This window comes from Dietzia alimentaria 72, from assembly GCF_000226215.1.
In the GTDB taxonomy this organism is placed as follows: Bacteria; Actinomycetota; Actinomycetes; order Mycobacteriales; family Mycobacteriaceae; genus Dietzia; species Dietzia alimentaria.
Genome location: NZ_AGFF01000019.1, coordinates 1 through 54,865 on the forward strand (window position 1 = coordinate 1; position 54,865 = coordinate 54,865).

At 69.5% G+C, this 54,865-nt stretch carries 58 protein-coding genes and 4 tRNA genes; 42 read left to right on the forward strand and 20 right to left on the reverse strand.

The features are described from left to right. The first annotated feature begins 370 nt into the window (after positions 1 to 370). The 6 genes from ON04_RS07875 to ON04_RS07900 all read left to right on the forward strand — a co-directional run bounded on the left by ON04_RS07875 (position 371) and on the right by ON04_RS07900 (position 6,249). Complete coding sequence (locus tag ON04_RS07875) at positions 371 to 1,327, forward strand: type IV toxin-antitoxin system AbiEi family antitoxin domain-containing protein (protein ID WP_010541058.1); 957 nt, start codon at positions 371 to 373, stop codon at positions 1,325 to 1,327. Between the two features lie 315 nt (positions 1,328 to 1,642). Continuing rightward, positions 1,643 to 2,749 (forward strand): YihY/virulence factor BrkB family protein, encoded by a 1,107-nt coding sequence (locus tag ON04_RS07880; RefSeq protein WP_141564698.1) that lies wholly within the window; start codon positions 1,643 to 1,645, stop codon positions 2,747 to 2,749. A gap of 37 nt (positions 2,750 to 2,786) precedes the next feature. Beyond that, positions 2,787 to 3,815 (forward strand): dTDP-glucose 4,6-dehydratase, encoded by a 1,029-nt coding sequence (gene rfbB, locus ON04_RS07885; protein ID WP_010541060.1) that lies wholly within the window; start codon positions 2,787 to 2,789, stop codon positions 3,813 to 3,815. After that, a complete protein-coding gene (gene rfbA / locus ON04_RS07890) occupies positions 3,812 to 4,693 on the forward strand; it encodes a glucose-1-phosphate thymidylyltransferase RfbA (RefSeq protein WP_010541061.1) in 882 nt (293 codons plus the stop codon). Before rfbB ends, rfbA begins: the two co-directional genes overlap by 4 nt. A 74-nt stretch (positions 4,694 to 4,767) precedes the next feature. Continuing rightward, entirely contained in the window at positions 4,768 to 5,673 is a 906-nt protein-coding gene (rfbD, locus tag ON04_RS07895; RefSeq protein ID WP_010541062.1) for a dTDP-4-dehydrorhamnose reductase, read from the forward strand. Between the two features lie 9 nt (positions 5,674 to 5,682). Then, positions 5,683 to 6,249, forward strand: a complete 567-nt coding sequence (locus ON04_RS07900; protein ID WP_010541063.1) for a YdcF family protein — start codon at positions 5,683 to 5,685, stop codon at positions 6,247 to 6,249. 59 nt (positions 6,250 to 6,308) lie between these two features. On the opposite strand, the gene ON04_RS07905 is transcribed toward ON04_RS07900, so the two are convergent. Continuing rightward, entirely contained in the window at positions 6,309 to 7,172 is an 864-nt protein-coding gene (locus ON04_RS07905) for an oxygenase MpaB family protein (protein WP_010541064.1), read from the reverse strand. Between the two features lie 194 nt (positions 7,173 to 7,366). Here ON04_RS07905 and ON04_RS07910 point away from each other — a divergent pair, with 194 nt between their 5' ends. The 6 genes from ON04_RS07910 to ON04_RS07930 all read left to right on the forward strand — a co-directional run bounded on the left by ON04_RS07910 (position 7,367) and on the right by ON04_RS07930 (position 11,109). Then, entirely contained in the window at positions 7,367 to 8,173 is an 807-nt protein-coding gene (locus tag ON04_RS07910; protein ID WP_010541065.1) for an SDR family oxidoreductase, read from the forward strand. Positions 8,174 to 8,176: 3 nt separating this feature from the next. Beyond that, entirely contained in the window at positions 8,177 to 8,728 is a 552-nt protein-coding gene (locus ON04_RS07915; RefSeq protein WP_010541066.1) for an LpqN/LpqT family lipoprotein, read from the forward strand. A gap of 70 nt (positions 8,729 to 8,798) precedes the next feature. Beyond that, a complete protein-coding gene (rfbC, locus tag ON04_RS07920) occupies positions 8,799 to 9,458 on the forward strand; it encodes a dTDP-4-dehydrorhamnose 3,5-epimerase (protein WP_010541067.1) in 660 nt (219 codons plus the stop codon). A 42-nt stretch (positions 9,459 to 9,500) separates the two neighbouring features. Further along, on the forward strand, positions 9,501 to 9,635 hold the full coding sequence (locus tag ON04_RS17210; protein WP_010541068.1) for a hypothetical protein: 135 nt from the start codon (positions 9,501 to 9,503) through the stop codon (positions 9,633 to 9,635). A 144-nt stretch (positions 9,636 to 9,779) separates the two neighbouring features. Then, positions 9,780 to 10,556 (forward strand): enoyl-CoA hydratase, encoded by a 777-nt coding sequence (locus tag ON04_RS07925; RefSeq protein ID WP_010541069.1) that lies wholly within the window; start codon positions 9,780 to 9,782, stop codon positions 10,554 to 10,556. A gap of 28 nt (positions 10,557 to 10,584) precedes the next feature. Then, positions 10,585 to 11,109 carry an arsenate reductase/protein-tyrosine-phosphatase family protein gene (locus ON04_RS07930; RefSeq protein WP_010541070.1) on the forward strand — a complete coding sequence of 175 codons (525 nt, stop codon included), beginning with the start codon at positions 10,585 to 10,587 and terminating at the stop codon, positions 11,107 to 11,109. Between the two features lie 49 nt (positions 11,110 to 11,158). On the opposite strand, the gene ON04_RS16830 is transcribed toward ON04_RS07930, so the two are convergent. Then, a complete protein-coding gene (locus ON04_RS16830) occupies positions 11,159 to 11,320 on the reverse strand; it encodes a hypothetical protein (RefSeq protein WP_010541071.1) in 162 nt (53 codons plus the stop codon). Positions 11,321 to 11,359: 39 nt separating this feature from the next. Here ON04_RS16830 and ON04_RS07935 point away from each other — a divergent pair, with 39 nt between their 5' ends. Further along, positions 11,360 to 11,713 carry a DUF4229 domain-containing protein gene (locus ON04_RS07935; protein ID WP_010541072.1) on the forward strand — a complete coding sequence of 118 codons (354 nt, stop codon included), beginning with the start codon at positions 11,360 to 11,362 and terminating at the stop codon, positions 11,711 to 11,713. A 76-nt stretch (positions 11,714 to 11,789) separates the two neighbouring features. On the opposite strand, the gene ON04_RS07940 is transcribed toward ON04_RS07935, so the two are convergent. The 4 genes from ON04_RS07940 to ON04_RS07950 form a co-directional block, all read right to left on the reverse strand. Beyond that, a complete protein-coding gene (locus tag ON04_RS07940) occupies positions 11,790 to 12,476 on the reverse strand; it encodes a hypothetical protein (protein ID WP_141564700.1) in 687 nt (228 codons plus the stop codon). Between the two features lie 277 nt (positions 12,477 to 12,753). Beyond that, positions 12,754 to 14,895: an FtsX-like permease family protein gene (locus ON04_RS15730; RefSeq protein WP_238529267.1), complete on the reverse strand. Its 2,142-nt coding sequence runs from the start codon at positions 14,893 to 14,895 to the stop codon at positions 12,754 to 12,756. A 27-nt stretch (positions 14,896 to 14,922) separates the two neighbouring features. Further along, positions 14,923 to 15,318 carry a hypothetical protein gene (locus tag ON04_RS17055; RefSeq protein WP_238529268.1) on the reverse strand — a complete coding sequence of 132 codons (396 nt, stop codon included), beginning with the start codon at positions 15,316 to 15,318 and terminating at the stop codon, positions 14,923 to 14,925. Then, complete coding sequence (locus ON04_RS07950; RefSeq protein WP_010541074.1) at positions 15,315 to 16,070, reverse strand: ABC transporter ATP-binding protein; 756 nt, start codon at positions 16,068 to 16,070, stop codon at positions 15,315 to 15,317. The genes ON04_RS17055 and ON04_RS07950 overlap by 4 nt, the downstream gene beginning before the upstream one ends. A gap of 157 nt (positions 16,071 to 16,227) precedes the next feature. Between ON04_RS07950 and ON04_RS07955 the strand changes: the two genes are divergently transcribed. From ON04_RS07955 to ON04_RS07970, 4 genes are all read left to right on the forward strand, one after another. Further along, a complete protein-coding gene (locus ON04_RS07955) occupies positions 16,228 to 17,415 on the forward strand; it encodes a hypothetical protein (RefSeq protein WP_010541075.1) in 1,188 nt (395 codons plus the stop codon). Positions 17,416 to 17,547: 132 nt separating this feature from the next. Then, positions 17,548 to 18,243 carry a hypothetical protein gene (locus tag ON04_RS07960; RefSeq protein ID WP_010541076.1) on the forward strand — a complete coding sequence of 232 codons (696 nt, stop codon included), beginning with the start codon at positions 17,548 to 17,550 and terminating at the stop codon, positions 18,241 to 18,243. 294 nt (positions 18,244 to 18,537) lie between these two features. Then, the gene (locus ON04_RS07965; protein ID WP_010541077.1) at positions 18,538 to 19,860 is read left to right on the forward strand and encodes a hypothetical protein; all 1,323 of its coding nucleotides are present in this window, start codon (positions 18,538 to 18,540) and stop codon (positions 19,858 to 19,860) included. 153 nt (positions 19,861 to 20,013) lie between these two features. After that, positions 20,014 to 20,610 (forward strand): hypothetical protein, encoded by a 597-nt coding sequence (locus ON04_RS07970; protein WP_010541078.1) that lies wholly within the window; start codon positions 20,014 to 20,016, stop codon positions 20,608 to 20,610. Positions 20,611 to 20,678: 68 nt separating this feature from the next. Here ON04_RS07970 and ON04_RS07975 read toward each other — a convergent pair whose 3' ends face one another. The 3 genes from ON04_RS07975 to ON04_RS07985 are packed head-to-tail and all read right to left on the reverse strand — an operon-like array spanning position 20,679 to position 23,798. Continuing rightward, positions 20,679 to 21,605: a 1,4-dihydroxy-2-naphthoate polyprenyltransferase gene (locus ON04_RS07975; protein WP_010541079.1), complete on the reverse strand. Its 927-nt coding sequence runs from the start codon at positions 21,603 to 21,605 to the stop codon at positions 20,679 to 20,681. After that, positions 21,602 to 22,768 carry an o-succinylbenzoate--CoA ligase gene (gene menE / locus ON04_RS07980; protein WP_010541080.1) on the reverse strand — a complete coding sequence of 389 codons (1,167 nt, stop codon included), beginning with the start codon at positions 22,766 to 22,768 and terminating at the stop codon, positions 21,602 to 21,604. Before menE ends, ON04_RS07975 begins: the two co-directional genes overlap by 4 nt. 34 nt (positions 22,769 to 22,802) lie before the next feature. Then, on the reverse strand, positions 22,803 to 23,798 hold the full coding sequence (locus ON04_RS07985) for a 1,4-dihydroxy-2-naphthoyl-CoA synthase (RefSeq protein WP_010541081.1): 996 nt from the start codon (positions 23,796 to 23,798) through the stop codon (positions 22,803 to 22,805). A 23-nt stretch (positions 23,799 to 23,821) separates the two neighbouring features. On the opposite strand from ON04_RS07985, the gene ON04_RS07990 reads away from it, so the two are divergent. Next, positions 23,822 to 24,895 carry an o-succinylbenzoate synthase gene (locus ON04_RS07990; protein WP_010541082.1) on the forward strand — a complete coding sequence of 358 codons (1,074 nt, stop codon included), beginning with the start codon at positions 23,822 to 23,824 and terminating at the stop codon, positions 24,893 to 24,895. Positions 24,896 to 25,139: 244 nt separating this feature from the next. Here the strand turns inward: ON04_RS07990 and ON04_RS07995 are convergent, their stop codons facing one another. Next, the gene (locus tag ON04_RS07995) at positions 25,140 to 25,730 is read right to left on the reverse strand and encodes a flavin reductase family protein (protein WP_029458040.1); all 591 of its coding nucleotides are present in this window, start codon (positions 25,728 to 25,730) and stop codon (positions 25,140 to 25,142) included. A 108-nt stretch (positions 25,731 to 25,838) separates the two neighbouring features. Between ON04_RS07995 and ON04_RS08000 the strand changes: the two genes are divergently transcribed. Then, the gene (locus ON04_RS08000) at positions 25,839 to 27,338 is read left to right on the forward strand and encodes a WS/DGAT domain-containing protein (protein WP_238529269.1); all 1,500 of its coding nucleotides are present in this window, start codon (positions 25,839 to 25,841) and stop codon (positions 27,336 to 27,338) included. Between the two features lie 65 nt (positions 27,339 to 27,403). Here ON04_RS08000 and ON04_RS08005 read toward each other — a convergent pair whose 3' ends face one another. Together ON04_RS08005 and ON04_RS08010 are read right to left on the reverse strand one after the other, a co-directional pair. After that, the gene (locus ON04_RS08005; RefSeq protein WP_010541085.1) at positions 27,404 to 28,021 is read right to left on the reverse strand and encodes a mycothiol transferase; all 618 of its coding nucleotides are present in this window, start codon (positions 28,019 to 28,021) and stop codon (positions 27,404 to 27,406) included. A 27-nt stretch (positions 28,022 to 28,048) separates the two neighbouring features. Next, positions 28,049 to 28,606, reverse strand: coding sequence for a DinB family protein (locus ON04_RS08010; protein WP_029458042.1), 558 nt, complete (start codon positions 28,604 to 28,606; stop codon positions 28,049 to 28,051). Between the two features lie 107 nt (positions 28,607 to 28,713). On the opposite strand from ON04_RS08010, the gene ON04_RS08015 reads away from it, so the two are divergent. From ON04_RS08015 to ON04_RS08030, 4 genes are read left to right on the forward strand one after another with little or no spacing between them, the layout of a single operon-like run. Next, a complete protein-coding gene (locus ON04_RS08015) occupies positions 28,714 to 29,727 on the forward strand; it encodes a helix-turn-helix transcriptional regulator (protein ID WP_010541087.1) in 1,014 nt (337 codons plus the stop codon). Between the two features lie 10 nt (positions 29,728 to 29,737). Further along, positions 29,738 to 31,501, forward strand: a complete 1,764-nt coding sequence (menD, locus tag ON04_RS08020) for a 2-succinyl-5-enolpyruvyl-6-hydroxy-3-cyclohexene-1-carboxylic-acid synthase (RefSeq protein ID WP_010541088.1) — start codon at positions 29,738 to 29,740, stop codon at positions 31,499 to 31,501. Next, on the forward strand, positions 31,498 to 32,010 hold the full coding sequence (locus ON04_RS08025) for a DUF3592 domain-containing protein (protein WP_010541089.1): 513 nt from the start codon (positions 31,498 to 31,500) through the stop codon (positions 32,008 to 32,010). The genes menD and ON04_RS08025 overlap by 4 nt, the downstream gene beginning before the upstream one ends. Positions 32,011 to 32,020: 10 nt before the next feature. Next, complete coding sequence (locus tag ON04_RS08030) at positions 32,021 to 32,710, forward strand: demethylmenaquinone methyltransferase (RefSeq protein ID WP_010541090.1); 690 nt, start codon at positions 32,021 to 32,023, stop codon at positions 32,708 to 32,710. Between the two features lie 95 nt (positions 32,711 to 32,805). Here ON04_RS08030 and ON04_RS08035 read toward each other — a convergent pair whose 3' ends face one another. Further along, positions 32,806 to 34,062, reverse strand: a complete 1,257-nt coding sequence (locus ON04_RS08035; RefSeq protein ID WP_010541091.1) for a geranylgeranyl reductase family protein — start codon at positions 34,060 to 34,062, stop codon at positions 32,806 to 32,808. 143 nt (positions 34,063 to 34,205) lie between these two features. Here ON04_RS08035 and ON04_RS08040 point away from each other — a divergent pair, with 143 nt between their 5' ends. Then, entirely contained in the window at positions 34,206 to 35,246 is a 1,041-nt protein-coding gene (locus tag ON04_RS08040) for a polyprenyl synthetase family protein (protein ID WP_010541092.1), read from the forward strand. A gap of 270 nt (positions 35,247 to 35,516) precedes the next feature. Here the strand turns inward: ON04_RS08040 and ON04_RS08045 are convergent, their stop codons facing one another. From ON04_RS08045 to ON04_RS08065, 5 genes are all read right to left on the reverse strand, one after another. After that, a complete protein-coding gene (locus tag ON04_RS08045; RefSeq protein WP_010541093.1) occupies positions 35,517 to 36,689 on the reverse strand; it encodes an ABC transporter ATP-binding protein in 1,173 nt (390 codons plus the stop codon). Next, entirely contained in the window at positions 36,682 to 37,473 is a 792-nt protein-coding gene (locus ON04_RS08050) for an ABC transporter permease (RefSeq protein WP_010541094.1), read from the reverse strand. Before ON04_RS08050 ends, ON04_RS08045 begins: the two co-directional genes overlap by 8 nt. Before the next feature lie 11 nt (positions 37,474 to 37,484). Further along, a complete protein-coding gene (gene modA, locus ON04_RS08055; protein ID WP_010541095.1) occupies positions 37,485 to 38,249 on the reverse strand; it encodes a molybdate ABC transporter substrate-binding protein in 765 nt (254 codons plus the stop codon). After that, positions 38,246 to 38,644, reverse strand: coding sequence for a TOBE domain-containing protein (locus ON04_RS08060; RefSeq protein WP_010541096.1), 399 nt, complete (start codon positions 38,642 to 38,644; stop codon positions 38,246 to 38,248). Before ON04_RS08060 ends, modA begins: the two co-directional genes overlap by 4 nt. An 85-nt stretch (positions 38,645 to 38,729) precedes the next feature. Next, complete coding sequence (locus ON04_RS08065) at positions 38,730 to 39,224, reverse strand: YajQ family cyclic di-GMP-binding protein (protein WP_010541097.1); 495 nt, start codon at positions 39,222 to 39,224, stop codon at positions 38,730 to 38,732. Between the two features lie 112 nt (positions 39,225 to 39,336). Here ON04_RS08065 and ON04_RS08070 point away from each other — a divergent pair. The 6 genes from ON04_RS08070 (at position 39,337) to ON04_RS08095 (ending at position 44,816) form a co-directional block, all read left to right on the forward strand. Continuing rightward, positions 39,337 to 39,418 (forward strand) — tRNA-Tyr (locus ON04_RS08070). Between the two features lie 62 nt (positions 39,419 to 39,480). Beyond that, positions 39,481 to 40,668 carry a polyprenyl synthetase family protein gene (locus ON04_RS08075; RefSeq protein ID WP_238529270.1) on the forward strand — a complete coding sequence of 396 codons (1,188 nt, stop codon included), beginning with the start codon at positions 39,481 to 39,483 and terminating at the stop codon, positions 40,666 to 40,668. Next, positions 40,665 to 41,546, forward strand: coding sequence for a phytoene/squalene synthase family protein (locus ON04_RS16835; protein WP_010541099.1), 882 nt, complete (start codon positions 40,665 to 40,667; stop codon positions 41,544 to 41,546). Before ON04_RS08075 ends, ON04_RS16835 begins: the two co-directional genes overlap by 4 nt. After that, on the forward strand, positions 41,543 to 43,210 hold the full coding sequence (crtI, locus tag ON04_RS08085; protein ID WP_010541100.1) for a phytoene desaturase family protein: 1,668 nt from the start codon (positions 41,543 to 41,545) through the stop codon (positions 43,208 to 43,210). Before ON04_RS16835 ends, crtI begins: the two co-directional genes overlap by 4 nt. Beyond that, positions 43,207 to 43,551, forward strand: a complete 345-nt coding sequence (locus ON04_RS08090) for a lycopene cyclase domain-containing protein (protein WP_010541101.1) — start codon at positions 43,207 to 43,209, stop codon at positions 43,549 to 43,551. The genes crtI and ON04_RS08090 overlap by 4 nt, the downstream gene beginning before the upstream one ends. Next, positions 43,548 to 44,816: a prenyltransferase gene (locus tag ON04_RS08095; protein ID WP_010541102.1), complete on the forward strand. Its 1,269-nt coding sequence runs from the start codon at positions 43,548 to 43,550 to the stop codon at positions 44,814 to 44,816. The genes ON04_RS08090 and ON04_RS08095 overlap by 4 nt, the downstream gene beginning before the upstream one ends. Before the next feature lie 2 nt (positions 44,817 to 44,818). Here ON04_RS08095 and ON04_RS08100 read toward each other — a convergent pair whose 3' ends face one another. Then, a complete protein-coding gene (locus tag ON04_RS08100; protein ID WP_010541103.1) occupies positions 44,819 to 45,541 on the reverse strand; it encodes a glycosyltransferase family 2 protein in 723 nt (240 codons plus the stop codon). A gap of 143 nt (positions 45,542 to 45,684) precedes the next feature. Here ON04_RS08100 and ON04_RS08105 point away from each other — a divergent pair. From ON04_RS08105 to rplA, 12 genes are all read left to right on the forward strand, one after another. Further along, a tRNA-Thr gene (locus ON04_RS08105) sits at positions 45,685 to 45,757 on the forward strand. Positions 45,758 to 45,799: 42 nt separating this feature from the next. Beyond that, a tRNA-Met gene (locus tag ON04_RS08110) sits at positions 45,800 to 45,873 on the forward strand. Positions 45,874 to 46,053: 180 nt separating this feature from the next. After that, positions 46,054 to 47,283, forward strand: coding sequence for an aminotransferase class I/II-fold pyridoxal phosphate-dependent enzyme (locus ON04_RS08115; protein WP_010541104.1), 1,230 nt, complete (start codon positions 46,054 to 46,056; stop codon positions 47,281 to 47,283). Continuing rightward, complete coding sequence (locus ON04_RS08120) at positions 47,283 to 48,200, forward strand: NAD-dependent epimerase/dehydratase family protein (protein WP_010541105.1); 918 nt, start codon at positions 47,283 to 47,285, stop codon at positions 48,198 to 48,200. The genes ON04_RS08115 and ON04_RS08120 overlap by 1 nt, the downstream gene beginning before the upstream one ends. An 80-nt stretch (positions 48,201 to 48,280) precedes the next feature. Further along, on the forward strand, positions 48,281 to 49,390 hold the full coding sequence (locus tag ON04_RS16725) for an acyl-CoA dehydrogenase family protein (RefSeq protein WP_010541106.1): 1,110 nt from the start codon (positions 48,281 to 48,283) through the stop codon (positions 49,388 to 49,390). 211 nt (positions 49,391 to 49,601) lie between these two features. Further along, a complete protein-coding gene (hadA, locus tag ON04_RS08130; RefSeq protein ID WP_010541107.1) occupies positions 49,602 to 50,000 on the forward strand; it encodes a (3R)-hydroxyacyl-ACP dehydratase subunit HadA in 399 nt (132 codons plus the stop codon). Continuing rightward, complete coding sequence (locus ON04_RS08135; protein WP_010541108.1) at positions 49,997 to 50,446, forward strand: MaoC/PaaZ C-terminal domain-containing protein; 450 nt, start codon at positions 49,997 to 49,999, stop codon at positions 50,444 to 50,446. Before hadA ends, ON04_RS08135 begins: the two co-directional genes overlap by 4 nt. 154 nt (positions 50,447 to 50,600) lie before the next feature. Then, positions 50,601 to 50,673, forward strand: a tRNA-Trp gene (locus ON04_RS08140). A gap of 36 nt (positions 50,674 to 50,709) precedes the next feature. Next, complete coding sequence (secE, locus tag ON04_RS08145; protein ID WP_010541109.1) at positions 50,710 to 51,048, forward strand: preprotein translocase subunit SecE; 339 nt, start codon at positions 50,710 to 50,712, stop codon at positions 51,046 to 51,048. Positions 51,049 to 51,109: 61 nt separating this feature from the next. Then, complete coding sequence (nusG, locus tag ON04_RS08150; RefSeq protein ID WP_010541110.1) at positions 51,110 to 51,973, forward strand: transcription termination/antitermination protein NusG; 864 nt, start codon at positions 51,110 to 51,112, stop codon at positions 51,971 to 51,973. A 257-nt stretch (positions 51,974 to 52,230) separates the two neighbouring features. Beyond that, the gene (gene rplK, locus ON04_RS08155; RefSeq protein ID WP_010541111.1) at positions 52,231 to 52,665 is read left to right on the forward strand and encodes a 50S ribosomal protein L11; all 435 of its coding nucleotides are present in this window, start codon (positions 52,231 to 52,233) and stop codon (positions 52,663 to 52,665) included. 96 nt (positions 52,666 to 52,761) lie between these two features. Continuing rightward, the gene (gene rplA, locus ON04_RS08160; RefSeq protein ID WP_010541112.1) at positions 52,762 to 53,484 is read left to right on the forward strand and encodes a 50S ribosomal protein L1; all 723 of its coding nucleotides are present in this window, start codon (positions 52,762 to 52,764) and stop codon (positions 53,482 to 53,484) included. Positions 53,485 to 53,692: 208 nt separating this feature from the next. On the opposite strand, the gene ON04_RS16480 is transcribed toward rplA, so the two are convergent. After that, positions 53,693 to 54,250, reverse strand: a complete 558-nt coding sequence (locus tag ON04_RS16480) for a hypothetical protein (protein ID WP_141564701.1) — start codon at positions 54,248 to 54,250, stop codon at positions 53,693 to 53,695. Positions 54,251 to 54,865 lie beyond the last annotated feature (615 nt).

Consider the following 54,865-nt stretch of genomic DNA (forward strand, 5'->3'; position numbering starts at 1 on the left):
GCCGCCCGCCCCCTGCCCCCCTGCCCCCCTGCCCTCGCATGCCGAACATCTGCCACCGTCGATGAACTCCCGCCACCGCCAACGCTCGATCTCCATGCATCCGCCACCGTCGATGAACTCCCGCCACCGCCGCGGTTCGTGCGCGAGTTCATCGCCGGCAGCGGATGTCATGGAAGCGGGACGACGTGGAGGCCGGGGGGTCGAAGGCGCGTGGCGGGCTGGTCGAGTTGCCGGGTCGTCGCTGGTCGTCGCACTCGGGATGCCCGCGACTCGACAAGGTTATCCACAGCCTCGTACGCCTCCACAGGCCGCACCGGATTGAGTCGTCGCAGCCTCGATCGTCGCCGGACCCAGCCGCATACTCCGGAATGTGGACTACGAACAGAGCCCTCCGACCATCCTCACCGCCGCTGACCTTCTCGCCCGTGGCTACAGCCGCCGGGCGCGCGAATACGCCGAACGCCACGGGCGGCTGACACGGATCCGACACGGCGTTTACGCCCTCGGGGCAGAGCTGCCGACCGGCCTCGGAGCGCAGGAGGCCATGCTCGAGATCCGCTCGCGGGCCGCCGCGCCAACGCTGACGGGGGGCACGGTCCTCTCGCACGCATCCGCGCTGGTGATGCATGGCCTGCCCGTGCACGCGATGAATACCGGGCAAGTGGTGACCACGCGCCACCGGCCTGGCAGCGGCAGTAAGCGCGGGGATCGGATGATCTGTCACAGCACGGATCTGAAGGGGGCCGTTGTGGAAATCGACGGCATTCCTGTCACCAGTCCAGCGCGAACGGTCGTGGACGTGGCCCGCAGCGAAGGATTCGCCGGTGCGGTGTGTGCTGCTGACGAGGCGCTGCGTCGAAAGTTGTGCACCGGCGAGCAATTGCACGCCGAGCTCGACGCCGCGGTCGGCCGGAAGGGCATCGCCCGTGCGCGAGCGGTGGTGGGGTTTGCGGATGCGCGTGCGGAATCCGTGCTCGAGTCGCTGAGTCGGGTCTCGATCAGCCGCGCGGGCCTGCCGATGCCGGAGTTGCAGGTCCCCTTTGTCCTGCCCGACGGCAAGCTCGCGATTGTGGACATGTTCTGGGACGAATGGCAGCTCGTGGGCGAGTGCGACGGGACCGGGAAGTACGGGATCGACGACGGCGAGACGGCAGTTCGCCGTCGACTACGCGCGGAGAAGAGCCGCCAGAACGGGCTGGAAGCGCTGGGGCATTTCTATCGCGGGTGGCAGTGGCACGACTGGCGGGATGGCCGAGTCCCGGAGATCGTGCGCGCGGCGATGCGGATCAGCGAGCGCAGGGGGTACGGGGCGCGTCAGGTGAGCTGATGATCCCGGCGATCCCGGCGATCCCGGCGCCCTGCGCGCCCGCCCGCAGCTGCACAGGCCCGCCCGTGCCCGCCCGTGGCTGTGCTCGACCTCGGCCGCCCGGTGCCTCCACGAATCTGCCACCCGCCGTGAACTCGCGCGGGTCCCCCGGCGGTAGCGCGAGTTCATCGACGGTCGCGGGTGTGCGTCGAGCGTGCAGGCGCGGGTGCGGATGCTGGGGAGCGGGGCGGGAGGGCGTGCAGGCGCGGGTGCGGATGCCAGGGAGTCGGGCGCGGCTGAGACACGGATAAGTCCCCAGCGGCCACAATCGGAGACATGACGTCGTGGCACAAGATCCGGCAGGCCGTCCGCAGGAGGTCGCGGCTGGCCCGAATGGTCCTGTGGCGTTCGGTGACCGAATTCCTCCGCGACCGTGGTGTCGACCTCGCGGGCTCGCTCACCTTCTACGGCGTGCTCTCGATTTTCCCGGCGCTGCTGGTCGTGCTGTCGTTGCTGGGCATGTTCGGTCAGGCGCAGTCAACGGTCGACGCGGTGACCGCGATGCTCTCGGACATCGCCCCTCAGGAAGTGCTCAATCAGATGCGCGGGCCCATCGAGATGCTGTTCACCACGGCGGCGGCGGGTACGGCGCTGGCGGTGGGTACGACGGTCTCGATGTGGTCGGCTTCGCGCTACGTACGAGCGCTGGGACGGGCGATGAACCTCGTTTTCGGAGTCGATGAGGGACGACCCGTGTGGCGCCTGTGGCCGTCGGGGCTGTTCCTCACAGCATCGCTCACCGTCCTGGTTGCCGTGGGCGGGCTCGCGCTGGTGTTCACCGGTTCGGTGGCGGAGAGAGTCGGCGGCTGGATTGGCCTCGGTGAGACCTCCCTGATGGTGTGGGAGATCGCAAAGTGGCCGACGGGCGTGGCGTCGGCAGTGGTGGCGCTGGGCCTGCTCTACCGCTTTGCCCCCAACATCGCGGTTGTGAGGTTCTCCTGGGTGACGCTCGGGGCGGTCGCGGCGTTGGTGGTGATCGCCGGGGCCACCATCGGTTTCAGCTACTTCGTTTCCCGGTTCGGCGACTTCAACCAGGTCTACGGCTCGCTCGCGGGCGCGATCGTGTTTCTCGTGTGGCTCTGGTTGGTCAACATCGGAGTGGTGTACGGGATGCGCCTGGACGCGGAGGTCCTCCGGATGCGGCAGGTCCTCGCGGGGATGCCGTCGGAAGAGGTGGTGCATGTGACACCGCGCTCGACGACCGCATCCACGGCGAGCGCGCGTCGGCGGGCCAGGATGATCGCCGAGTATCGCGCACTGCGACTGGAGGCCGATCCGGACGCCGTCACCGATGGGGTCGACGAAGCCGACGAAGCCGACGAAGCCGACGCCACAGGCACCTCAGAAGGCACTGCTACCGACACCACTGCGGCCCGCCGGTAATCCGGGGTGCGGCGGCGGCGACGGTAAGGTTATGCCCATGCGCCTCGTCGTCACCGGGGGAGCCGGGTTCATCGGCGCCAACTTCGTCCGCACGGTGGTCCGTGAGTACCCGGACGCTCATGTCACCGTGCTCGATTCCATGACCTATGCCGCCAATCGCGCGAGCCTCACCGATCTGCTCGGCAGCCGGGTCGTGCTGGTGGAGGCGGATTGTGCGGACGCCGTGGTCACGGAGCAGTTGGTTGCTGGACTCACCGGGCCGAGTGATGCGGTGGTGCACTTCGCGGCGGAAAGCCACAACGACAATTCGCTGTCCACGCCGTGGCCTTTCGTGCACTCCAACATCATCGGCACCTACGCGGTGCTCGAGGCCTGCCGTCGCCATGGCGTGCGGCTGCATCACGTGTCGACCGACGAGGTGTACGGCGACCTGCCGCTGGACGACCCGGCCAAGTTCACCCCGGACACCGCGTACAACCCGTCGAGTCCGTACTCGGCCACCAAGGCCGGCGCCGACATGCTGGTCCGCGCGTGGGTGCGCAGCTTCGGGGTGCGTGCCACCCTCAGTAACTGCTCGAACAACTACGGACCGCGTCAGCATGTGGAGAAGTTCATTCCGCGGCAGATCACCAATATCCTCGACGGGCGTCGGCCGCGCCTTTACGGCAGTGGAGCCAATGTGCGGGATTGGATCCACGTGGACGACCACAACTCGGCCGTCCTACGCATCCTCGCTGACGGTGCACCGGGCCGCACGTACCTCATTGGCGCCGACGGTGAACACTCGAACCTTGAGGTCATGCGCACGATCTGTGAGCTGATGGGCGTCGCGGGCACGGATGGTGACCCGGGTTTCGACCATGTGACTGACCGCCCCGGCCACGACCTGCGCTACGCGATTGACGCCTCCGTTACCCGCGCGGAGCTGGGCTGGGCGCCCGAGCACACTGATCTGCACGCGGGATTGCAGCAGACCATCGACTGGTACGCCGCCAACCGGGATTGGTGGGAGCCGGTCAAGGCGCGCGTTGAGGCGAAGTACGCGCAGACGGAGCGGGTGCTGTGAAGGGGATCGTCCTGGCCGGCGGCAGCGGCACGCGGCTGCGTCCACTGACGCTCGGCACGAGCAAGCAGCTGATGCCGGTGTACGACAAGCCGATGATCTACTACCCGCTCACCACCCTGATGCTGGCGGGGGTCACGGACATCCTGGTTATCACCACGCCCGAGGACGCGCCGCAGTTCCGACGCCTGCTGGGCGACGGTTCGCAGTTCGGGATCTCTCTGAGCTACGTCGAGCAGGCGGAGCCGAACGGTCTGGCGCAGGCGTTCATCCTGGGTGCGGACCACATCGGCGACGAGCCGGTGGCGCTGATCCTGGGCGACAACATCTTCTACGGTCCCGGGATGGGCTCGCAGTTGCGGCGCTTCTCGGACCTGGACGGCGGCGCGGTCTTCGCTTATCAGGTGGCGAACCCCCAGGAATACGGCGTGATCGACTTCGATTCGCAGGGCCGCGCGATCAGTCTGGAGGAGAAGCCCGAGAACCCTACGTCGGAGTTCGCCGTCCCGGGCCTCTACTTCTATAGCGCCGACGTGGTGGAGGTGGCCCGGGAGCTGGAGCCTTCGGCCCGCGGTGAGTACGAGATCACCGACGTCAACCGCCACTACCTGCACGACGGCAGACTCCGGGTGGACATGCTGCCACGCGGCACCGCCTGGTTGGACACCGGCAGTCACGATTCGCTCCTCGACGCGGGCAACTACGTCCGCACCATCGAGGACCGGCAGGGCCTCAAGATCGGATGCCCGGAGGAGGTCGCGTGGCGGATGGGATACATCGACGACGACGACCTCGCTGACCGCGCACAGGACCTGCTCAAGTCCGGCTACGGCGGATATCTGCTGGAGATCCTGCGCCGGGAACAGGGGCGCAGGCCGTGACGGCGGCGGGGCAGGCGGGTCAGGGGCCTGGCCGGCGGGGGAAGTACCAGTCTCCGCACCTTCCACGACTTCTGGTGACGGGCGGCCGCGGACAGCTCGGTTTGGGGCTGTCGGGCGTCGCCGATGCGCCGGGTCGTGACGACCTTGACCTGACGGATTCGGCTTCGATCGCCACCGCGCTGGACCGGTACGCGCCCGAGGTCGTGGTGAACGCGGCCGCGTACACGGACGTCGACCGCGCGGAGTCCGACGAGGCGGCCGCGCGGGCGATCAACACCGACGGGGTGGAGTCACTCGCCGTGGCGTGCCGTGACCGCGGGATCCGGCTCATCCACATCAGCACCGACTACGTCTTCTCCGGCGCGGTCCCCGGTGGCGGTGATCCGGCCACGGCCCCCGCGCTCGAGCCCCACGACCCGACCGCACCGACCACGGCGTACGGGCGGACCAAGCTCGCCGGGGAGCGTGCGGCACTGGCGGTGTACCCCGAAACGACAATCGTGCGGACGGCCTGGCTCTATACCGGCGGGATGCGGGTGATGCTCGGACAGCCGGGCAGCGATTTTGTGGCCACCATGATCCGGCTGGAGTCCCAGCGGGAGACGCTGAACGTCGTGAACGACCAGTGGGGCTCGCCCACCTACGTCGGCACGCTGGCCGATCGCCTGCTGGGACTGTTGTCCTGGGAGAAGGCGGGCCGGGTCGATGCTCGAGGCAGGACCCTGCATTTGGCCGGCGCTGGCCGGGCTACCTGGTACGACCTGGCACGCGAGGTGTTCACGCTGCTGGGTGCCGACCCCGACCGGGTGCGGCCCTGCACCAGCGAGGAGTTCCCGCGTCCCGCGCCGCGGCCGACCTTCTCCGTGCTGGCGGACACCGCGTGGCGTGAGCTCGGACTCGAGCCGCCGGGGGACTGGCGCGGCGATCTCGCCCCCGGAATCCTGGAGCTGGCGCACAACCGTAGGACACAGGGCGAATAGACCGTGGGCATGCGCGTCCGGGGCGTTCGCGTCCTGCGGGGAATGACGATGGCCGTCGCCGCGGCGGTGGTGGTGTCTGCGCTCGCACTCACCGCGTGGGGCGTGTTCCTCCTGCAGCCCCGCGGCGACGACCCGGTGCGCGCGGACGCCGTGGTGATGCTCGCCGGCGCGGACGACGGCCGGCACCTCTACGCACGCGACCTCGTCGAGGCGGGCTACGCCGACACTCTCCTCGTGAGCAACCCGGGCGGCAACTCCGAGGTCGTGGCCCGCCGGCTGTGCACAGGCCTCTCGCGCCCCGCCGACGCCGAGGTGGTGTGTTTCTCCCCGGATCCGCGGACCACGTGGGGTGAGGCTCGAGCGGTCGCGGCGATCGCGGACGCGCGTGGGTGGGAGCGGGTCCTCGTCGTCACAAATAAGCCCCACACCCTGCGGGCCGGCACGTGGATGCGGAGCGCCACCGGGCTGGACGTGCGGATGACACCCATCGAGACCGTGGACTGGGCGATGCTGCCGGTGCACCTGGTGTGGGAGGCCGCAGGGTGGGTCAAGGGCGGGGTCAACAGTCACTGGTGATCGCTCCGCGGCGGCCGCGGCGACACGGCGGCCGCGCCGACACAGCGGCGTGCAGGGTCCTAGGCTCGGGTCCGCATGGCGGAGGGAGCCGCGATCGGGGCTCGCGTGGTGAGTTGGGAAGCGCTCAGGCGCTCGTGTGCCCGCGTGATGCGACCGAACACCGCGGCGCGGTCGATGGGCCTGTTCGGCAGATCCAGGGCGCGCCGCACGTCCGACGGCACGAGGCTCGCCGCGGCGTCCACGACTGTGGTGCAGGAGCGGTGGGCGATCACGGAATTCTCCCTCACGCCCGGGCACTCCAGCGCGGTCTCCCGAAGGCGGCGCGCGACGCGGCGTCCGGTCGCCGTGGCGCGCACGCGGTCCCGGGCCCCTCGCAGTAACTGCTCGAGTTCACGGACCGAGGTGGGGAACGACCGGGCGCCCTGCAGTATCGCCACGCGCTGCCACTGACGCACGTACAGATCCGACTCCATGACAGTGAGCGGATGCTCGGCGAAACGCTGGAACGCGGCGAGCAATGCCCACGTGGTGGCGGCCTGCGCCCACTCGACCGCCTCCGGATCGGACCCGTAGAAGTAGTCGCCGTGCTCCGTGTGCCCGGAGAAGGCACTGCGGTCGCGGAACGCGTGCTCGATGGTCACGACGGCGTCATCGACGGTCCCGAAGGTGGAGATCTCCACCAGGTCATGGAGGTAGTCGTCGGCGGACCACGGGGTCTCGGCGCCACCGCAACTGGCCATCACCGCTGCGTACGAGGGGTTGGCCGCCAACATGAGCAGTGCCGTGGTGATTCCGATCGGGGTTGCGGGATCGCCATGCACCCGCCAGATGGGCTCACCCGGGCGGAACCAGCGCGGGCCGGGGATATCCAGAATCGAACACTCTGGTGCGCCCGCGACACCGCGTGGGGCTAGTGGTGACATGCGCACGACCTGGGGTTGCAACGTCCCACGTGGGGACCTCCGGATTGGACTCAGCTGACTCTATCGCGGACCTTGCCGACAGTGAAGAATACGGGAGGGGTTCACTGAGAAATTCTGTGAGCGCGTGACGGTGCTGGGCACCTAGGCTGATGACCAGCACCCAGAATGTTCCCAGAACCCGCAAGGAGCCGACAGTGTCAACTACCCCCCTTCCCGCCCCCCGGACAGGGCCGATCGTCCCCGATCGTTTCGCCGGCCGCACCGCGCTCGTCACCGGCGCCAGCCGCGGAATCGGGCTGGGCATCGCCCGCCGCCTGCTCGCCGAGGGGGCGTCGGTGGTCATCACCGCGCGCGGCCAGGAGGGGCTCGACGGCGCGGTGGCCGATCTCGGATCCCCGGACCGAGTGCTGGCGGTGGCGGGAAAGAGCGACGACGAAGACCACCAGCGCGACGTGGTGGCCCGGGCCGAGGAGTCGTTCGGCCCCATCGATCTGTTGGTCAACAACACCGGCATCAACCCGGTCTTCGGCCGGACCGTGGACGTGGACCTCGCGGCGGCCCGCAAGATCACGGAGGTCAACGCGATCGGCACCCTGTCGTGGACGCAGAAGGTCTACCACTCCGGACTGGGCGAGCGCGGCGGAGCCGTGGTGAACGTGGCGTCCATTGCCGCGCTCGCGCCCTCGCCCGGTATCGGCTGGTACGGCGCCACAAAGGCGCTCGTCATGCGACTGACCCAGGAGCTGGCGGTGGAGGTCGGGCCGGCCGTGCGCGTCAACGCCGTGGCTCCGGGAGTGGTCAAGACACGCTTTGCCGAGGCGCTGTATGAGGGCCGCGAGGAGGCCATGTCCTCCGCACTGCCCGCAGGGCGCCTCGGAGTGCCCGACGACATCGCCGGGCCCGTGGCGTTCCTGCTCTCGGACGACGCGCACTGGATCACCGGGCAGACACTGGTCGTGGACGGCGGCGCCCACATCGTCGGTGCGGGACTGCAGGGCTGACAGATGACATCCATCCAGGAGTACTGTGCCTCGACTGGTCGCGAGCTCGCGGCGAGCCCGCCGATGGCGGTGGCCGCCCAGCCATTGACCTGGGTGGACAGTGCGCCGTGGCAGCGCATCGAGTCGCCCGACCCGTCGGCGGTCATCTACGTGGACCCGGGTGCGCACCGTGACGGGTTCACGCCCAACGCCGTGGCCACCTGTGCGCGCGTGGCACCGGCCATGTCGACGGAGACTGCGGTCGACATGATCGCCGCCACCGCGGAAGCGCTCGGTGGCTGGACGCCACTCGAGCAGGTGGCCGGCGAGGGCGACGAGTCCGCGGGCGCCGCTCACAGCGTCTACCGCTACCTGAGCGGCACGTATACCGCCGAGCCGGGCGACCTGGCCACGTCGAGCCTCATCGTGGGCTGGAGCGACGCCGAGGCGACCTACGTGTTCCAGTTCGTCGTGACCGGCTGGCAGGACGATATGTCCCTCCACCGCGACGCCATGAAATGCGTCCTGATCGGGGAGTGGTCAGCCGCGCAGATCGTCGAGGCGATGCGGGGCTGACACCCGGCGGTCGGCGTTGTGGGCTGGCGATAAGGTGGGCAGCATCGGACTAGGGGAAGGCGGGACCGGCGTGCAGCTGCGCGAACTCAGCGTGACGGGGGCGTGGGAGATCACCCCCCGCCAGATCTCCGACGATCGCGGGGTGTTTCACGAAGCCTTCACCGACACGGCGTTTCGCCGAATGTCCGGTCACCGCTTTGATCTGGCGCAGGTCAACGTGTCGGTCTCCGGCGAGGGCGTGCTGCGCGGACTGCACTTCGCCGAGGTCCCGCCGGGCCAGGCCAAGTACGTATTGTGCCCTGCCGGGACGGTGTTCGACGTGGTGGTGGACGTGCGCGTCGGCTCGCCCACCTTCGGCGAGTGGGCCGGGGTCATCCTCGACTCGGTCGAGCAGCGCGCCCTCTATATCCCCGAGGGGGTGGCGCACGGCTTCCTGGCGCTCGAACCGCAGTCCACGGTCATGTATTTCTGCTCCGAGGGTTGGCGTCCCGGAGCGGAGCACGTGATAGACGCCTTCGATCCCAAGATCGGGATCGACTGGCCTTCTATGGCGCTGGACGGCACCCCCATCGAGCATGTGATGAGCAGCCGCGACAGCGACGCACCCAGCCTCCTCGACGTGGCGGCAGCGGGGCGCCTGCCCAGCTGGGAGGCCTGCCAGGCGCATGTGGAGCGCCTGCGCGAGGCCACCGCTCGTGTCGATTCGGAGTGGCGCTCCGAGCCCCTGTGACATACCCTATGGGGTATCCAGTTCCGTCGTGAGGAGATCACCATGTGTTACCCGGTTCCCTGCAGTGTGTGCGGCAAGACCACCTGGGACGGATGTGGCGAGCACGTTGACGCGGTCAAGTCCCAGGTGGCCGCTGGCCAGTGGTGCGACGGCGAGCACCGCGCCGACGCCAGCTGAGCAACGCCCGAACCGGAACGCACGCGAACTGGCCCGATCAGGCGCACCGCGACGGGGGAGTCGATGCCGACTTCGCCACCTGTGATACGGACCACAGGGTAGAACCGGTGGAGACGAACCCCTCGTGTCCTCCGGAGGCCCAACGTGAGCACCCCCTTTGTCCTTATCGAACGCAGCGGACCGATCGCGCGCGTGATCCTCGACAGGCCCGAGCGGCGCAATCCGCTCTCGGTGCAGATGATGAGCGAAGTCACGGCGGCGATCCGCGAACTGGGAAGTGACCCGACCTGCGGCGTGGTGGTGCTCACCGGCTCCGGCCCGGCGCTGTCCGCGGGGCACGAGATCAGCGAGATGGTCGACCGTAGTCTCGAGGACGAGCGCGAGGTGTTCACCACCTGCGTGGAGCTCATGGAGACGATCCAGGCCATCCGCCAGCCGGTGATCGCCGAGGTACAGGGCCACGCTATCGCGGCCGGCTGTCAGCTAGTGGCCACCTGCGACCTGGCCGTAGCCGTGGATACCGCCCGATTCGGTACCCCCGGTGTGAAGATCGGCCTGTTCTGCTCGACCCCGATGGTGGCGGTGTCCCGAAACATCGGTCGCAAGCGCGCCATGCATATGCTGCTCACCGGCGAGACTATCGACGCGGCAACCGCCGTGGACTGGGGATTGGTCAACGAGGCGGTCCCGGCCGAGCAGCTACGGACACGCGTGGACGAGTTGGCCACCCGGATCGCGGATGCCAGCCCCCTGACGCTCGAGATCGGCAAGCAGGCCTTCTATCGGCAGATCGACCTACCTCAAGACCAGGCGTACATCCAGATGGCCGAGACCATGGCCACCAATGCCGTCACCTGCGATGCGCAGGAGGGGATGACGGCCTTCCTGGAGAAGCGCACTCCGCAGTGGCGCGGCGAGTAGCCCGACTCTGCCGACTACGATCAGCGGCATGGTGATCTCGGTGATGACGGTCTGTACCGGCAACATGTGCCGATCCCCGTTGGCCGAAAGGCTGCTGGCCGCGCGGTCGGCAGCCGCTGGGCTCGACGTGGTGGTGGACTCGGCCGGGACCAAGGCGGCCAATGGTGTGGAGATCCACCCCGAAACCCTGCGCGTGCTCGAGGGGTACGGGGGCGACGGGTCCGGATTCGCCTCGCGGCTACTCACCCCGCGGTTGATCACGGGCCACGACCTGGTGGTCACCGCCACCCGCAAGCATCGGGACGCGGTGCAGGAACTCGCGCCGCTGATGTGGAAGAAGACGTACACGATCCTGGAGGCCGCGAAGCTGGCGGACGCGGACGAGTTGCTGACCATCGCCGGGCTGGCGAGGGCGCGGCTCGGGATCGACACGGACGACCCGGCGCTGGACGTGGAGGACCCCATCGGTCGTGAGCCCGAGCTGTTCGACCGGACGGGCGCGCAGATCAGCGACGCCGTGGACTCCATCGTCCGACTCCTGGCCCGCAGCTGACCGCGGTGAAGCCAGGCCCAGGGCGGGTGGCCGCAATCGAGCAGGTCTTTCAGGGATCCAATGGTTTACGACGGTCCAGATCCCTCAGGAAGTCGGGGTCGTCGTCGGGCGCGATCACGCGCGGAGGTTCCGGCCGTGAGCCGGGCCCGAAGGCACGCCACAGCAGGATCGCCACGGTCACCACACCGATTATTGCGAACAGCCAGATCACTCGAACCTCCTTTCCACCAGGGTACGTATCCTGGAGACCATGAGCGAGCGAGACGAGTCAACCAAACCCGAGAACGGGTCGGCCCTCACGGAGACCGACCCGCAGGGCACCAGGCCTGGTGCGCGACTGGCACGCAACATGATCTTCTATACCGTCGTCCGACTGCTGCTCGTCGTCGCATTGACACTGGCCATCCTCGGGATCGGCAGCCTGGTCCTGGACGGAGGCTTCCCGCTTGTGGTGGCGGCGATCTTCGCTGTGATCATCGCCCTGCCCCTGTCGATGGTTTTGTTCACCCGCCTGCGAGGGGAGATCAACTCGGACATCGCCGCCGTGGATGCCGGGCGCCGGGAAAAGCGTGAGGATCTGCGGCGACGGATGGACGAGGCCTGACACTCACTGCTGCGTCCGGGGCGGTCTCTGCTGAGGTCCGGGACCGATCCGCGAGCGGTGAGCTCGGTGGGAGGACCTAGGACGGCCACCGGAATCGCGGAAGGCCCGAGGGCTGCTGGGGTCCGAAACGCCCGTCGGAGGCCGCGGAACCCTCCGACCCGGTGGATCCGAACGGGCCGGGCGGCCTGGTGGCGGTGACGGAGGTCGGGGGGGTCCCCGGCTGCGGCCGCGGCGCCTCGGTCACGGTCGGGACCGTGGTCGGAGCGGTGGGCTCAGTGGATCCCCGTGTCGGTGTGTCCGATTGGTCGGTCCCGGGGTTCGTGGTCGGTCGCGGTTCACGGGTCCCGGTAGGCTCCGCTGGATCAGTCTGCCCAGGGGTGGTGGCGGGGGGAGAAGTCGCACCTGTGTTCTCCGGCGAGGTCGCCGGTGTCCCGGTCCCGCCGGGAGTCGTTTCGCCCGGCTGACCTTCAACCGGCTGACCGCTGGTGGGCCCACCCTCGACGGTGGTCTGGTCCTCGTCCGCGATCTCACGATCGGGGTCGGTCTCAGTATCAGTCGGTGAGTTGGGACCCGCGTCCGTACGTGGCTGGGCGGGAGTCCACTCGTAACCGGGCGACTGCGTCTGCGTTTCCCGCTGGGGAGCGAACGTCCCCGCCTCGGTGTCAGGCACGTAGAGCGCGCCCGGGGCCGGCTGGACACCGATGTAATAGCGGCTGAGGCAGTGGTCGGTGACGTTCTGCGTGCCGTCGGTGAAGATGGTCATGCCCGGGGTGCCACCATCGGCCTCGGTGGCGCATCGTGCGATGAACCGGCCCGGCTGAGACTCGCGATCTGTTGGCTCGGACGGCGACGTCAGCTCAGCGGACGAGGCGGACCGTGGTGCTTCGGAGAGCACCTGTGGTTCCGGCTGCGCGCATGACGCTGCCACCAGCGCAATCGCGCCGGCGGACAAGAGCACCCAGTTTCGCATAACGATAGTGTCTCAGTTCTGTCAAAGGATGGCTACCGGAACGTGACTTGCGGGTTATCTACCCGTGGTTCTAGACCCCGACAACCCGAGCCCGGACGGCACCGAGAGAGGCGACCGCCGCAGCCGTGACCGCGGCGAGCACGCCGCCGATCCCCACGCGAACCAGGTCGGTCGTCGGTAGCTCTATGTTACCGGTGATCTCCGCGCCCACGAGAGCTATTGCGCCTGAGATACCGAACAGTATTCCGAGCAGTACTCCCAGTACGGAGGCGCACGCCGCCACCAACGCGGTCTCCAGGACTAGCATCAGCCACACTCCGGCGCGCGTGACGCCCACCCCGCGCAGTAGGGCGATCTCGCGGGTCCGTTCCCGCACTGCCAGGGTGAGCGTGTTGACCACGCCGACCAGTGCGAGCGCCACCGCCACGGCCAGTAGCAGTGAGCTGGAGGTCAGCACGATATCGACCGAGTCCGCGATCTGTTCACGGGAGGCGAAGCTCTCGGTGACGGCCAGATCGGGCGCGGCGTCCACTGCAGTGGACCGCACTTCCCGCAGGGCGGACTCGAGTTGGGCTCCCTCGAGCGAGGAGTCCATCCGCAGCCACAGTTCGGTCCGGGGGATGAACTCCTCCGGCACCTCAATGTCCGTGGGCCACGGGGATCCATCGGGCAGTTGCGCGACCGGCCGCGCGGGAACGCTGCCGGGGGCGGCCAGCGCCCACTGGTCGCTCGTCCGGCGCACCACGAGGTCCCGGCCGTCCTCGTCGGAGAAGAAGGTGAAGTGCACGGTGTCGCCGTCGCGCGCTTCGGCGGCCACGGGGGAGGACTCGGGGAGAACGATCTCGCCCGCGCCCGGAAGCACCAGGTCCCGCCGCATGACCTCGCGGATCTGCTGCGGATCGGCGACACGCAGTGCGGTTCGCTTTCCCTCGGGGTCCTCGGCGTACATACCGGTCACGACCAGGGAGTCGGCCACGCCCGGGGTGTCGGCGAGAGCCTCCGGCAGTCCGGCGGGTAGCACGCTGTCAGGTGAGGTCACAGCCACGTCCAGGGGCACGCGGTCGACCAGCCGGGCCTGGATGGCGGGGCCGAGCAGCGAGATCCCGGTCACCATCGTGGCGGTGAGGGTGACGCCCACCAGTACCGCGGCAGAGGTCGCGGCGGTGCGCCGGGGGCTGCGGGCGGTGTTGCGGGCGCCCATCAGCCCGAGTGGTCCCAGGAGCAGGCCCACCACCGTCCCCACGGCCCCGAGCACCGTCGGAAGCGCGCCGGCCAGCAGAGCCAGCACGCCGAGGAACGTCAGTACACCCCAGGCTCCGGCCCCCACGACGTCGCGGGCGTCGACCGCCTGGGACAGGCTCCTCCAGCCCACCGCGGCGACGGCGGCGCCCAGCACGATCATCGTCAGACGGCGCCACCAGGGGTCGGGGCGGACGTCCGCTGGGCGCAACGCCTCGACCGGGCTGCCGGAGGTCGCGCGCCACAGTGGTAGCAGTGCCGTTACGAGGGTGACGCCGATGCCCACCGCGGCGGCGAGCAGATAGGCACGGCCCGGCACCTCGACCACCTCCAGCGGGATCCGCACCCCGAGCCTGGGCGCCTCCCGGGCGGCCACCGAGACGCCGAACCTGCCCAGTGCCAGTCCCAGGCCGGTGGCCAGGGTGCCCACCAGCAGGGCCTCCGCCATCCCGGACAGGCGCAGCTGCAGCCGGGAGGCGCCCAGGCAGCGCAGCAGCGCCGTCTCGCGTACCCGCGCCGCGAACACCACCGCGAACGTCGTCCCGATGACGAGTGAGGCCACCGCCACCGCCAGCACCGTGAACGCGACCAGTGCGCGGGCGTAGACATCCCGGTTTCCCATGAATGCCTCGGCGAGCGCGTCCGCCTCTGCGGCCCCGGTGGACACCTCCACGGCAGTCGTTCCGGGGATCTGCGCCAGCTGGGTCTCGATCTGCGCGGCCAGGGTCGCGTCGGGGACGGAGCCGTCACCCGCCACCCGGACGTCGCCGCCCGCGCCATTCGGTGCCCACTGCTGCACCTGCTCATCGACCGTGTAGAGCGGGAACGCGGACTTCATGTCCGGCTGGCCGGCCAGGTCGAACAGGCCTACCACCGTGACGGTGGCGGGTTCGGATTCCCCGTTCGGCTGGACCTCGAACGTGGTGCCCAACGGCATGTCGGCGTCCGCGCGGATCGCCACCTCCCCAGGCACGGCGGGCAGTCGCCCGTCTGACAACGTTTACCAGCGCAGGCCGTCGTCGAGCGAGAGAGCCGTCGTCGTCGTCACCTGCTGGGCTCGTCCCTCGGCCCGGACCCGGACGTACGTCTGCGAGTCCACGGTCGTGGCCCTCACCCCGGGCATCCCGGCGATCGCCTCCAGGCCGAGCCGCTGCGCCTCGGCGACCTCCTCGCGTGCGGCTTCCGAGCTCGCCGACGTGCGGTCGCCCAGGTTCTGGACCAGGACAGCCGTGTCGGAATAGCGCATGCCGAACGTGGCGTCTGCGCTCGCGGCCATCGTGCGCAGGACGCCCACGGAGGCCAGGACGAACGCGACCGCGACCGCGATCGCCAGGATCGTGCCCAGATAGCGACCCGCGTGCGCGCGCAGCTGACCCAGGATCAGGCGCGGGCTCACGCGGTGGCCGACCGACGGCCGGACAGGGAACGCATGGCGGCGTCGACGGCCTCGGCGGTGGGGGAGGAGACCTCGTCGGCGATCCGGCCATCGGCCAACACCAGGGCGGTGTCGGTGTGCGCGGCCGCGTTGGCGTCGTGGGTCACCATGACCACCGTCTGGCCGGTCTCGCGCGCGCACGCTCCGAGCAGTTTGAGGACGGCCTCGCCCGATTCGGAGTCGAGGTTTCCGGTGGGCTCGTCGGCGAACACCACGTCCGGCCGCGGCAGGAGCGCCCGCGCGATCGCCACGCGCTGCTGCTGTCCGCCGGACAATTCGTGCGGGCGCCGGCGGAGGAGGTCGCCTATGCCCAGCTCGCCCACGAGGTCGTCGAACCGGGTTCGGTCGGGGCGTCGGAACGCCATCCGGACCGGCAGCACGATGTTCTCCCGAACCGACAGGACCGGCACGAGATTGAAGGACTGAAAGACGAAGCCCACCCGGGTGCGGCGCAGGCGGGTCCGGCCGGCGTCGCTGAGACGGGTGACCTCGGTGGAGCCGATGGTCACCGAGCCGCGGTCCGGGGTGTCGAGGCCCGCCAGACAGTGCATGAGAGTGGACTTGCCGCTCCCGGACGGACCCATGACGGCGGTCCACCGCCCCTTGTCGATGGCCACGGTCACCCCGTCCAGCGCCCGGACCTCCACCCGCCCGTGGGAATAGGTCTTGCGCAAGCCGTGGGCCCGGATCGCGATCTCGGGGGGTGGGGTCACAGGAGTCCTTTCGTAGGCGTGGCGTCCGCAGGTGAGTGTAAGGACAGGGCCCGACACACGGTCACTTCTGTGGCTCATGTGATTTTTGTGACGTATGGTGCTTGTGTGACTGGGCAGGGCCCGGTTTTTCCCGCCTCCCGGACGACAAGGTGACCTCATGATCCAGCGAAGCATCCACCGCACCGCCCCTCGAACCCGCTCCCTCGCCCTCGGTGGCGCCCTGGCCGCGCTCGCCGTGGTCGGCGGCGGAACCCTGGTCTCCGTCGGTGTCCCGACCGACATTGACGCGGGCGACATCCGCCTGGCGCAGAACGCGACCGCACAGGACGGAGCCGGCCAGAGCGCTCCCGGGCAGGAGATGCCCGTGGGCGTCGCCGTGAACCTCGATCTCGAGCCCGTTGTGGCCCGCGCGGCCGGGGGCACCATCCCGGCCGGAACCACAGTGCAGGTCACTGGCCTGCCCGATGGGCTCACGCAGGACGGCTGGGTCATCTCCGGCACGCCGACCCGCGCCGGCGAGTACGAGGTCCTGGTGACGGTCTCGAATTCAGGGGTCTCGAAGTCGCAGAAGGTCGCCCTCACAGTGACCGACGGCGAGACCACCACTGACGACGACGCCACCACGACCGATGGGGCGACCACGACCGGAACCGAGAGCGCCGAAGCCACGACCACCGCCACGGGCACTCCCGGTGCCAAGCCGGCGAGCGCGCCCGGGGCCAACGGTGCCAGCGGCGCAGACGAGGATGCCGACGAGTCCGACGCCATCGCACCGGAGGGTGAGACCACCGCGTCCCCGTCCCCGTCCCCGTCCGCCACCGCGGGCGAAGAAACCAACGAAACCGACCCCACCCTCTCCGCGGCACCCGGCGACCCGACGCAGGCCGGGTCCTCCGAGGAGGGCACCGGCGACGGGGCCACGGCAGGAGAGGGCGACGCCGAGAGCACCTCACCCGACCTGTGTGCGACTCTCGGAGACGGCCAGCTCGACGGCGCCTCGCTGGCTCAGCTACTGCCTTTGGTAACCGGAGACGACGAGTCGGCGTCCTCGGGGATCCTCATGGTCATCCTGAACGCCGTCGTCAGCCTGCTTCCGTCCGTGCTCGGTGACAGCGGATCAATGGGCGAGCTCGGCTCGGCCGGACAATTCCTCTGCACGATCTCGCCGTCGCTGCTCGGCGGAGGCTCGGGCGAAGGCCAGGCGGGCGGCACCGGGGCGGGCGGCACCGAAACCGATGTCGAAACCGAGGCCGGCGCTGCCGAGGCCGGCGCTGCCGGCCTGGGAGGCGCCCCGTCGGCGCTGCTCGGAATGCTCACGAACGGTGCCGGCAGCACGGGTCAGTAGCGCTCGGCGCATCTGGCGAGAACCCGTCCCGGGCGCGGACCGCCGGGCTAGGGTTCTCTCGTCGACGTCAAGTGCCCCGCGCGGGGCAGAGGCGCGATAGTCGTTCGCCGCCATCGAAGGGGTCCTGACCGAATGCTCACCCGTAAGGCCGTCACCGTATCCGCCGCCGCGTTGCTCGCGCTGGCCGCGTTCGCTGTCCCCGCAGTCAATGCCCAGGACGCCGATGGCCCCGCAGGGGGCGCCGAATCCGGCAGCATCTCGATGGGCAGTCTTGAAGGCGGTAGCAACGACTCCGGCAGCCTGGGCGCCGGTAGCGGTGAGGGCTTAGGCGGCAGCCTCGGCTCGGCCGGGTCCGAGGACAGCAGCGTGGGAGACCTGGCGCCGCCGTCCGACAAGGTCTGCGAACTGCCCGACCTCGGGGGATCGGTCGCCAAGTTCTATCCGCTGTTCGGGGTCTCGGGAGTGCCGTCCGGCGTGCTCGACCTGATCACGACCGCGCTGGGTGGCTTTCCCAACCTGCTCGACATGGTGGGGGGTGCGGGGAGCGGAGAATCCCTCCTCGGTGAAGCGGGATCGCTCGAGGGCCCCCTGTGCTCCTCGATCCTCGGAGGTCAGATGGTTACCCCACCTGTGACCGTGATCGTCGACGGCGACGGAAATCCGATCACCACAGTCACCGGAACCGTCGCCCCCAATTCGAGCACCAGCACCTCGACCCCGCTCGCCTCGAGCTCCGGGTCGACCGTGGCCGGCGGCTCTGCCGGGAATGGTGACCCCGACCCCGACGTGCTTTCGACCTCGGTTCCTACTTCAGGGTCCGTCGGCTGACGCGCAGTCTCCCGCCCACAACACAGCGGCCCGGTCCCCCTCGTGGGGGCCGGGCCGCTGTCATTGCTGGGCCCGGAGTCGGGTCGAGACGCGAATCGATCTGTGGATAAGTGGGCGCCCATGAACGGCCGAATACCCCAGGGGTGTGTTACCAGTGAGGCTCGTGGGTCGTTTGTGATTTTTGAGACAGGAGTAGACAGTTGATGTGCAAGTGGTTAGAGTGGCTCAAGTAATGGACTGCGCTCCCGTCAACGGGGAGTGAGCGATCCGAACCCCTCCGGAAGGAACCAGCCGATGCGTGCTCGCCTCGCCCGTCCTCGTCGTATCGTCCGGGGTCGCCTCGTCGCCCCCGTCGCCACCGCTGCGGCGGTCGCACTCGTGGCCGGCGTCGTCGTCGCCACTCCCGATGCGCCCACCCTCCGCAGTGACGTCCAGACCGTCGCCGTGACCGCCCCCGTTGGCCAGGTGGGAACTGAGGTCTCGTTCAATCTCGCCGAGATCGTCTCCGTCGGCCAGTGGGCTGACATCCAGATCACCGATGTCACCGGCCTGCCCGACGGCCTCTCATACGACGGCGGCGTCATCTCCGGAACGGCCGCGGCCTCCGGCTCCTGGAATGTTGAGGTTCACGGCACCGTCAACGGCGCACCCGAAGTGGTCCCGGTGACCCTGGTCATCAGCGAAGCCAACGGCTCCGCGCAGTCAGGCTCGCAAGGTGGATCGGCCGCCGCGATCGAGGGCGCCCTCGGTGGCGAAGCCCAGGCCGGCGGTCAGATCACCACCGGTTCCGACGGAGCGGACGCCATCCTCGGCGCGGTCGCCGGGATCGTCGGCGCCTTCGGTGGCGACACCGCCTCCGTGACGGAACTCGCGGCCGGCTCGACAGGTCAGGGTGGCGTCGACACCGACACCCCCGGCGACTCCGACACCCCCACCGGTCCGCTCGCGAGCGCCGCCGACGGAGAGTTCGGACTGGGAAGTCTGTCCTCGGGCGGCCCCGGCGACACGGACACTCCGGAAGGCGATACGCCCGGGACTCCTGGCAGCGATTCGCTCGGCCTTCCCGGCTCCACGGGCGATGCCACAGGTGGGGCCACCGGCGACCTCAACACGGAGAGCCTCGGGCCGCTGGCCCCCCTGGGTTCGCTGATCACCGGCGAGACCACCGGAGGGACCACCACGGGGTCCACCACCGGCACCGAGACCGGCCCGCTCGGCTCGCTGTCCAACGGCGACACCACGACGGGCGGCGAGGGGACCACCGGCGGTCAGATCACCATTCCCGGTTCCACCACCACCGGCGACACCGGCTCGCTCGGCAACCTGGCTCCCGGGTTCGCCATCACCGGCATGACCCTCCTCGGACTGGCCGGGCTCACCCTCCTGTTGAGCGGCGGCTCATCGACCCCGGGATCCACCGCTATCCTGCCCGCGCTGCCCGGTTCCACCGGCACAGGCGGGGCCAACGGGGGATCCTCGGGATCCACCGGTCCGAACGGGACATCCACGGGCGGAAACAACGGCGGGTCCTCGGGCTCGACCGCCCCGACCGTTGCCGCCGGCGCCCCGAAGGCCGCACAGGCCCCCGGCCCGACGGTCGCGAACGGTCGCGGTTGACCTGAAGTCTCCCGGCGGCCGCGTAGGTCGTCGGTGACAACGTCCACCCCGGTGGTCATCTCATTATGTGAGATGGTCATCGGGGTGTGGTGTATGCGTGGGTTACCGTGGGGTAGTCGCGATCTCGCGGCCCCGTCATTGTGAAAGGTCCGCATGCGTATCTCCCGCCCTGTCATCGCTTCTACCGTTGCACTCGCCGCCATGGCCGCGGTCGGTGTCGCATCAGGACGGGTGGAGGCTCCAGATTCCGCGCCCATCGTCGTGGAGGCCGCCGACGTGGCGCCCGCGGCGCTGCCTTCGCTGACATTCCCGGCGGGCGTGTACATGGAGAAGCGGATTAGCGACCAGGTCAACATCCCGGCGGGTGCGACCATCAGCTTCCGCGGCCTGCCCCCGGGCCTGACCTACGATCCGGTCACCACCGCGATCAAGGGTGTCCCCACCACCCCTGGCGTATACAAGCCGGTTGCGACCGCGAGTATCGCCGGCATCCCAATGCGCACGGAGAGCACCACCGTGACCATTACCGGTGGTGGCGGCGGAGCCTCTAACCCGGCGCCGGCTCCCGGGCGTCCTCCGGCTCCTGCCCCGGCCCCCGCTCCCGCTCCCGGCACGATTAACATCGCCGATATCCAGGGGCTGCCCGTGCCGCAGCCAGTCAAGGACGCGCTACTCGGCGCCGCGCTCGCGATCAATGACGGCATCCAGAACGCCTGGAACGCGGTCCCCGCGGGCTCGCTCGGCAAGTGACCCACTAGCCGTATACGACGGCGGCCGCCTCCCGGTGATCAGGGGGCGGCCGCCGTCGTTGTCAATCGTCAGAGCGTGGCGATGACCAGGCCACACGCCACCAGCACGCTCCACGCGAGCATCGCGAACCCGGCCAGGCCGAGCGCGGGGATGAGATCCGCGCCGGTGGCGCGGGCGCGGACCGGGCCGTTGGCCTTCCACGCCACGGGCATGGCCACCAGGCCCAGCAGCGCCCACGGGGTGGCCGGGATCAGCGCCAGCGTCGCCACTAGCGGGACGAGCAGTTCGAGGAGGGCGTGCAGTCCGCGGGTGTTGGAGTCGCCCAGGCGTACCGCCAGCGTGATCTTGCCGGTCTCCGAGTCCGAGGCGATGTCCCGCAGATTGTTAGTCAGGTTCACGGCACATGAGAAACTGCCGACCGCGATCGCCGCGACCACCGCGTACCAGGTCACCGAGCCGAGCTGGGTGAACTGCGTACCAAGCACGGCGACCAGTCCAAAGAACACGAACACCGCCACCTCGCCGAGTCCGCGGTACCCGTATGGCTTCTTGCCGCCCGTGTAGAACCACGCCGCGAGAATGCACACCAGACCCACCAGCATGAGCCACGGGGCCGAGGTGGCACTGAGCACGATTCCCGCCAACCCGCCCAGCCCGAGGAAGCCAAAAGCCACTTTCTTCACCGTGGCCGGTCGCGCCAGTCCCGAGCCCACGAGGCGTAGGGGGCCCACCCGGTCGTCGTCGGTGCCGCGGATGCCGTCCGAGTAGTCGTTGGCGTAATTGACGCCCACGATGAACGACCACGCCACCACCAGCGCGAGCAGCGCCTTCCACCACACGAACCCGCCCGCGAATGCGGCGACGGCCGAACCCACCACGACCGGAGCGAAAGCATTGGGCCACGTCCGCGGGCGGGCCCCTTCAAGCCATTCGGAGAGTGTGGCGCCGCCCGGCTCGGCGGGGATGTCGGGGGAATGTGAGGTCTCGCGCGTCATTCTCTTATTGTTCCATCGACAAAGCCCCGGGCGATGCCGCGCCGGTCCACCTTGCCTCCCGGGAGTGTCGGCAGGGCCGGGAGTACCGCCACGGCGGCTGGCGCCGAGTGCGTGCCGAGGAGTTCGGTCACATGCGTCCGCAGTTCATCAGCATCCGCCGGGGAACGCAGCGTCACCGCGGCGAGGGGCCTGGTGCCCAGCCGTGTGTCGGGAATGCCGACCACCGCAACGTCCACCACCGCGGCGTGCTTCCGGAGCGCGTCCTCGACGGTCTGCGGGAGCAGCGTCAGCCCGCCAACGGTCAATGCCTCGTCGAGCCTGCCCAGGATCCGGAGGCTGCCGTCCGGCTCCACGCGTCCGGCGTCGTCGGTGCGGAACCACCCGTCCCGGGCGAATGCCGGATGATCGGGCGCGTTCCGGTATCCCCGTGCGAGCTGCGGGCCGGACAGCCAGACGCGGCCCTCGTCGTCGTCGACCTCAATCCCCACCCCGGGCAACGGCACACCGTCGTAGACGCACCCTCCAGCGGTCTCGCTCATCCCGTACGTGCGGACGACACGAATCCCCGCGTCGGCGGCGCGGGCGAGCAATTCTGGCGCGGCTGCCGCGCCGCCCAGAAGGACCGCGTCCAGGTCAGCGAGCGCGGCCACGGCATCCGGCGAGCCCTCGTCGAGCACCTTGGCCAATTGGCCGGGCACCAGCGAGGTGTAGCGGCAGCCCGGAACGGCCTCCGTCAGCAACTCCGGGTCGAACCCGCCGGTCACGTCCACGACCACCGGCTCGTACCCGGCCCTCAGCGAACGCAGGATCACCTGCAGGCCGGCGATGTGATGTGCAGGCAGGGCCAGCAGCCACCGGCCGGGCTCGCCCAACACATGGTCGGTGGCCGAGGCCGAGGCGCCCAGGGCCGCGGTCGAGAGCATCGCTCCCTTGGGTGTGCCGGTGGAGCCGGAGGTGCTCACCACCATCGCGGTGCGGCTGTCGATCGGCTCGCCGGGGCGCTGGCTCTGCTCCAGGACCCGCGTGCGGGCCGGGTCGTCGGCGGGGACGGGCAGGAGCGCCGGGCCGCGGCCGGCCAGCATGTTCTCCAGCGTGGGGAACACCTCGGCGACCGCCCGCCCGCTGGGGACGGGCAGGGTGCGCAGTTCGCGGGTCTCTGTCATATCCGGCCTGGCGTCGGTTCCGAGACGTGCGAACTCAGTAGTAGTACGGGTAGTCGTCCCAGTTGGGCTCGCGCTTTTCCAGGAACGCGTCGCGGCCCTCCACTGCCTCGTCGGTCATATAGGCCAGGCGTGTGGCCTCGCCGGCGAACACCTGCTGGCCCATCAGCCCGTCGTCGGTGAGGTTGAATGCGAACTTGAGCATGCGTTGCGCCGTGGGCGACTTGCCGTTGATCTTGCGTGCCCACTCGATGGCGGTGTTCTCGAGCTCGGCGTGGTCGATCACCCGGTTGACCGCGCCCATCTGGAACATCTCCTCGGCCGTGTACGCCTCGCCCAGGAAGAAGATCTCGCGCGCGAACTTCTGACCGGTCTGCTTGGCCAGGTAGGCGCTGCCATATCCGGCGTCGAACGAGCCTACATCGGCGTCGGTCTGCTTGAACCGCGCGTGCTCGCGGCTGGCCAGGGTCAGGTCCGACACCACGTGCAGCGAGTGCCCACCGCCAGCCGCCCAGCCGTTGACCAGGCAGATCACCACCTTGGGCATCGTGCGGATGAGCCGCTGGACCTCCAGGATGTGCAGACGCCCACCCTCAGCCTTCACGCGGGCCTGGTCGACCTTGTCGGCGGTCGCCCCGGCCACGTCCGAATCGTGTTCGGTCGAGTACTGATAGCCCGAACGGCCGCGGATGCGCTGGTCGCCGCCGGAGCAGAACGCCCAGCCCCCGTCCTTCGCGCTGGGGCCGTTGCCGGTGAACAGGATCGTGCCGACGTCAGGCGAGCGGCGCGCGTGGTCGAACACGCGGTACAGCTCGTCCACCGTGTGGGGGCGGAACGCGTTGCGCACCTCGGGTCGATCGAATGCGATCCGCACGATGCCGTTGACCCGCCCCTCGCCCACGTGACGGTGGTAGGTCAGATCAGTCAGGTCCACGCCGTTGCGGAAACCCTCGATCTCCCGCCACTGCGACGGATCAAACGGGTTGTCGTCCTGGTCTGCTCGGTCTGCGGCGGCGGAACTCTGCTCAGTCATGTCTCTGACGTTAGCGTGGACCTATGACATGCGTGCCGGCCCCCGAGTCGATCGACGATCTGCTCGCCCGCGTGCACGTTGTGGCGCTGCCGATGCGGGTGCGGTTCCGTGGCATCACCGAGCGGGAGGTCGCGCTGGTCGAAGGGCCGGCCGGTTGGGGAGAGTTCGGCGCGTTCCGCGAGTACGGCGACGCCGAGGCCGCCCACTGGCTGGCGTCGGCTGTGGAGATGGCCTGGCAGGGGCCCCCGCCGGCGCTCCGGTCCCGGGTGGCGGTCAACGCGACCGTCCCCGCGGTCGCGGCCGGCGAGGTGGCGGGCATACTCGAACGCTTTCCCGGCTGCATGACGGTCAAGGTAAAGGTCGCCGAATCCGGGCAGCACCTCGTCGACGACGTGGCCCGCGTCGCCGCAGTCCTACAGGCCCGGCCCGGTGCACGGATCCGGGTGGATGCCAACGGAGCGTGGTCGGTGGCCGAGGCCGCTCATGCCGTGCGCGTGCTGGACCAGGCCGTCCGCGCCGCCGACGCCTCGCGCACTCCCGGCACCGGGCCGGTGTCGCTGGACGGGCCCGGACTGGAGTACGTGGAGCAGCCGTGTGCGACCGTCGACGAGCTGGTCGAGTTGCGCCGACGCCTGGCCGACGACGGAGTGCTGGTGGACGTGGCCGCCGATGAGTCGATCCGCCGCGCGGAAGACCCCCTGCGCGTGGTGCGGGCGGGTGGCGCCGACCGCGCAGTGGTCAAAGTTGCACCCCTGGGCGGGCCCCGCCGGCTGTTGGCAGTGGCCGCAGAGTTGGGCATCCCGGTCACCGTGTCGTCCGCGTTGGATTCGGCGGTCGGGGTGGCGGCGGGTGTCGCGGCTGCCGCAGCGTTGCCGGGGACGGGAGTCGGTGACGACGAGATCCCCGCCGCCGGGCTGGGCACGGGCGGATTCTTCGTTGAAGACGTGATCGAACCGGGTGCGTTCGTGTTGGAAGGCGGCTATTTCTCCGTCCGCTCCGTGGCTCCGGACCCGGCCCGGCTGGACAGTTTGCGCGGGGGCGGCCAGCGGCGCGACTGGTGGCTGGAACGGATCCGCCGCTGCCACGCTCTCCTCTGACCTCGGCCCGCCGCGATCCCGGCCCGCCGTCAGAGCCACGATCCCGGTCATCTGCGGGTGCGCCTGTACGACGGACCCAAGGATGCGCCCGTCGATGAACTCGCGCGTGCGCATCGGCGGCGGCGCGAGTGCATCGACAGTGGCGGATGTGGGGGGCTGGGGCGGATGTGGGGGACTGCGGTGGGTGTGGGGGATGGCGGCGGGTGCGGATAATTGCGGCGGATGTGGGGGATGGCGCGGGGCGCTACTCGGTGGGCCGGGGCAATCTCCGGGTCCGCGGGGCGTATCCCCACTCGTGCCGGCCGAGGCGCGAGGGCGGGAGCAGCGAACCGAAGTCGGGGAGGCCGTCCCCGGCCAGCACCCCGTCGTCGATCGACACGCTCACCACGCGGCCGAGCACCATCACGCTGGATCCCAGGTCGATCAGGTCGTGGCGCACGCACTCGAACGCGATCGGCGCCTCGGCCACGCGAGGGGCCGCCACCACGTCGGACGGGGCTGCGGTCAGGCCGATTTCCGCGAACTCGTTGATCTCCGGACTGAACGGCGCAGAGGTGGCGTTCATGACCTCCATCAACGATTCGGTCCCGATGTTCACCACGAACTCTCCGGTGTCCACAACGTTGCGATACGTGTCCTTCCGGCCGATCGATGTCACCGACAAGATCGCGGGATCGGCGCACGCAACCGTGAAGAAGGAGTACGGCGCGAGGTTCGGCACCCCGGCGGCGGAAAGCGTGGAGACCCAGGCGATCGGACGAGGCGCTATCGACGCGGTGAGCAGCGGGTACATTCCCTTGCTCGGCGGGTCGCTGGGTGAGTGGACGGTACGCATCTCGCCAGTCTGCCGTGGATCCGTGTGGCCGGAAGTGACGTGCACCACCATTGCTCTAGCCTAGGAGTAGCGGCGAAGTGGGGATGACATGTGAGGGGGCCCGAGACGATGCCAGAGACGACGAGCGTGAAGATCCCGTTGAGGGACCAGATGTGGCTACTCATGGACCGCCCGGGCAACCTCATGTACATCAACTGCGTGCTGTGGTTCTCCCGGGTCCCTGATTGGGACGACGTCACAGAAGCGATCGAGTCCCGGATGATCGAGCCGTTCCCGGTGTTCCGGCGGGTCCCGGTGCGCCGTCGTCGACGCTGGTACTGGGTCGACGACCCGGATTTCGATCTGACGAACCACGTCGTGCGGCGTCGCCTGCCCGCTCCCGGTGGGCGGGCCGACGCCGAGGCACACGTGGCCGAGCAGATGGGGGTGCCGCTGCAGGGTGATCAACCGCTGTGGTCGGCCGAGTTCATCGAGGGGTACTACCGCGACGGCGCGGACGAGGAGGGGGCGCTCATCCTGTTCCGGGTCCAGCACGGAGTGGTCGACGGCATCCGGCTCACCCAACTCGTGCTCAACCTCTGTGAGCGCGAGGACGACTCGTCGCCGCCCCGGGTCGGTCGCGAGCTGGCGCTCGGGGCGGGCGGGGTCCTGGGCACGATGGGTGCTATCGGAGGGGCCGGGGCCGGCATGGCCAAGGACTCGTTCGGGATCGCGCGCGGGTTAACGGGCGCGGCGTTGAGATTTCCGCAGACGATCGGCCGGCTGACCCGCGACGTGTTGGCACCGGGGCGCGAGCTCTCCCGGGTGCCGACGCGCGCCGTCGAGTCCCTGACGGAGGTCGTCAGCACCAATAACTTCACCGTGAACACGTATCGCTCGGTGTTCCGGCTGCTGTTCGAGCCGCGCTCGCCGACGCTGCCGTGGACAGGCAGGGCACATCCGGAGAAGAAGGTCTCGTGGGTCTCCGGCCTGGACCTGGCAGCGGTGAAGCGGGTCGCCCGGGCGCACGACAGCACCGTGACACCGGTGATGATCGCCGCGGTGTCCAAGGCACTCACCGCATATATCCGCGAGCACGGTGATCGCGAGGTCTCGGACATCAACCTCATGGTCCCGGTTTCGCTGGGGTCGGGTGGGCAGCACGACTCTGGGGAGCTTGGCAACCACATCACGCTGGTACTCATGCGACTGCCGCTGGGCATCGACGACCCCAACGAGTTGCTCGAGGCCATCACCACCTCGATGACGCGGGTGCGGTATTCGCTCGAGCCGCACGTCACGCTCGCGACCATGCTCACCGTGGCCGTAGCGCCGAGCCCGGTGGCGCACGCGATGATTGACTGGTTCGCCAACAAGACGGTGGGCCAGCTCACCTCGGTGCCGGGTCCGGTCGGGCCGATCTCATTGGGTGGAGCCATTGTCGAGGGCATGCTCGGATGGGTGCCGATGAGTGGCGACCAGGCGCTGGGTATCTGCATCTTCAGCTACGACGGCGCCGTCAGCGTGGGGATCGCGACCGACGCCGAGCTCATCCCCGATCCCGGCGAGGTGGCGCGCGGGATCGAGGCCCAGTTCGCCAGCTTCGACGGCTGGGACGACGAGGGCTGAGCCGCTCCGCCACGCGCCCGGCCCCCGCCACCCGGTCCCCCCGCCGCCCGGCCCCCGCCACCCGGTCACCACTGCGGCGCGGGTACCTCGGGGTGCGCCGCAAACCATGCGCCGATGTAGGACATGTCGATCGATTGGTCTTCGGCGATCAACTCGTACATCGTCCGCCCGTCGATCGCCTCCCGGAGGATGTCGGCGTGCCCGGAATGGCGAGTGATCTCGCTGAGTGCGTGCAGCGCGGCCCAGCGCCCGTTGAACGGCGGCAATCCCGGGGGAAACCACGGCATCTCGGTGGGGACGGGAACGACGGCGTCCAGGTCGGCGCTGCGTAGGTGCGCGAGCCCGGCGGCGCACCGTCGGTCGTATTCGGTCAGGATCTCCTCGGCGGTGGCGTCGGGATCGACCCGGTTGACGGCCTCGGCCCGGGCGAACGCCTCCGGCAGGGTCCGGCCGGTGTCCGGAGCATCGGGGGCCGCGGCAGCGCGACCGCACCAATTCACCGCCACCTCGCCAATGTGCAGCAAAAGCCACCCCAGTGTCAGCTCGCTGGTGGGCACGGGGCGGACGCGTAGCTGGTCGCCGGTGAGGCCGTGGACGATCGACCGGGCGTTGACGAGCGCAGCGTCGATCCACTCGAGCAGGGTTTCGCGTTCGGTGTCGCGGGTGGCGGGGAACAGGGGCATGACGACTCCTCGATGAATACGGTTGGGTCAGTGGGTGTGGGCGTACAGGTCACGGAGCAGGCACATCTCGGCGCCGTGGTGGATGACCTCACGATTGATGTGCAGAACCAGGGCGGCCATGGAGTACTCCGCCCACGGGCCCTCGGCCTGGCCCACGGGGGCGGACAGCGCCTCGGCGTCGAGCGCCCGCACGCCCTCAATCCAGCCCGCGTAGGTGCGATCGAGTTGGGCGAGTCCGTCCGCGGCGTCACCGGCGTACGTGTGGGTCATGTAGTCGTGGGACGGTCCGCCGAAGTGGGAGTGCCACCGGGTGCCGAGGACCCCGACAACGATGTGGCCGATCCGCCACGCGATGGTCGTCAGCGGGGCGGGCACCGGTTCCGGGAACTCGAAGTCGATGGTGTGCTCGCCCTCGCCGCCCTGCATAGGCGCGGTACCGGTCCCGCGGGGTCGGACGTCCCAGGTGCGCTCGTCGTCGGCGGGCGAGTAGTGGTATTCGTCGTCGGTCATGCCCTCCAGGCGGGGCCGCAGTTGGCCGTTCCAGTGGAAGTCGAGCTGCTCGACCAGTTGGGCGGTCCAGTCGATGGGGCGGGTCGTGGTGGTCACGTTGGTCTCCTGACGGTGGCGGTGTCCGCCCAGCGTGTCAGCCCATCCGGACAGGATCGGTCCGCTGAGGATGGGACACTCCTGCCATGACCGACAGCGGCAGGTCCGAGAGCAGGATGCCTACAACGCAGCGCGTGTTGGCCCTGCTCGATCTGCTTCAGCAGCGGTCGGTGTGGACGGGAGCGGAGCTCGCTGAGGCGTTGGGCGTGACCGCCCGGTCGATCCGCAGAGACGTGGATCGACTGCGTGACCTGGGGTATCCGGTGGAGTCGGAGCGCGGCGCGGGTGGCGGATACAGGTTAGGTTCGGGCCGCCGACTGCCTCCGCTGCTGCTCGACGACCGCGAGGCCGTGGCCGTGGCTATAGCCCTCCGGATGGCCGCCGGTGGGGCGGTGGCGGGAGTCGGCGAACACGCGCTGCGGGCACTCACCAAGCTGGATCAGGTGATGCCCGGCCGGCTGCGCGAGCGGGTCGCCGACGTCGCGGAGTCGATGGTCGCCGTCGCCGGCGAGGACGACCCGGTGGACGCGCAGATGCTCGTCGACCTGGGACACGCGGTCCGCGGCACCGAGCAGGTGCGGCTGGACTACCGCGACAAATCTGGCCGCGACACCGAGCGGAGGGTGGAGCCGTACCGGATCGTGGTGCTGGGTCGGCGCTGGTATCTACTGTCCTACGACCTCGACCGCGTTGACTGGCGCACCTTCCGGCTGGACCGGATCCGGACCGTGCATCGCAGCCACTGGCGCTTCACCCCGCGCCCCGACGTGCCCGATCCCGCGACGCACGTGCAGCACGCCGTGACCGCGGCTCCCTATGAGTATCTGGCCCGGGTGGTGGTGTTCGCGCCCGCAGACGACGTGGCCGCGCGCTTCCCACCCGCCTACGGGACGGTCACCGAGCTGCGTGGGCGCGACCATCCCGACGGCCCGGCCTGCAGATTGGAGACCGGGGCCGCCGAGCTCGACGTGTTGGCCTGGTATCTCGCGCAGCTGCCGGGGCCGTTCGCCGTGGAGTCGCCGGACGGTTTGCGCGAACCGTTGTCCCAGATGGCCGAGCGGCTCGCGCGGGCGGCCGATGGGTTCCAGCGCCCCGACTAGGCTGGAGACGATGAACCCCACCGCGAGCAACCCCAGTACCGCGCAGGCGCGCGTCCTGGTCGACGAGATGATCCGCCACGGCATCACCGACGCGGTCCTATGTCCGGGCTCGCGCAGTGCACCGCTGGCGCTCGCGTTGGCGGCGGCCGAGCGGTTGGGGCGGCTGAACCTGCACGTGCGCATCGACGAGCGTGGCGCCGGGTTCACGGCCCTCGGGCTCGCGCTGGGTTCCCGGCGGCCGGTTCCCGTCGTCGTCACCTCCGGCACCGCGGTGGCCAACCTCCACCCGGCGATGGTGGAGGCCGCGCACTCCGGGGTCCCCATGCTGGCGGTCACGGCCAATCGCCCGCCCGAGCTGCGCGGGACGGGCGCCAACCAGACCATCGACCAGGTGGGGCTGTTTGGTCCGCACGCGCGGACGGTGGTGGAATTGGGCGCCGCCGGCGATCCCGAGATCGAGCACCGGCACTGGCGTTCGGCGATCGGGCGGGCGATCCTCACCGCCACCGCGGCCGCCGACCCCGGCCCGGTGCAGGTGGATATCGCCTTCCGTGAGCCGTTGGTGCCGGCCGAGGGGGACGAGGAGTTCCAACTCCTCAGCCCCTATCTCGACGGCCCCGATCCAGACAGTCCCGACGACGACGAGGCCCCCGCCGGCATCATTGCCCGCGCACTGCCCGAGGGGCGCGAGGGCGGTCGGCCGTGGGTGCAGCGAGCCGGAGCAGGGGTCGATTCCGCTCCCGCCGCGAGTGCGGTGGCGGTGGATCTCACCCGGCCCACGTTGGTCATCTCGGGTGTCGGGGCCGCGCCGGTCGCGGCGCTGGTGGCCGTGCCGACGGTCGCAGAGCCTGGAGCGCCGGTCCCGCTGCGTCCGGTGCATCCGCTGGCGATCCCCGCGCTGACGCCCGAGCAGGTGGTGGTGACCGGCCGGCCCACGCTGCACCGCGCGGTCACCCGGCTGATGGCGGACCCCGGGGTAGATCTGGTGATCCTCGACGCCGGGCCACACTCACCCAACCCCACCGGCAGCGCCGCCGAACTCGCCGACTCCATCCTCACGGGCTGGGGCGTCACAAAGGAATGGTCCGACGCCGCCGCCCGTGCTGATGCGCGCGCCCGCGAGGCGGTGGACCGCCTGCTGGACCAGCACCTGACCTCCGCCGCTCCGACCGGGCTGCACGTGGCGCGCGCCGTGGCCCGCGGGATGCGATCCGGCGGCAACCTCGTGGTGGGGGCGTCCAATGCGGTCCGCGACCTGTCATTGGTGGGCCCGCTGAACCCCGACGTCCGGGTGTTCGCCAACCGCGGTGCGTCCGGCATCGACGGGACTGTCTCCACGGCGATCGGTGTGGCACTCTCTGCACCCGGGCGGACGGTGGCCCTGCTCGGCGACCTGACGTTCCTGCACGACATCTCGGGGCTGCTCCTCGGGCCGCGCGAGAATCACCCGCCGGATCTGACCATCGTGGTGGCAGACGACGACGGCGGCGGAATCTTCTCCCTGCTCGAGCAGGGCGACCCGCGCCTGGCAAACGATTTCGAGCGAGTCTTCGGTACGCCGCACGGTGCCGACCTCGGCGCACTCTGTGCCGGCGCAGGAGTGCCCTTCACCAACACCGACCCGGCCGGACTGGAGACGATTCTCACCGCCGCAGCGGCGCCGGTGGACCACCGCCACATCGTCCCCGAGGGGCTGCGCGTCGTCCGCGTGGGAACCGACCGTCAGGGCCTTCGCGAACTGCACGCCGCGTTGCGGGCGGAAGCCGTCGGGTGAACCCCACCGTGCCCGCCGGAGGGGCCACCCGCGAGCGAAACCGACTGACAGACCGGCAGGCGCGTCGCGCATTCCGCATACGCAAGACGGTGCGGGTGGCGGCCCTGATCCTGGCGGCCTTCTCCCTGCTGACCGCCGGGCTCATCCTGCTGGCCTGTTTCGTCGATGACCAGCGCATCGACGCCGACATGGGCAGCGCCACCGCCGTCGTCACCGAGGTCACCGACCGGCGGGCCGCCGTGGAGTTCGACGCCGGCGGTGGTCACCACGTCCGGCCCGTGACCGGAGTGTTCTATCCCACGGGCCTGATCGAGGGGCAGCGCGTGCAGGTCGAATTCCGCCGGGCCAACCCCGACCTCGTTCGCGTGTCCGGCCGTAGTTGGACTGTCGCCGTGGTGCCAGCCCTGAGTGTCCCGGCAGTGGTGGTGCCGTTGGCCGCGATCGCCTACGCCGTAGCCTCGCGCCGGGGTGCGGAGCCTGGGCCAGCTCGTCATCCGGCGGCCGGGTAGCGTCAACGCCGTGTCCCGCGCAAATCTAGACAAGCAGCCCCGCGACGTCGCGTCGATGTTCGACGGTGTCGCCAAGCGCTACGACCTGACCAACACGATCCTCTCCGGGGGCATGGACCACGTGTGGCGACGTCGCGCCCGGTCACTGCTGGCACCCCGACCCGGCGAGCGGATCCTCGACCTGGCCGCCGGCACCGCCGTTTCCACTGTCGAACTGGGCAAGTCCGGCGCATGGTGCGTGGCCGCCGACTTCTCGCTCGGCATGCTGCGGGCCGGCTCGGAGCGCGACGTCCCCAAAGTCGCCGGGGACGCCATGAAGCTGCCGTTCGCCGACGAGTCGTTTGACGCCGCCACCATCAGCTTCGGACTGCGCAACGTGCAGGACACCGGTGCGGGTCCCCGGGAGATGGCCCGCGTGGTCAAGCCCGGTGGGCGACTGGCGGTGGTGGAGTTCTCGACCCCCGTCTTCCCGCCGTTCCGTGCGGTGTACATGAATTACCTGATGCGGGCGCTCCCGAAGATCGCCACCAGCGTCTCCTCGAACCCTGATGCCTACGTCTACCTCGCCGAATCGATCCGCGACTGGCCGGACCAGAACGCGCTGCGCACGCTGATCGAGACCAATGGCTGGGAGCGCTGCAGCGTCACCAATCTGACCGGCGGGATCGCTGCTATCCACCTGGCCCGCCGCCCAGCCTGACCGCACCTCCGGCTTGCGCTGCGTGTTTGGTCCGTTTTCGCAGCGTAACCCGGGTTTTTGCGTACGCGGCGCCAGCGTAAGCCGGGGAGGGCGGTTCAGTCGGCGAAGAGCGGACGGCGGTCGAAACGGCGGGCGATCGCCCCGGCCGCACGCCAACCGCGGGCCACGATGTCGCGGTCTGACTCCGACACCGTGTTGGACATGCATCGCACCGCGGCCGTCATGAGCGTGTGCGACCGCATTCCGATCGGCCCGGCCATCGGGAGGAACCTGGGGTAGGTCAGGAGGCGAGCGGCGTCGCGGGCAATCGCAAAGGATTCGCCGTAGGTCGTGCGGAGCACCTCGGGCCAGGCGCTCGTGAGATCGACCGAGCCGGAGCCATCGCCCGAGAGGATCAACTCCGCGAGGAGGCGTCCGCCCTCGAGCGCGTAGTCGATGCCCTCGCCGTTGAGCGGATTCACGCACGCGGCGGAGTCGCCGACGGCAGCCCAGTTTCGGCCCGCGATCCCCGAGACGGCCCCGCCCATCGGCAGCAACGCCGAGGTGACGGCCCGTGGCTCACCATCCAGTTTCCACTCGTCGCCGACACTGCGCGCGTAGTGCTGCAGGAGTTCCTTGACCGCCACGTTCGCGGGCCGGGCAGAGGTGGCGAGGGCGCCGACCCCCAGATTGATGTCGCCGTCGCCGAGCGGAAACACCCATCCGTACCCGGGCTGGATTATGCCGTCCTGATCGCGGAGTTCGAGATCGGAACCGATCCACTCGTGATCGTGCCTGCCGGACCTGACATACGACCGTGCCGCCACCGCGTAGACCGTGTCGCGATGCCAGGTCCGACCCAGCAGGCGACCCACCGGGGACCGGACGCCATCGGCCACCACGAGGGTCCTGCACGCGATGCGACTGTCACCGGCCCGGACGGCGTTCACCTCGCCGTCGTCGCCCCGTTCCACGTCCGTCACGCGCACACCGTCCAGAACGACAGCACCCGCCTCGACAGCCGTCTGACGCAGCCGATCGTCGAATACGGTCCGGCGCACGGCCGAGCCGGTCCCGCCGTGGTGGCCCGCAGGCCAGGGGACGCGCTGTTCGTGACCGAACCCGCGCAGTTCGAGCCCGCGGATAGTGATCCGATCCCGCGCCCAGCCGCCGAGGCCCAGGCGGTCCACCTCGAGCATCGCGCGTGGGGTGAGCCCGTCGCCGCAGGTCTTGTCGCGCGGGAACGTGGCGGCGTCCAGAACCGTGACCTCGCGACCTGCTCGCGCCAACCAGGCGGCGGTGGCGGATCCGGCGGGGCCGCAGCCCACCACGAGCACGTCGGTCGAAGCGGGGAGGCCCTGGGAGGAGTCCATGCGATACATGGTGGCAGGTCGGGTGTCGAACAGTCGCCGGGACCTCGTCCGGGGTGTGATTCCGCGGGCTGCGAGCGCGGACCGTAGTCTATCGGGAGGGTCGGTCGACGCCGACCCGCATACGGCGACGAGGACGAGTGAGGATGTCGAGCGATTCTGTGACGACAGGCACCGCTGAGACGACGCCCGACCACGTGGTGGCGGGTGTGGACGTCGGTGATGCCGACCTCGCTTCGGAGTTGCGACAGCAGCTCGATGAGGTCGAGAAGCTGCTGGTCAACCGCCTCGAGACCGGGGAGGATTTCCTCTCCGAGGTTGCGCTACACCTGGTCAGCGCGGGCGGTAAACGGTTCCGGCCCGTCATGACGCTGCTCGCCGGCGCCCTCGGCCCTCAGCCCGACCATGCACGTCTGGTCAAGGCCGCCGTCGTGTGCGAGATGATCCACCTGGCCACGCTCTATCACGACGACGTGATGGACGAGGCCAGCATGCGCCGCGGCGTCGAGTCCGCCAACAGCCGGTGGGACAACTCCACCGCGATCCTCGCCGGCGACTTCCTGTTCGCCCACTCCTCGATGCTTCTCGCGGACCTCGGCCCGGCTGCGGTCCGGCTGATCGCGCAGACCTTCGCCGAACTGGTGACGGGCCAGATGCGCGAGACGGTGGGCAGTAAGTCCGACGACGACGAGGCCGAGCATTATCTGCGCGTGATCTGGGAGAAGACCGGTTCACTGATCGCAGCGGCCGCGCAATTCGGGGGCGAGTATTCGGGCGCGGATGCGGAGAACATCGCCCGCCTCCGCCGGCTGGGTGACGCGGTGGGGATCGCGTTCCAGATCGCCGACGACATCATCGACATCGCCTCGCCGTCCGCCGAGTCGGGCAAGGTACCCGGTACGGATCTGCGCGAAGGTGTGCACACGCTGCCCATGATCTACGCGATGCAGGACAAATCCCTCGAAGGGGCGCGGCTGCGCCAGTTGCTGGCCGAGCCGTTGACCGAGGACGCGGAGGTCGACGAGGCCCTCAAGTTGCTTCGGGCTTCTGACGGCATGCGGCGTGCGCGGGCGACACTGGAGAAGTATGTCGGCGACGCCATGACCGAGCTGGACTCCCTGCCGGACCGTCCCGCGAACGAGGCTTTGCGCCGACTGGTGCGCTTCACCGTCGACCGCGTCAGCTGACCCGACCCGCACCTCCCCTGGCATCCGCACCCGCGCCTGCACATCCTCCGCACCCGGCCTTGGCCTGCACCCTGGCATCCGCACCTCCCCTGGCATCCGCACCCGCGCCTGCACATCCCCCGCACAGGCGCGACTCACGATGAACTCGCGCCGTCACTTCGGCGGCGGCGGGAGTTCATCGCGGGTGGCAGATTTCGGGTGTCGGAATTCTTGTAGAGGGCCGGGCGGGCCGGGCGGGCCGGGCGGGGGCGCGAGCGAATGTGGGCGAGATCAGGCTCGCGGGTAGAGCGAGATCTGGGTGGCCTTGACCACGAGCGTCACGCCGGCCCCCGGGGCGAGAGCCAGTGCAGCCGCGGAGCGACTGGTGATCTCGGCATCAACCCGCTGACCGTCCCGCAGTTCGGTCGTCACCCTCGTCAGTGCGCCTGAGGGCGTCAGCCCCACCACGCGCGCCTGCCACGAGTTCCGTGGACTGGCGGTGGGCGTGCGATCGGCGGGCAGGGTTCCGGGCGTAGCGGGATCGGAGGAGTCGGGTCGCGCGTACACCGCCACCGCCCGCGGATCGATGGTCGCCACCCCCCGCGCTCCGGGCCGCCAGCCGGCGTCCGTGCCTTCCGATCGCAGTCCGATGACGGCGTCGCCCGCGGGTGTGCGCAACTGATCGGGATCAACCACCTCGCCCTCCACCAGGGAGACGCCCGCCAGACGCGCCACGAATTCGGAGCCGGGCCGCGCGAGTACATCCTCGACCGTGCCCGCCTGTATGACGCCGCCGCCGGAGATCACGGCGACGTCGTTGGCCAGTGCCCACAGGTCCAGGGGGTCGTGCGTGACCATGACCACCGTGCGGGAGGCGAGTCGCTCGGCGAGCAGCCGGCGCATGGCGGGAGCGACCTCCACGTCCAGGGCGGCGAGCGGCTCGTCCAGAAGGACCAGTTCGGGATCCACGGCTAACGCGCGGGCCAGGGCGACGCGTTGCGCCTGCCCTCCGGACAGTTGATGAGGGCGGCGGTCGGCGAGGTCGCCGCACCCCACCGCGTCGAGTTCCGTGCGGGCGCGGGCCAGGGAGTCGCTTTTGCCGACACCCCGCGCGCGAGGGCCGTAGGCGACGTTCGCCAGAGCCGTGAGGTGCGGGAACAGCCCGGGACTCTGCTCGAGGGCGACCACGCGGCGACGGTGGGCCGGGAGATGGGTGCGTGCGGAGCTGACCACACCCCCCTCGAGACGGACCTCACCGGAGTCCGGCCGCAGGTGCCCGGCGAGTAGGGAGAGGGCGGTGGATTTGCCGGCACCGTTGGGACCCACGAGCGCCAGACGGCGACCGGTGGGAACGGGCAGGTCGAGGTCGACGCGGCGGTCGACGATGGTGCAGGCCAGTTCAGCTGCGAGGACGGGTTCTTCGGCGGCAGCGGTAGGAAGAACCCTCGTCGGGCGATCAGGCACGGGACACCATCGCTCTCCGCGCCACCAGCGCCGAGACCACCATCAGGACTGTGGCCGCGGCGATCAGCAGCAGGGCCAGGGCGAGGGCGGTGTCAGTGTCAGTTTCGCGGCTCAGATAGATCTCCAACGGCAGGGTGCGGGTGGTGCCCTGGAGCGACCCGGCGAAGGTGAGGGTGGCGCCGAACTCGCCGAGCGCACGAGCGAATGACATGCCCGCCCCGGCCACCAGCGCAGGCAGTACGAGGGGCAGCGTGACCGTGGTCAGCACGCGTGTCGGTGAGGCGCCCAGCGACGCGGCGGTGCGTTCGAGTCGGGCATCCACCGAACGCAGCGCCCCCTCGAGGGCGATCACCAGAAACGGCATGGCCACAAAGGTCTGTGCGATCACCACAGCCGCGGTGGTGAATCCGATCTCGATGCCGAGGACTGACAGGTGCCGGCCCACCACGCCGGTCCGGCCGAGCGTGATGAGCAACGCCAGGCCTGCGACCACCGGTGGCAGGACCATCGGCAGCGCCGTGACGATGCGTGCCAGCGCGGCCATCGGCCCGCGGCTTCGCGAGAGCACCACGGCGAGCGGGGTTCCCAGGACCACACACAGCAGCGTGGAGACCAGGCACGTGCGCAGGCTGAGAAGCGCCGCATCGCGACCGGTTTCGGACGACACAAGCTCGGGCACCTCGGCCCACGGCAGTCGCACCGCCAGGCCCGCCAGCGGCAGGGCCGCCAGCAGTACCGCGAGCGCGGCCACGGCGAAGAGCCAGCGGGGCAGCGGTGATCTCACGCCGGACCCCGTCAAGCCGGACCGAAGCCCGCCCCGGCCAGAACGCGGCGGCCGTCGGGGCCGGTGACTGCGTCGACGAACTGCCGGGCCAATGCGGAGTCGCCGGCGCGGTCGAGAACCGCGATGGGATAGCGGTTGGGCGTCTCCTCGGCTCCGGCGATGGGGATCTGCTCGACCTCGTCCGCGACGGCGCGGGCGTCGGTCGTGTACACGATCCCGGCGTCGGCCTCACCGGAAGTGACCTTGCCGCGGACGTCCGTAACCTTGGACTCCTCGCTCACGGGTCGGAGCTCCACCCCGGCCGACGCCGCCAACGACCGGGTGGCGCTTCCGCAGGGGACGCCGTCCGCACACACGACCAGGCGGCTGCCGTCCAGTGAACTGTCGAGACCCGTGATGCCCGCGGGGTTGCCGGGAGGGGTGATGAGCGTGAGCACATTGGTGGCGAACACCGACGGCTCGCCCGCGACCAGGCCCTCCGAGACCGCGCGGTCCATGTTCCGGATATCGGCGGAGGCGAACACGTCCGCGGGCGCGCCACCTGAGATCTGGTCGACCAGGCCGGAGGACCCGTCGAACGAAAACCTCACGTCGACGCCAGGATGGTCCTGTTCGAAGCCTTCGGCGATCTCGGAGAAGGCGTCGGCGAGCGAGGCCGCGGCGAACACCGTGAGCTGCCGCGTCCCGTTGTCGTCGTCACCCTCCGACGCGCAGCCCGAGAGCGATGCCAGCGCCACGGCGGCTCCCACCAGTGCGATCGAGGCCCGCCGGATCATTCCGGGGTCCCTTCGATCACGACGCTGGTGGCTTTGACCCGCGCGGTGGCGAGCGATCCCGGTTCGAGTCCCAGCTCGCGGACCGCTTCTGTCGAGATCAGCGACACGACCCGGTAGGGGCCGCACTGGAGCTCCACCTGTGACATCACCGCGTCGGAATGGACGGCCGTGACCAGGCCGCGAAAGTTGTTGCGCGCACTGACGGCGTCAGCAGCGGCTGGCTCACGGGAGGAAGCGCGTTCCTGGGACAGACGGGCGAGCTCGGCGCCGTCCACAACTCGGCGCCCGGAGGCGTCCAGCTGTGCGGTGAGCTCACCCCGCTCGATTGACCTGCGGACGGTGTCGTCACTAACCCCGAGAAGCGTTGCCGCCTCACTGATTCGCATCTGCCTCATAAACGAGACTATAAACCCTCAAATGCGGGAATGGGCCTCTGATGGTGAGGACGACAGCGGCGAACCCCCGCGGAACCACCAGGGGCTAGCGGTAATTAGAGAACTGTAGAGCGACCTCGAAGTCGGCGCCCTTGAGCAGCGAGATGCAGGTCTGGAGGTCGTCGCGCTTCTTGGACGACACCCGGATCTCTTCGCCCTGGATCTGCGCCTTGACGCCCTTGGGGCCCTCGTCGCGCAGGAGCTTGGTGATCTTTTTGGCGTTCTCCTTGTCGATGCCCTGCTTGAGGGTGCCGACCAGGCGGAAGCCCTTACCGGATGGCATGGGGTCGCCCACCTCGAGCGCCTTCATGCTCAGCCCGCGACGGACCAGCTTCTCGATGAACACGTCCTTGGCGGCCAGCACGCGGTCCTCGGTGGCGGCCGTGATCTCGACCGCGTCTTCGCCCTTCCACTCGATGCCGGCGTCGGTACCGCGGAAATCGAATCGGGTGCCCAGCTCCTTGGCGGCCTGGTTGAGTGCGTTGTCCACCTCCTGGCGGTCGAACTCCGAAACGATGTCAAACGAGGACTCCGAGGCCATGGATGCTCTCCTGACGTGGCGGGGTGGATGGTCCCGGCCAGGCTACCCGCCCCCGATTTGGCACCGGGGGGCACGCGCGTTGTAGTGTGTCTCTGCACCCTGCGGGGTGCACGCCAGATTGCCCGAGCGGCCAAAGGGAGCGGATTGTAAATCCGTCGGCTTAGCCTTCGTTGGTTCGAATCCATCATCTGGCACGCGAGACCCCCGCCACAAGCGGGGGTCTTCGTGCATTTAGGGGCCGCGCTACTGTGACGGCGTGACTAATCGAGACGTGACGGTGGCCGGAGTCACGCCCCGTCGCGTCCATGTGCGGAATAATGATGCCGTGGGACACATCCGCAGCGAGGTCGGCTACGAACCACCGTCCATGACACTGGATTCGGTTACCGCCGCACACCGGTTGGCGGCCCTCGAGCTGCCCGCGGGGCTGGGACCCGCGGCTGCCGCTCTCATGGATGATCTCGGCCGCTCCACCCGCGCCGGTAAAGGGATGCGGTCAGCGCTCTTCGAGGCCGTATTCGACGCGACCGTCCGGGACGACGTGTCCCACGGCGCCGACGCGGACAGCACGGACGTGGGCGCGACAGACGTGCGCGCGGCGGCGGGCGAAGCCCTCGAGTTGCTGCACGAGGCATTTCTCGTCCACGACGACCTCGCCGACGGTGACGACCACCGCCGTGGCCGTCTCAACCTCCAAGGCCTCACGACCGCACGAGCGGTGGATGCCGGCGCGACGGCGGAGACCGCGTCTCAGCTCGGGATGGTGGGTGCGTTGATGGGTGGCGACCTGTTGCTGGTCACCGCGATGGCCGGATTCGCCCGCCTGCCGGTTCCCGCGCAGGTGTTGCACCGGGTTTTGGACGAGGTGAACGCCGCCGTGGTTGCCTCGATCGCCGGCGAGTACGCGGACGTGCACGGCGCGGCCGCCGACGCGCCCGCCGATCACGATCGCGCCCTGGCTATCGGCGCCGCCAAGACCGCGGCATATTCGGTGACGCTGCCGCTGGTGCTGGGCGCGATCCTCGGCGGCGCGCCGGAGGACGCGATCGCCCAACTGCGGCAGGTCGGCCGTCACCTGGGGACGGCATACCAGGTCATCGACGACGTGCTGGGTGTGTTCGGAGACCCGGCGGTGACCGGAAAGTCCAACACCGGCGACCTCGTCCGGCGCGCGCCGACTGTCCTGATGGCGTACGCCGCCACCACGCAGGCCTGGCCCCGGATCGACGAGGCCCTCAGCGGCTCGGGCCATCCCGGCGCGCGAACCGACCCGGGCGCGGCCCGCGAATTGTTGCGCGCATGTGGTGCCCGCGAGTATGCCCTCGAGGTGGCCGGGGACCTGGTTGCCGCCGCGCGAGCGGTCCTTGATTCCCCGGCCGTGCCGCGCGAACTGCGGGCCGCACTCGAGCCCCACCTGGCCACCGCCCTGGAAAGGACCCGATGACCGTCAAGAGCCCCCACCAAGAGTTCACCGAGGCCGCGCGGAAGTGCAGCGAGGTGATCCTGCGCCGGTACTCGACGTCGTTCGCTCTGGCGTGCCGTCTACTCGCGCCCGATACCCGGCCGCACGTCGCCGCGATCTACGCGTGGGCGCGGGTGGGTGACGAGGTGGTCGACGGGGCGATGAACGACCCCGCCGCGGCCCGGGAACTGATCGCCGAGGCCCGACGCCGAACCCATCGCGCGATCGAGCAGGGGCTGGACCCGGACCCCGTGACGCACGCGTTCGCCGATACCGCCCGCCGCTTCGGGATTGACGCCAGACTGGTGGACCCGTTCTACGATTCGATGGAGGCGGACCTCGACATCACGGAGCACACCGAGGAGTCGCTTCGCCGCTACATTCACGGGTCGGCCGAGGTGATCGGCGAGATGTGTCTGAGGACGTTCGCCGGTGGGGGACTGGGCGACGACGACGAGACGGCCGCGGGAGCGCGCGCACTCGGTTCGGCGTTCCAGAAGGTGAACTTCCTCCGAGATGTCCGGGAAGACTTCATGGACCTCGGTCGCAACTACCTGCCGGGACGTGACCCGCGCGCGCTGACGGAGCGGGATGTGCGTGAGTTGGCCGACGATGTGGATACCGATCTGCGGTTGGCTCGCGTCGCGATCGCGTCGATCCCCGGCCGCGACCGCCTGGCTGTGGCGGCAGCCCATGATCTGTTCGCCGAACTCAACGACCGGCTGCGGGCCGCCGGCGCGGTGCGCGTGAGCGCCGGTCGGGTGCGAGTTCCAGATCCGGTGAAGATAGCGGTGATCGGTCGAGCGGCCGCGGGCAGGGGCCGGACCTCTCAGCACAATGGAAAGGTGGCGACCCGATGAGCGCACGGACAGCTCCGGCAGGGCCGGTCGTGGTGGTGGGCGGAGGCATCGCGGGCCTGGCCACGGCTGCGTTGCTCGCCCGTGAGGGCCGTGACGTGACGCTCGTGGAGGCCTGCGACGAAGTCGGTGGACGTGCGGGTAGTTGGTCGCGTGGCGGGTTCCGCTTCGACACCGGCCCGTCCTGGTATCTCATGCCCGAGGTCTTTGACCACTTCTTCCGCCTCTGTGGCACCTCCGCCGAGGAGCAGCTGGACCTGGCGCGCCTCGATCCCGGCTACCGCGTCTACTTCGAGAACCGCACAGAGCCGGTGGACATCTACTCGGACCGGGCGGCGTCCACCGCGTTGTTCGAGTCTCTCGAGCCGGGTGCCGGAGCCGCCCTCGGCAAGTACCTCGACTCCGCCCGCACCACGTACGACCTCGCGCTGAAGCGATTCCTTTACACCAACTTCACCTCGTACCCGGCCCTGGTCCGCCGTGACGTCCTGGCCCGTGCGGGAGCGCTGGTCGCCCGGCTGGTGCAGCCGCTGCATTCGTTCGTGGCCCGCCGGTTCACCGATCGCCGAATCCAGCAAATCTTGGGCTATCCGGCGGTCTTCCTGGGGTCCTCGCCGTACCTGGCGCCCTCGATCTACCACCTGATGAGCCACCTCGACCTCACCGACGGGGTGCTCTATCCGCGAGGTGGGTTCACCGAGCTCATCGCGGCGGTCCGGCGGGTGGCCGAGCAGCAAGGGGTGCGCATTCACACGGGCACCGAGGCGATCGCGCTGGAGACCGCCGACCCCGCCACCGCCGCCGCACGGGGCGGACAGCGGCGTGGACGGGTCCGGCCCGCGGTGACGGGCGTCCGGGTGCGCGATCGGCACGGTGCCGAGCGGACGATCCCGGCCGGCCTCGTCGTCGGTGCGGCGGACCTGCACCACCTGGAGACCCGCTGGTTGCCGGAGGAACTGCGCACCTACCCGCAGTCCTACTGGGACAAGCGCATGCCGGGGCCGGGCGCCCTGCTGTTATTGCTCGGTGTCCGCGGCGAGCTGCCGCAGCTGGCGCATCACACGCTGCTGTTCACCGACAGGTGGGAGGAGGGCTTCGACGCCATCTTCGGGGACCAGCCGCACATCCCCGACCCCGCCTCGCTCTACGTCTGTCGTCCGAGCGCGACCGACGCCGACCCCGCAGCAGGTGTCGCGCCGGAGGGACACGAGAACCTCTTCGTGCTGGTTCCCATCCCCGCGGATCCCGGCCTGGGCCACGGCGGCGTGGACGGCGACGGCGATCAGGCCATCGAGGCGGCCGCCGATCAGGCCATCGCCCAGATCGCTGGCTGGACGGGCATCGACGACCTCGCAGAGCGGATCGTCGTGCGCCGGACCATCGCGCCCGCCGATCTGGAGGACGAGCTCGGAGCCTGGCGCGGCACCGCCCTCGGCCCGGCCCACACGCTGGCGCAGAGCGCGTTCTTCCGGACCCGCAACGTGAGCAAGCACGTCGACGGACTCTATTACGCGGGTGCGTCCACGATCCCCGGGATCGGCCTGCCCATGTGCCTCATCAGCGCCGAGTTGGTGCTCAAGCACGTCCGCGGCGACACCAGTACCGCGCCGGTGGCCGAGCCGGGCGGGGGCACGGTCTTCGACCGCCACACGGTGGCGGGCGGATGATCGGGCTGGCTTATCTGGCGGTCCAGCTGGTGTCGTTCGTCGGGATCGCGGTAATCGACCACCGCTGGAAGCTCGCCGCCTTCCGTTCGCCGGCCGCCACAGCTCTCACCGTGACTGCCGCTGTGTCGCTCCTGCTCACGTGGGATGTGCTCGGGGTACGCAGCGGTGTGTTCTTCCGCGGGCAGACCGACTTCATGACGGGGCTGCAGATCGCACCGGAGATCCCGGTCGAGGAGCTCGTCTTTCTGACATTCCTGTCGTACCTCGCGCTGGTCTGCGCCACCGGTGTACTCACAATCGTCGAGCACATCGGTGCACGGCAGACACGGGAGCGCCCGTGACCAGCATCTACACGACCATCAATCTCACCATGGCCATCCCCGTGGTGGCGGCGGCGCTGCTCGCGGCGTGGCGCCTGCGCGGGGCCGAGCGGCGTCGCTGGCTGGTCGGTGTCGGCGGGTCCGCGGTGGTGCTCCTGGTCCTCACAGCGATTTTTGACAACCTCATGATCGCCGCCGGACTCGTGGCCTACGACGACTCCCTCACCAGCGGCATTTTTGTGGGACTGGCCCCGCTCGAGGACTTCTCGTACGCCATCGCCACGGCGGTGTTCGTGCCCTCTGTGTGGTCGGTGCTCACCGCGGGGCCGCGCTCGGGCGACCGGGGTGCGGGGGCCGAGGACTCAGCAGTGGAGGTCGACGACGACGAGGCCAGCACCCCCGGGCGGCCCGCGTCGCCGGGACTTCTGACGGTCCTGTTCTGGTCGTCCCGCCCCGTGTCGTGGGTCAATACCGCGGCCCCGTTCGGTTTGGCCTACTTCCTGGCCACCGGCGGGTTCGACCTGGTGGGCGTCGTCGGGACGATCTTTTTCCTGGTGCCGTACAACCTCGCGATGTACGGGATCAACGACGTCTTTGACTACGAGTCGGACCTGCGCAATCCCCGCAAGGGCGGGGTCGAGGGCTCGGTTCTCGACCGTTCGCGGCACCGGGCGACCCTCATCGCGTCAGCGGTGTCGACGGTGCCGTTCCTCGTGTTCCTGGTGGCTGTCGGCACGATCGAGTCGTCGCTGTGGCTGGCGGTCAGCGCCTTCGCGGTGATCGCCTACAGCGCCAAGGGTCTGCGGTTCAAGGAGATCCCCTTCCTGGATTCGGTGACCTCGGCGTTCCACTTCGCCTCCCCGGCGATCGTGGGCTGGACGATCGCCGGCGCCGACCTCACCGGCGGGGTATGGGTGTGCCTGATCGCGTTCCTGCTGTGGGGTGCGGCGTCGCAGTCGTTCGGGGCCGTGCAGGATGTGCGCTTCGATCGCGAGGCGGGACTGAAGTCGGTCGCCACCGTGCTGGGCGCGCGGGCCACGGTGTGGTTCGCCCTGGCCTGCTACGCCGCGGCGGTGCTGGTGCTGCTCATCGCCGGTCCGTGGCCCGCGTCGGGTGCGGCGTTCGCGATCCTGCCCTACCTGGCCACGGTGGCCGCCTACGGACGGGTCGACGACGCGACCGCGGAGAAGACCCACGAGGGCTGGGAGCGATTCTTGGTGCTCAACATGCTGGCCGGGTTCTGCGTGACCCAGCTCATCCTCTGGTCGGTGCTGGTGTGGGCCTGACCTCAGCGCCCGACCCGCCCGCGCCACCTCTGTGACGGCGGGCTGGTGCGCCAGTTGCGGAAGATCGTCCGGAACGCGCGGGAGAAGCGTCGGCGCATGGCCGCGGGATCGTCGAACGGGCGGGCCGAGATGCCCACGGTGAGCGACTTATCCACGACCAGCCGGTCCGCGGCTCCGAACTGGAACGACAAATCGATGTCGTCGTGCAGTTCGGGGTCGGTTCGGTCGACACCTTCCCGAACCCGCTCCCACGCGCTGCGGCGCAGGGCCAGGTTCGAACCAAAAAGCGGGGGGTGGGCCATCGCGGCGCCGACGGAGAGGAAGTACGCGTCCATGTACAGCGCCCGGGCCACCACTGCCCGCCATCCGGACAGGCCGATGAATTGGCCCGGCCCGGTGAGCGCGACGAGTTCCGGGTCGCGGGCGAACGCCGCCTCGATTCGCTCCAGCCAGTCGGCACTCGGCCGGGAGTCGGCGTCGAGTCGGGCGATCACATCGCCTGTGGCCGCGTCGTATCCCGTAGCCGCGGCGGAGGGGATACCGCGGACGGGTTCGGTCACCACCCGGGCACCTGCCTCGAGTGCCACAGCGGGACTGGTGTCGGTGCAGCCGTTGTCCACCACCACGACCTCGTCGGGCGGGCGCGTCTGCAACCGGAGCGCGTCGAGGCAGCCCGCGAGCTCGAGGGCATCGTCGAGGACGGGTACCACCACGGAGATGCGCATGCGATCATCCTGCCAGCGGTGGACCCCGCGACCCGACCGAGACCTGCGCTGAGCGCGCGATTTGTGCCCGGATCGAGCCTGTGTGTAATCTGCTAGAGGCTTACGCGCCGAGCGACCGGAGTACCGGACGCGGAGCGCCGCCGGCCCCCTTAGCTCAGTCGGCAGAGCGTTTCCATGGTAAGGAAAAGGTCGTCGGTTCGATTCCGACAGGGGGCTCGCACTGTGCGGGGCGGTTCGATCGTCCGACTGGCAGCGCATGCCGGTGTAGCTCAGCTGGTTAGAGCGCACGACTCATAATCGTGAGGTCGGGGGATCGAGTCCCCCCACCGGTACGACGAATCCACGAAAGCCGCCCGTTCCGCACGGGCGGCTTTCGTCATTTTCTGCGCCAGCTCGTGGCGCACACAGCTGCAGAAAAAAGCCCGCAGCTAAAGAAAAAGTTGTCCCGGCTCCACCCATCCGAACCCTGATCCGTCGCGAAGTCCGAGAACCCGACGGACAAGGATTCGCCCGTGAACCACTCCATCATCGATCGTCTTTACCACGACGACCGCGTCCAGCTTTTCGAGGCCGTCGCGGCTGCCGGCCAGAGCCCCTACTTCGCCGCATCGCAGTCCGGCAGCGGCGCCATGACCACCTACGACGGCTCCGAGCGGATCATGCTCGGATCCAACAACTACCTCGGCCTGGCCCAGCACCCGGAGGTCATCGAGGCGTCCGTCCGGGCCCTGCGCGACTACGGGACCGCGAGCACGGGCAGCCGCCTGCTCAATGGCACCATGGACCTGCACGAGGAGTTCGAGGACGAGATCTCCCGCTGGTTCGGCACGGAGCAGAGCCTGAGCTTCTCGACCGGCTACCAGACCAATCTCGGGACCCTGGGCACTCTGCTGGGCCCCGACGACGCCGTGGTGGTGGACCAGTTCGCGCACGCGTCGATCCGGGACGGGATCCGCATGTCCCGCGCGAGCGCCCACGTGTTCTCCCACAACGACCTCGGTTCGCTCGAGAAAGCGTTGACGGCTGCGCGCGGATCGGGCGCGGGCCAGGTCCTCGTCGTGGTGGATTCGCTGTACTCGATGGAGGGCAGCCTCGCCCCGATCCCGCAGGTCGCCGCGCTGGCCCGCGAGTGTGGAGCGGCCCTGATGGTCGACGAGGCCCACGCCCTCGGCCTGTACGGGCAGGGGCGACGGGGCTGGGTCGAGGAGTGCGGCAGCTCCGGGGATGTGGACGTGACCATGGCGTCGTTGTCCAAGGCCACCGCCTCGATCGGGGGCTTCATCACCGGAAGTCGCGAGCTGATCACGGGACTGCGGGTCAGCGCGCGACCGATGCTGTTCTCCACGGCGGCGGTGCCCTCTTCCGTGGCCGGTGCGCTGGCCGCGGTCCGCATCATCCGCGGAGAAGAGGGGGCGCGGCGAGTCGACGCGCTCCGACACAATGCCATCACCCTCCGCACGGAGCTGACACGACTCGGCCACGACTGCGGCTCGGGTCACAGCGACGGCGCCTGGTCCCCGATCGTGCCGGTGCACGTCGGCAACGACATACTGGCGGTCGAGGCCTGGAACCGACTGATGGAACGTGGCGTCTACACCGGAACCGCTGTCAGTCCCGCCGTCCCCGCAGCGGGCGCGATCCTTCGGGTCTGCGTGACCTCCGACCACACCGATGAGCATCTCGCGCACGCAGCCCACGCGATCGACGCGGTGCTCGGGGAACTCGTCGGGGCCCCAGCCTGATGCGGGTCGTACTCACCGGGGCGTCCGGGGACTTTGGTACCGCGCTCCTGCGCCGGCTTATCACCGAGAGCTGGGTAGACTCGATCGTCGCGGTGTCCCGCTCCCCGCTTCGGGTGTCCGACCCGCGGATAGAGTCCGTGGCGCTCGACCTGGCCTCGGATCCCGTGGAGCCGGTCATGGCCGGTGCCGACGTGGTGATCCACTGCGCGTTCGTGGTGGAGGAGCCCCGGGACAAGGCCGCCGCCCGCCGGGTCAACGTGGACGGCTCGGCGCGGGTCCTGCGCGCGGCCGACGCCGCCGGGGTCGGGGTCTGCGTGATGACCTCCAGCGTCAACGCCTACGGCCCCCGCGGCGGACCGCAGATCCTGGACGAATCCGCCCCGATCGGCGCCGGCCCGGAGCACTACTACCTGCACCACAAGGCGCTGGTGGAGGAGGACATCCGTCGCTGGCGTGCGCAGTCCGACGGTCGGATGGCCGTGACCGTCCTACGTCCGACCTACATCGTGGGCCCCGACATGAATAACTCCGGCCTGGAGTCCATGCGCGCCCGGATTGTCGCCTACCCGACGCCGACGCGCTCGTACTACCAGTTCCTCCATCAGGACGATCTGGCCGACGCGTACGTCCGCGTGATCCGCGAACGGGCGGACGGCGAGTTCAATCTCGGCGCCGAGGACGCGGTCACGGTGGCCGAACTGTGTCGGTGGAATCGCGCGCTGTGCCTGCCGCTGCCGCTAGGGCTGGCCGGACGCCTGGCAGATCTCGGGTTCCGGCTCCGCCTGCTGCGCTACTCCTCCCACTGGGTGACGCCCGGTGAGCCCGTCACCACGTCGCGGCGACTGCGTGACGCCACCGGCTGGCGCCCGAGCCGTACCAGCGCGCAGGCAGCTCGCCTCATGCTCAACGGCCGCTGACCCCCACTGACGATCACCGTCGCCGCTGGTGTGACCGCCTTAACGCAGTCGCGGTTCGCGCCACAGCTGAAAGGAAACCCATGATCCTGAACACCGAGAACGACGTCCTGGACCGCTACGCCCCAGGCTTGCGTGAGCGACTGTCCGCCACGGGTCTGCTCGCGAACGAGGGCCCGGACTCCACGGCGATCGCTGAGTGGGCCGCCACGGATGCCACCGGGCTGATCGTTCCCGAAGCACTAGGTGGTCGCGGCGCGACAGCTGTAGAGGCGGTTCGATTCCAGACCGCCGTCGGCGCGCTGGCTCCGTCCCTCGCGGCGGCCACCACCATGCATCACCTGTCGTGCGCCACACTGTTCGAAGCCGCGGAGGACGCCTCGCAGGACGAGCGGGATCTCATCCGGTCGCTGGTCGAGCAGCGCACGGTCATGGCGTCCGGATTCTCGGAGGGCAAGCCCGGCGGCTCGGTCTTCCGCCCCACCATGACAGCGTGCCGCGACGGCGACGACTACCTGCTCTCCGGTCGCAAGATGCCCTGCAGTCTGGCCCGGTCGATGTCGCTGCTCGTCGCCAGTGCTCTGGTCGACGATTCCGAGCGGGCCGTGGTCCTGGTGTTCAACGGCAGCGACGGACTGTCCCGTGAGGACTTTTGGAAGGCGCCGGTCCTGGCGGCCGCAGAAAGTGACGCACTCGTGCTGGACGACGTGCGGGTGGAAGCCGACATGGTTTTCCTGACCTCGGAGAACGATCCCGACGACGTCCACGAGATGACCGGTTACATCTGGTTCGGGCTGCTCATCAGCTCCGGGTACCTCGGCGTGGCCGCTCGACTGGTCGAGGCGCTGGCCGCCAGGGACACCGTGGATCCCAAACTCTTCGCGAGCGTGCTCGCCGAGGTGGAGACCATGCGGACCTCCCTGCTCGCGGTGGCCGCCGCGTTCGACTCGGGGGAGCGCGGCGGCGACCTGTCCGCTCGCCTGGCGCTGGTCCGGTGGTCGATGCGTGAGGCGCTGGTCCGCGTGCAATCCGGGGTCCGCGAGGGCGTCGGCGGGTTCGCGTACATGCAGGACCCTGAGCTGGCGTACGCCTTCGAGGCCATCCAGGTGTTCGGCTACCACCCGCCTTCGCGGCGCGACACCGCCGAGAAGCTCCTCGGCTGGGCGCGGGACGAGGATTTCCGCTACGTCTGATCCGCCCACGCCCGTCCCGCCCCCGGCATCTGCACCCGCGCCTGTCCTCGCGCGGACATCTGCGGCCGCGCCTGTCCGCCGGCGACACATCCGCGGCTGGGGATGCACTCGCGCCGCCGCCGCGGTGCGCGCGCGAGTGCATCCCGGGTCGCGGATGTGGTGAGGTCGCAATCGCTGGACCGGGCCCCGCGCTCGGGTAGCGTCTGCGGGCGTGAGCACAGATAACGCTGATGACCTCGTCGTCGTCGTCGGGGATCCCGTCACGGTCACCGACGCGGTGGTGGCACGGTTCGCCGAGGCCGTGGGCGCGCCCGCCGATCAGATCCCGGTGACCCTGGCTGCGGCCCTGACGGCACCGGTCCAACGTTCGGTCATGGAGCACCCAGAGCTGCGCATCGACCTCGCGCGCACCCTCCACACCGCCCAGGCCAGCGAGCACCACCGGCCCCTGCGCGTGGGCGACGTCCTCACCGCCACCGCCACCGTCACCCGCGTCCGGTCCACGCGCGGCGGCCGCACCATCGCCTTCGAGACAGTACTGCGCGATGCGTCCGGCGACACTGTGCAGTCCCTGACCAGTGCGCTGCTCACCGCGGAGGTGGAGGAATGACGACAACAACAGGGCCGACGCCCGCCCCCGGAGACACGCTGCCGTCCCGCCGGTTGCTCATCACGCGCGAGGACCTTGGCCGCTATGCCGAGGCGTCCGGCGATCACAACCCCATTCACCTCAGCGACGACGCCGCGCAGGCGCTCGGTCTGCCCGGTGTGGTGGCGCACGGAATGCTCACCTCGGCGCTGGCGATCGGCGTCGTGGCCGAGTGGGCCGGGGGAGCGGACACGGTGGTGGGCACCGACATCCGGTTCGCGGGACCCGTGGTGGTCCCCGCCGACGCACCCGCGCGACTCGAGGTGAGCGGCACGGTCAAGAAGGTGTCCGGGGACGGCTCGCGCGCGGATGTAGCGCTGACGGTGTTCTGCGACGGGGCCAAGGTGTTCGGCAAGGCGATCATCACCGTGGTGCTGGCGTCTGATCGGCCGGGCGACCATGCGTGATTTCGACCGACCGGTGGCGCTGTCGTACACTGGGACGCCCGACCGGACGAGGTCGCGGCCCGCGCTGCCACCGGCAGTCGTCGACACTGTAGAGTCGAGGCGTTCGTGCGGTCCGCGGTTGTGAGACGGTACGGGTGGCCGGGTGACCGGCCGAAGGGGCGTAGCTCAATTGGCAGAGCAGCGGTCTCCAAAACCGCAGGTTGCAGGTTCAAGTCCTGTCGCCCCTGCACTTTCCGCAATCCAGACGACCCGGAGGTAACCGCGTGAGCCAGGATCGCGACGACGACGTCGACACCAGCGGCGCCCGCGATTCCGACGCCGCCGCAGTACCCACCGGTAAGGCGGGTCGAAGCGACACCGCCATCGCAGGACGCGTGCGGACGGACGCGGACAAGCCGGAGGACACGCGGACAGCCCGCGCCAATCCGTTCGAGTACCTCAAGCAGGTCGTTGAGGAGTTGCGCAAGGTCATCTGGCCCACGCGCAACCAGATGATCACGTACACCATCGTGGTGTTCCTGTTCCTCATCTTCATGACAGCGCTGGTCTCCGGCGTCGACTTCGGAGCGGGCAAGCTCGTCGAGGTCGTCTTCGACCGTTGACCCGCCGTTGTAGGTCCGGGGCGATATCCGGACCGACGAACATTCGAGAGGACCGCATTTCGTGAGCGACATCGACCAGAGCCCCGAGGCCGAGGGCGTCGAGCAGGCCCCCGCGGCTGCCGAGCAGGCCGAGACCGAGGCCGACGCGGTGCTCGGTGACACGGCGGCGGATCCCACCGACGCGCCGGTCCCCCCCACCGAGGCAGAAGTTGCCGACGCCGTCGCCTCCGTCCAGGACACCTCCGAAGAGGTCACCGACGAGGCCGATGCCTCCGTCGAGGCGGACACCGAGGACGCCGCACCGGCAATCAATCCGATCATCGCGTTCAAGCGCCAGCTGCGCAAACTGCCCGGCGACTGGTTTGTCATCCACTCGTACGCCGGTTACGAGAACAAGGTGAAAGCCAACCTCGAGACCCGCGCCGTGACCCTCGGTGCCGAGGACAAGATCTTTCAGGTCGAGGTCCCGATCGAGGAGTACACCGAGGTCAAGAACGGCCAGAAGAAGGTCGCCAACCGCAAGGTCCTGCCCGGTTACGTGCTGGTCCGCATGGAGCTCGACGACGAGTCGTGGGGCGTTGTGCGCAACACCCCCGGCGTCACCGGGTTCGTCAGCGCGACCGGCGGCGCCGCAGGTGCCCCCACCCCGCTCTCGCTGAGTGACGTGGCCAAGTTCCTCGCCCCCAAGCCCGAGAAGAAGGCCCCCGGGTCCAGCGACGGCGAGGGTGGTCTGGTCCCGCCTGCAGTCGAGGTCGAGTTCAAGGTCGGCGAGTCCGTCACCGTGATGGACGGACCGTTCGCCACCCTGCCTGCCAGCATCTCCGAGGTTGATCCGGCCGCGCAGAAGCTCAAGGTGCTCGTTTCCATCTTCGGCCGCGAGACCCCTGTCGAACTGGGTTTCACGCAGGTCGAGAAGATCGACTGACGCCCACTCGTCTCTCGCGAACCCGCCCTGCGCTTCCCGCGCGGGGCGGGTTCGTCGTTTCCCGGGGAAGCCCGACCAGTCGTCAGAGACCCCATCGGATTGGGTCTGGGCCGACATTGGACGTAGACTCTCTCAGGTTGCGCCTGTATCTCCACTTGCCTGCCTGATGGCCGCGCGGTGGGGGACGACGCACACGACAGTCGGTCCCCTGCGTGTACAGCGCGGCGCCGAGATCCAGTCGAAGAATCAGGAAGACGATGCCTCCGAAGAAGAAGAAGGTCTCAGGGCTCATCAAGCTCCAGATCAATGCCGGTGCCGCCAATCCGGCTCCGCCGGTCGGTCCGGCTCTGGGTGCCCATGGTGTCAACATCATGGAGTTCTGCAAGGCCTACAACGCAGCCACCGAGAACCAGCGCGGAAACGTCGTGCCGGTCGAGATCACGGTCTACGAGGACCGGTCTTTCGACTTCAAGCTCAAGACGCCGCCGGCCGCCAAGCTCCTCCTCAAGGCCGCCGGCCTGCAGAAGGGCTCCGGCACCCCGCACTCCGCCAAGGTCGGCAAGGTCTCCATGGACCAAGTCCGTGAGATCGCGCAGACCAAGATGGAGGACCTCAACGCCACCGACGTTGAGTCCGCCGCCAAGATCGTGGCCGGCACCGCCCGCTCCATGGGCATCACCGTCGACGGCTGACGTTCGCCACCTCGACAAGCAACTGTGGGAGGGCAGCTCATGCCCGAACCACACCCGAACCGCCGCCCACTATGACGCGGCAGGAATGGAATTGACATGAGCAAGAACAGCAAGGCCTTCAAGGCCGCAGCTGACAAGGTCGATCGCACCAAGCTGTACTCGCCTCTGGACGCCCTGGCCCTAGCCAAGGAGACGTCCTCGACGAAGATGGATGCCACCGTCGAGGTCGCCATGCGACTTGGCGTCGACTCCCGCAAGGCGGACCAGATGGTCCGTGGCACCGTGAACCTTCCGAACGGTACCGGTAAGACCGCGCGCGTCGTCGTCTTCGCCGCGGGCGAGAAGGCCACCGAGGCCGAGGCCGCCGGCGCCGACGCCGTGGGCTCAGAGGAGCTCATCGAGAAGATCCAGGGCGGCTGGCTCGACTTCGACGCCGCGATCGCCACCCCGGACCAGATGGCCAAGGTCGGCCGCGTCGCTCGTGTCCTCGGACCGCGTGGCCTGATGCCCAACCCCAAGACGGGCACCGTCACCATGGACGTGACCAAGGCCGTGGCCGACATCAAGGGCGGCAAGGTTACCTTCCGTACGGACAAGGCCAACAACCTCCACTTCATCGTGGGCAAGGCGTCGTTCACCACTGAGCAGCTCACGGAGAACTACCAGGCCGCGATGGACGAGATCATGCGTCTGAAGCCGTCCTCATCCAAGGGCCGCTACCTGCAGAAGATCACGATCTCCACCACGACCGGCCCCGGTATCCCGGTCGACAACTCGGCGATCTCCAAGCTCCTCGAGGGTGGCGCCGACTCCGAGTGAGTCGAACCCGCTGCGGCGGTGGCCCCGCGTCCGGAATTCCGGATGCGGGGCCTTCCCGTATTTCAGGCCCCGTGCCCCGCCCGGCCCGGCACGCCCGGCACGCCCGCCCGGCACGCCCGCCCCTCTCTTCGCAGCCGCGCCGCCGAGAGTCAACCGGCCCCGATATATCGCGTCACGATAAATCGGGGCGGCGCGGCTGTCTCTCGGGTCACCGCATGCCCGCTCGGGTGAGCCCGTCCCGCAGGAGCGCGCGCAGGCGGGCGGGTGCGTGCAGGTCCGCCCAGACCCAGCGCACCACAACGATGCCGAGGGCCCTGAGGTCATCTTCGCGCCTCTTCTCACGCCATGCGACCTGGCCGGGATCCTCGCCTTTGAGCAGGCGACCGGTGTACTTTGAGTAGCCGTCGAACTCGCCGACCAATCGGCCTTGCCAGTCAAAATCTGTGCGGGCCACGAATTTGCCGCTAGTGTCACGAAACTCGTGCTGCAGTCGGGGTGCCGGAATCTCCGCCCAGTTCGAGATCAGGCAACGAGAGATCGATTCGCCGGGACTGCCACTCAGGCCGTCGGCGAAGCCAGCCACGGCGCGGGCCATTCCGACGCCCGCCCTCCCGCGGTGGCGCTCGACCTCGTCGGCCAGCTCGGTCAGGGTCGTGAGGCCGGTGCGCAGTGCGGCGTCTGCAGCGCACACGCCCGCGGTAAAGCCACAGGTGCGGGAGATGTCCACGACGGTGCGCGGGACGGTCGTCGCACGTATCCCGTGCACTACGACTGACGCAGGTGGATGTGGTGAGGTGTGTTGGATCAGGCCCGGAGTGCTCTTTCCACCGTCAGGCCTGGATCGGGTGAGATGCACCTGGCTAGACTTCGCGTCGCCGACTAGCGGGAGTCCGTGTAGAAGAGCCGCTGAGGCGTGGCTGGCGATGGTGGTCTCGGGCCGCTGCTCCAACGAGACGCCAATCCGTCTAATCATCGTGGCCGTTTGCGGCTCTTCTGCCGCGGGGGTTCGGCAGTACCACCCGTGTCGGAGTTTGATCAGCTGCCCCGACTCGACCCCTTTCGCGAGGATGCGCGATGAGATCCCGATTCGAAGTGCCGCAAAGGAGGAGAAGGGTTCGCCGATGCCGTAGGGGAGCGGATGCATGCCACGAACCATGGCAGTGGAACTGCCGCCGAAGTTCCCGAATCTGTGGTTGCAGCCCACACTCTGTGGAAGGCGACGAGCTTGTGGATATTCAGTTCGCCGAGGTAGCCGCCCCGAGATGGACAGCCGCACCTTCCGGAATCAGCCGACCCCGATATATCGCGTCCCGACGACTCTGAGCGGCGCGGCTGCCGGGGGCGAGCGGCGCGGCTGCCGGGGGCGAGCGGCGCGGCTGCC

Bases quoted from the DNA above. Each gene is read 5' to 3' on its own strand.
- ON04_RS07965 (WP_010541077.1), top strand. From the start codon at position 18,538: ATGCGTGCTCGCCTCGCCCGTCCTCGTCGTATCGTCCGGGGTCGCCTC.
- ON04_RS16835 (WP_010541099.1), top strand. From the start codon at position 40,665: ATGACCGTCAAGAGCCCCCACCAAGAGTTCACCGAGGCCGCGCGGAAG.
- ON04_RS07880 (WP_141564698.1), top strand. From the start codon at position 1,643: ATGACGTCGTGGCACAAGATCCGGCAGGCCGTCCGCAGGAGGTCGCGG.
- ON04_RS07940 (WP_141564700.1), bottom strand. From the start codon at position 12,476: ATGACCATCTTCACCGACGGCACGCAGAACGTCACCGACCACTGCCTC.
- ON04_RS07985 (WP_010541081.1), bottom strand. From the start codon at position 23,798: ATGACTGAGCAGAGTTCCGCCGCCGCAGACCGAGCAGACCAGGACGAC.
- ON04_RS08090 (WP_010541101.1), top strand. From the start codon at position 43,207: ATGATCGGGCTGGCTTATCTGGCGGTCCAGCTGGTGTCGTTCGTCGGG.
- ON04_RS07960 (WP_010541076.1), top strand. From the start codon at position 17,548: ATGCTCACCCGTAAGGCCGTCACCGTATCCGCCGCCGCGTTGCTCGCG.
- ON04_RS07975 (WP_010541079.1), bottom strand. From the start codon at position 21,605: ATGACGCGCGAGACCTCACATTCCCCCGACATCCCCGCCGAGCCGGGC.
- crtI (WP_010541100.1), top strand. From the start codon at position 41,543: ATGAGCGCACGGACAGCTCCGGCAGGGCCGGTCGTGGTGGTGGGCGGA.
- ON04_RS16725 (WP_010541106.1), top strand. From the start codon at position 48,281: ATGATCCTGAACACCGAGAACGACGTCCTGGACCGCTACGCCCCAGGC.
- ON04_RS07970 (WP_010541078.1), top strand. From the start codon at position 20,014: ATGCGTATCTCCCGCCCTGTCATCGCTTCTACCGTTGCACTCGCCGCC.
- ON04_RS08060 (WP_010541096.1), bottom strand. From the start codon at position 38,644: ATGAGGCAGATGCGAATCAGTGAGGCGGCAACGCTTCTCGGGGTTAGT.
- ON04_RS07990 (WP_010541082.1), top strand. From the start codon at position 23,822: ATGACATGCGTGCCGGCCCCCGAGTCGATCGACGATCTGCTCGCCCGC.
- ON04_RS07935 (WP_010541072.1), top strand. From the start codon at position 11,360: ATGAGCGAGCGAGACGAGTCAACCAAACCCGAGAACGGGTCGGCCCTC.
- rplK (WP_010541111.1), top strand. From the start codon at position 52,231: ATGCCTCCGAAGAAGAAGAAGGTCTCAGGGCTCATCAAGCTCCAGATC.
- ON04_RS07900 (WP_010541063.1), top strand. From the start codon at position 5,683: ATGCGCGTCCGGGGCGTTCGCGTCCTGCGGGGAATGACGATGGCCGTC.
- ON04_RS08040 (WP_010541092.1), top strand. From the start codon at position 34,206: ATGTCGAGCGATTCTGTGACGACAGGCACCGCTGAGACGACGCCCGAC.
- ON04_RS08135 (WP_010541108.1), top strand. From the start codon at position 49,997: ATGACGACAACAACAGGGCCGACGCCCGCCCCCGGAGACACGCTGCCG.
- modA (WP_010541095.1), bottom strand. From the start codon at position 38,249: ATGATCCGGCGGGCCTCGATCGCACTGGTGGGAGCCGCCGTGGCGCTG.
- ON04_RS07915 (WP_010541066.1), top strand. From the start codon at position 8,177: ATGACATCCATCCAGGAGTACTGTGCCTCGACTGGTCGCGAGCTCGCG.
- ON04_RS07995 (WP_029458040.1), bottom strand. From the start codon at position 25,730: ATGCGTACCGTCCACTCACCCAGCGACCCGCCGAGCAAGGGAATGTAC.
- rplA (WP_010541112.1), top strand. From the start codon at position 52,762: ATGAGCAAGAACAGCAAGGCCTTCAAGGCCGCAGCTGACAAGGTCGAT.
- ON04_RS08005 (WP_010541085.1), bottom strand. From the start codon at position 28,021: ATGCCCCTGTTCCCCGCCACCCGCGACACCGAACGCGAAACCCTGCTC.
- ON04_RS07905 (WP_010541064.1), bottom strand. From the start codon at position 7,172: ATGTCACCACTAGCCCCACGCGGTGTCGCGGGCGCACCAGAGTGTTCG.
- menE (WP_010541080.1), bottom strand. From the start codon at position 22,768: ATGACAGAGACCCGCGAACTGCGCACCCTGCCCGTCCCCAGCGGGCGG.
- rfbB (WP_010541060.1), top strand. From the start codon at position 2,787: ATGCGCCTCGTCGTCACCGGGGGAGCCGGGTTCATCGGCGCCAACTTC.
- ON04_RS08000 (WP_238529269.1), top strand. From the start codon at position 25,839: ATGCCAGAGACGACGAGCGTGAAGATCCCGTTGAGGGACCAGATGTGG.
- ON04_RS08120 (WP_010541105.1), top strand. From the start codon at position 47,283: ATGCGGGTCGTACTCACCGGGGCGTCCGGGGACTTTGGTACCGCGCTC.
- ON04_RS17210 (WP_010541068.1), top strand. From the start codon at position 9,501: ATGTGTTACCCGGTTCCCTGCAGTGTGTGCGGCAAGACCACCTGGGAC.
- ON04_RS07955 (WP_010541075.1), top strand. From the start codon at position 16,228: ATGATCCAGCGAAGCATCCACCGCACCGCCCCTCGAACCCGCTCCCTC.
- ON04_RS07930 (WP_010541070.1), top strand. From the start codon at position 10,585: ATGGTGATCTCGGTGATGACGGTCTGTACCGGCAACATGTGCCGATCC.
- menD (WP_010541088.1), top strand. From the start codon at position 29,738: ATGAACCCCACCGCGAGCAACCCCAGTACCGCGCAGGCGCGCGTCCTG.
- ON04_RS08035 (WP_010541091.1), bottom strand. From the start codon at position 34,062: ATGGACTCCTCCCAGGGCCTCCCCGCTTCGACCGACGTGCTCGTGGTG.
- ON04_RS08065 (WP_010541097.1), bottom strand. From the start codon at position 39,224: ATGGCCTCGGAGTCCTCGTTTGACATCGTTTCGGAGTTCGACCGCCAG.
- ON04_RS08100 (WP_010541103.1), bottom strand. From the start codon at position 45,541: ATGCGCATCTCCGTGGTGGTACCCGTCCTCGACGATGCCCTCGAGCTC.
- ON04_RS08015 (WP_010541087.1), top strand. From the start codon at position 28,714: ATGACCGACAGCGGCAGGTCCGAGAGCAGGATGCCTACAACGCAGCGC.